The sequence below is a fragment of the Burkholderia sp. Bp9015 genome, assembly GCF_003853505.1.
Classification (GTDB): Bacteria; Pseudomonadota; Gammaproteobacteria; order Burkholderiales; family Burkholderiaceae; genus Burkholderia.
Genome location: NZ_QTPZ01000001.1, coordinates 1 through 55,663 on the forward strand (window position 1 = coordinate 1; position 55,663 = coordinate 55,663).

At 68.2% G+C, this 55,663-nt stretch carries 53 protein-coding genes and 1 riboswitch; of the genes, 26 read left to right on the forward strand and 27 right to left on the reverse strand.

The genetic code is table 11. The features are described 5' to 3' along the window. From DIE12_RS00005 to DIE12_RS00015, 3 genes are all read left to right on the forward strand, one after another. On the forward strand, nt 1-234 hold a 234-nt coding region (locus DIE12_RS00005; protein ID WP_221623864.1), incomplete at its 5' end, for an electron transfer flavoprotein subunit alpha/FixB family protein. A 3-nt stretch (nt 235-237) separates the two neighbouring features. Next, on the forward strand, nt 238-768 hold the full coding sequence (locus DIE12_RS00010) for a transferase hexapeptide repeat family protein (protein WP_124523984.1): 531 nt from the start codon (nt 238-240) through the stop codon (nt 766-768). Between the two features lie 254 nt (nt 769-1,022). After that, the gene (locus DIE12_RS00015) at nt 1,023-1,271 is read left to right on the forward strand and encodes a hypothetical protein (protein ID WP_124485054.1); all 249 of its coding nucleotides are present in this window, start codon (nt 1,023-1,025) and stop codon (nt 1,269-1,271) included. A 60-nt stretch (nt 1,272-1,331) separates the two neighbouring features. On the opposite strand, the gene DIE12_RS37890 is transcribed toward DIE12_RS00015, so the two are convergent. Beyond that, a complete protein-coding gene (locus tag DIE12_RS37890) occupies nt 1,332-1,502 on the reverse strand; it encodes a hypothetical protein (protein ID WP_185641053.1) in 171 nt (56 codons plus the stop codon). A gap of 261 nt (nt 1,503-1,763) precedes the next feature. Between DIE12_RS37890 and DIE12_RS00020 the strand changes: the two genes are divergently transcribed. Further along, the gene (locus DIE12_RS00020; RefSeq protein WP_124522948.1) at nt 1,764-2,816 is read left to right on the forward strand and encodes an alpha/beta fold hydrolase; all 1,053 of its coding nucleotides are present in this window, start codon (nt 1,764-1,766) and stop codon (nt 2,814-2,816) included. A 36-nt stretch (nt 2,817-2,852) separates the two neighbouring features. On the opposite strand, the gene DIE12_RS00025 is transcribed toward DIE12_RS00020, so the two are convergent. After that, the gene (locus tag DIE12_RS00025) at nt 2,853-4,016 is read right to left on the reverse strand and encodes an MFS transporter (RefSeq protein ID WP_124523985.1); all 1,164 of its coding nucleotides are present in this window, start codon (nt 4,014-4,016) and stop codon (nt 2,853-2,855) included. A 344-nt stretch (nt 4,017-4,360) separates the two neighbouring features. Between DIE12_RS00025 and DIE12_RS00030 the strand changes: the two genes are divergently transcribed. From DIE12_RS00030 to DIE12_RS00040, 3 genes are read left to right on the forward strand one after another with little or no spacing between them, the layout of a single operon-like run. Beyond that, complete coding sequence (locus DIE12_RS00030; protein ID WP_044844625.1) at nt 4,361-5,005, forward strand: DUF1326 domain-containing protein; 645 nt, start codon at nt 4,361-4,363, stop codon at nt 5,003-5,005. After that, complete coding sequence (locus tag DIE12_RS00035; protein ID WP_124522852.1) at nt 5,002-5,793, forward strand: DUF2182 domain-containing protein; 792 nt, start codon at nt 5,002-5,004, stop codon at nt 5,791-5,793. The genes DIE12_RS00030 and DIE12_RS00035 overlap by 4 nt, the downstream gene beginning before the upstream one ends. 44 nt (nt 5,794-5,837) lie before the next feature. Then, nucleotides 5,838-6,191 carry a copper-binding protein gene (locus tag DIE12_RS00040; protein WP_124523987.1) on the forward strand — a complete coding sequence of 118 codons (354 nt, stop codon included), beginning with the start codon at nt 5,838-5,840 and terminating at the stop codon, nt 6,189-6,191. Nucleotides 6,192-6,334: 143 nt separating this feature from the next. Here DIE12_RS00040 and DIE12_RS00045 read toward each other — a convergent pair whose 3' ends face one another. The 3 genes from DIE12_RS00045 to DIE12_RS00055 all read right to left on the reverse strand — a co-directional run bounded on the left by DIE12_RS00045 (nt 6,335) and on the right by DIE12_RS00055 (nt 8,764). Further along, on the reverse strand, nt 6,335-7,570 hold the full coding sequence (locus tag DIE12_RS00045; protein ID WP_409364396.1) for a DUF6396 domain-containing protein: 1,236 nt from the start codon (nt 7,568-7,570) through the stop codon (nt 6,335-6,337). A 258-nt stretch (nt 7,571-7,828) separates the two neighbouring features. Further along, nucleotides 7,829-8,239, reverse strand: coding sequence for a VOC family protein (locus DIE12_RS00050; RefSeq protein WP_124522950.1), 411 nt, complete (start codon nt 8,237-8,239; stop codon nt 7,829-7,831). 63 nt (nt 8,240-8,302) lie between these two features. Next, complete coding sequence (locus tag DIE12_RS00055; protein WP_124522854.1) at nt 8,303-8,764, reverse strand: Lrp/AsnC family transcriptional regulator; 462 nt, start codon at nt 8,762-8,764, stop codon at nt 8,303-8,305. Nucleotides 8,765-8,879: 115 nt separating this feature from the next. On the opposite strand from DIE12_RS00055, the gene DIE12_RS00060 reads away from it, so the two are divergent. After that, on the forward strand, nt 8,880-9,527 hold the full coding sequence (locus DIE12_RS00060) for a LysE/ArgO family amino acid transporter (protein WP_124522856.1): 648 nt from the start codon (nt 8,880-8,882) through the stop codon (nt 9,525-9,527). 126 nt (nt 9,528-9,653) lie between these two features. Here DIE12_RS00060 and DIE12_RS00065 read toward each other — a convergent pair whose 3' ends face one another. Both DIE12_RS00065 and DIE12_RS00070 read right to left on the reverse strand, forming a co-directional pair. Continuing rightward, nucleotides 9,654-11,582 carry a TonB-dependent receptor domain-containing protein gene (locus DIE12_RS00065; RefSeq protein WP_124523988.1) on the reverse strand — a complete coding sequence of 643 codons (1,929 nt, stop codon included), beginning with the start codon at nt 11,580-11,582 and terminating at the stop codon, nt 9,654-9,656. A 327-nt stretch (nt 11,583-11,909) separates the two neighbouring features. Continuing rightward, nucleotides 11,910-12,103: riboswitch (cobalamin riboswitch) on the reverse strand. Nucleotides 12,104-12,213: 110 nt separating this feature from the next. Next, nucleotides 12,214-13,260, reverse strand: a complete 1,047-nt coding sequence (locus DIE12_RS00070; protein WP_124523990.1) for an AraC family transcriptional regulator — start codon at nt 13,258-13,260, stop codon at nt 12,214-12,216. A gap of 169 nt (nt 13,261-13,429) precedes the next feature. Between DIE12_RS00070 and DIE12_RS00075 the strand changes: the two genes are divergently transcribed. From DIE12_RS00075 to DIE12_RS00095, 5 genes are read left to right on the forward strand one after another with little or no spacing between them, the layout of a single operon-like run. Further along, nucleotides 13,430-13,774 carry a hypothetical protein gene (locus tag DIE12_RS00075; RefSeq protein WP_044844617.1) on the forward strand — a complete coding sequence of 115 codons (345 nt, stop codon included), beginning with the start codon at nt 13,430-13,432 and terminating at the stop codon, nt 13,772-13,774. Then, nucleotides 13,764-14,396, forward strand: coding sequence for a Dabb family protein (locus tag DIE12_RS00080; RefSeq protein ID WP_124523991.1), 633 nt, complete (start codon nt 13,764-13,766; stop codon nt 14,394-14,396). The genes DIE12_RS00075 and DIE12_RS00080 overlap by 11 nt, the downstream gene beginning before the upstream one ends. Nucleotides 14,397-14,452: 56 nt before the next feature. Continuing rightward, on the forward strand, nt 14,453-15,445 hold the full coding sequence (locus DIE12_RS00085; protein ID WP_124523993.1) for an NADP-dependent oxidoreductase: 993 nt from the start codon (nt 14,453-14,455) through the stop codon (nt 15,443-15,445). 43 nt (nt 15,446-15,488) lie between these two features. Then, nucleotides 15,489-16,364 carry an SDR family NAD(P)-dependent oxidoreductase gene (locus DIE12_RS00090; RefSeq protein ID WP_124523995.1) on the forward strand — a complete coding sequence of 292 codons (876 nt, stop codon included), beginning with the start codon at nt 15,489-15,491 and terminating at the stop codon, nt 16,362-16,364. Between the two features lies 1 nt (nt 16,365). Then, on the forward strand, nt 16,366-17,190 hold the full coding sequence (locus tag DIE12_RS00095; RefSeq protein WP_124522869.1) for an SDR family NAD(P)-dependent oxidoreductase: 825 nt from the start codon (nt 16,366-16,368) through the stop codon (nt 17,188-17,190). Between the two features lie 51 nt (nt 17,191-17,241). Here DIE12_RS00095 and DIE12_RS00100 read toward each other — a convergent pair whose 3' ends face one another. The 4 genes from DIE12_RS00100 to DIE12_RS00115 form a co-directional block, all read right to left on the reverse strand. After that, complete coding sequence (locus tag DIE12_RS00100) at nt 17,242-17,499, reverse strand: hypothetical protein (RefSeq protein WP_124523997.1); 258 nt, start codon at nt 17,497-17,499, stop codon at nt 17,242-17,244. Between the two features lie 131 nt (nt 17,500-17,630). Next, entirely contained in the window at nt 17,631-18,605 is a 975-nt protein-coding gene (locus DIE12_RS00105; RefSeq protein WP_044844612.1) for a threo-3-hydroxy-L-aspartate ammonia-lyase, read from the reverse strand. 57 nt (nt 18,606-18,662) lie between these two features. Further along, a complete protein-coding gene (locus DIE12_RS00110; RefSeq protein WP_124523999.1) occupies nt 18,663-19,301 on the reverse strand; it encodes a transcriptional regulator in 639 nt (212 codons plus the stop codon). Beyond that, on the reverse strand, nt 19,298-19,819 hold the full coding sequence (locus DIE12_RS00115; RefSeq protein WP_124524001.1) for a YbaK/prolyl-tRNA synthetase associated domain-containing protein: 522 nt from the start codon (nt 19,817-19,819) through the stop codon (nt 19,298-19,300). Before DIE12_RS00115 ends, DIE12_RS00110 begins: the two co-directional genes overlap by 4 nt. Before the next feature lie 412 nt (nt 19,820-20,231). Here DIE12_RS00115 and DIE12_RS00120 point away from each other — a divergent pair, with 412 nt between their 5' ends. Then, complete coding sequence (locus DIE12_RS00120; protein WP_124524003.1) at nt 20,232-21,818, forward strand: isocitrate lyase; 1,587 nt, start codon at nt 20,232-20,234, stop codon at nt 21,816-21,818. Nucleotides 21,819-21,882: 64 nt separating this feature from the next. On the opposite strand, the gene DIE12_RS00125 is transcribed toward DIE12_RS00120, so the two are convergent. Then, nucleotides 21,883-22,599, reverse strand: a complete 717-nt coding sequence (locus tag DIE12_RS00125; RefSeq protein ID WP_124522877.1) for an EthD domain-containing protein — start codon at nt 22,597-22,599, stop codon at nt 21,883-21,885. Nucleotides 22,600-22,650: 51 nt separating this feature from the next. Next, nucleotides 22,651-23,172: a nuclear transport factor 2 family protein gene (locus DIE12_RS00130; protein WP_124524005.1), complete on the reverse strand. Its 522-nt coding sequence runs from the start codon at nt 23,170-23,172 to the stop codon at nt 22,651-22,653. A gap of 210 nt (nt 23,173-23,382) precedes the next feature. On the opposite strand from DIE12_RS00130, the gene DIE12_RS00135 reads away from it, so the two are divergent. The 5 genes from DIE12_RS00135 to DIE12_RS00160 all read left to right on the forward strand — a co-directional run bounded on the left by DIE12_RS00135 (nt 23,383) and on the right by DIE12_RS00160 (nt 28,875). Then, nucleotides 23,383-23,883 (forward strand): nuclear transport factor 2 family protein, encoded by a 501-nt coding sequence (locus DIE12_RS00135; RefSeq protein WP_124484721.1) that lies wholly within the window; start codon nt 23,383-23,385, stop codon nt 23,881-23,883. Nucleotides 23,884-23,940: 57 nt separating this feature from the next. Further along, on the forward strand, nt 23,941-24,807 hold the full coding sequence (locus DIE12_RS00140) for an SDR family NAD(P)-dependent oxidoreductase (protein WP_124519378.1): 867 nt from the start codon (nt 23,941-23,943) through the stop codon (nt 24,805-24,807). A gap of 9 nt (nt 24,808-24,816) precedes the next feature. Continuing rightward, a complete protein-coding gene (locus tag DIE12_RS00145; RefSeq protein ID WP_124519379.1) occupies nt 24,817-25,572 on the forward strand; it encodes an SDR family NAD(P)-dependent oxidoreductase in 756 nt (251 codons plus the stop codon). 137 nt (nt 25,573-25,709) lie between these two features. Then, nucleotides 25,710-26,486 carry a glucose 1-dehydrogenase gene (locus DIE12_RS00150; protein ID WP_124484724.1) on the forward strand — a complete coding sequence of 259 codons (777 nt, stop codon included), beginning with the start codon at nt 25,710-25,712 and terminating at the stop codon, nt 26,484-26,486. A gap of 523 nt (nt 26,487-27,009) precedes the next feature. Beyond that, entirely contained in the window at nt 27,010-28,875 is a 1,866-nt protein-coding gene (locus tag DIE12_RS00160) for a phosphoenolpyruvate carboxykinase (GTP) (protein WP_124519380.1), read from the forward strand. A 139-nt stretch (nt 28,876-29,014) separates the two neighbouring features. Here DIE12_RS00160 and DIE12_RS00165 read toward each other — a convergent pair whose 3' ends face one another. The 5 genes from DIE12_RS00165 to DIE12_RS00185 form a co-directional block, all read right to left on the reverse strand. Next, nucleotides 29,015-29,920, reverse strand: coding sequence for an NAD-dependent epimerase/dehydratase family protein (locus tag DIE12_RS00165; RefSeq protein ID WP_124519381.1), 906 nt, complete (start codon nt 29,918-29,920; stop codon nt 29,015-29,017). Nucleotides 29,921-29,998: 78 nt separating this feature from the next. Continuing rightward, entirely contained in the window at nt 29,999-30,835 is an 837-nt protein-coding gene (locus DIE12_RS00170) for an SDR family NAD(P)-dependent oxidoreductase (RefSeq protein WP_124519382.1), read from the reverse strand. A 40-nt stretch (nt 30,836-30,875) separates the two neighbouring features. Next, nucleotides 30,876-31,634, reverse strand: a complete 759-nt coding sequence (locus tag DIE12_RS00175; protein WP_014899307.1) for an SDR family oxidoreductase — start codon at nt 31,632-31,634, stop codon at nt 30,876-30,878. Nucleotides 31,635-31,674: 40 nt separating this feature from the next. Next, nucleotides 31,675-32,532: an SDR family NAD(P)-dependent oxidoreductase gene (locus DIE12_RS00180; protein WP_124519383.1), complete on the reverse strand. Its 858-nt coding sequence runs from the start codon at nt 32,530-32,532 to the stop codon at nt 31,675-31,677. Between the two features lie 3 nt (nt 32,533-32,535). After that, on the reverse strand, nt 32,536-32,952 hold the full coding sequence (locus DIE12_RS00185; RefSeq protein ID WP_124519384.1) for a nuclear transport factor 2 family protein: 417 nt from the start codon (nt 32,950-32,952) through the stop codon (nt 32,536-32,538). Between the two features lie 459 nt (nt 32,953-33,411). Here DIE12_RS00185 and DIE12_RS00190 point away from each other — a divergent pair, with 459 nt between their 5' ends. Together DIE12_RS00190 and DIE12_RS00195 are read left to right on the forward strand one after the other, a co-directional pair. Further along, complete coding sequence (locus DIE12_RS00190) at nt 33,412-33,621, forward strand: hypothetical protein (protein WP_124519385.1); 210 nt, start codon at nt 33,412-33,414, stop codon at nt 33,619-33,621. Between the two features lie 302 nt (nt 33,622-33,923). After that, nucleotides 33,924-35,420 (forward strand): FAD-dependent oxidoreductase, encoded by a 1,497-nt coding sequence (locus DIE12_RS00195; RefSeq protein ID WP_124519386.1) that lies wholly within the window; start codon nt 33,924-33,926, stop codon nt 35,418-35,420. Between the two features lie 109 nt (nt 35,421-35,529). Here DIE12_RS00195 and DIE12_RS00200 read toward each other — a convergent pair whose 3' ends face one another. Further along, complete coding sequence (locus DIE12_RS00200) at nt 35,530-37,194, reverse strand: acid phosphatase (RefSeq protein ID WP_124519387.1); 1,665 nt, start codon at nt 37,192-37,194, stop codon at nt 35,530-35,532. 417 nt (nt 37,195-37,611) lie between these two features. Between DIE12_RS00200 and ftsH the strand changes: the two genes are divergently transcribed. Beyond that, nucleotides 37,612-39,579: an ATP-dependent zinc metalloprotease FtsH gene (ftsH, locus tag DIE12_RS00210; protein WP_124484733.1), complete on the forward strand. Its 1,968-nt coding sequence runs from the start codon at nt 37,612-37,614 to the stop codon at nt 39,577-39,579. Between the two features lie 124 nt (nt 39,580-39,703). Continuing rightward, nucleotides 39,704-40,171 carry an OsmC family protein gene (locus DIE12_RS00215; RefSeq protein WP_044844593.1) on the forward strand — a complete coding sequence of 156 codons (468 nt, stop codon included), beginning with the start codon at nt 39,704-39,706 and terminating at the stop codon, nt 40,169-40,171. Nucleotides 40,172-40,192: 21 nt separating this feature from the next. Here the strand turns inward: DIE12_RS00215 and otsA are convergent, their stop codons facing one another. Beyond that, nucleotides 40,193-41,599: an alpha,alpha-trehalose-phosphate synthase (UDP-forming) gene (otsA, locus tag DIE12_RS00220; RefSeq protein ID WP_044844592.1), complete on the reverse strand. Its 1,407-nt coding sequence runs from the start codon at nt 41,597-41,599 to the stop codon at nt 40,193-40,195. Between the two features lie 470 nt (nt 41,600-42,069). Further along, the gene (locus tag DIE12_RS00225) at nt 42,070-44,148 is read right to left on the reverse strand and encodes a TonB-dependent receptor (protein WP_260428989.1); all 2,079 of its coding nucleotides are present in this window, start codon (nt 44,146-44,148) and stop codon (nt 42,070-42,072) included. Nucleotides 44,149-44,559: 411 nt separating this feature from the next. Between DIE12_RS00225 and adhP the strand changes: the two genes are divergently transcribed. After that, the gene (gene adhP / locus DIE12_RS00230; protein WP_124484734.1) at nt 44,560-45,588 is read left to right on the forward strand and encodes an alcohol dehydrogenase AdhP; all 1,029 of its coding nucleotides are present in this window, start codon (nt 44,560-44,562) and stop codon (nt 45,586-45,588) included. 64 nt (nt 45,589-45,652) lie between these two features. On the opposite strand, the gene DIE12_RS00235 is transcribed toward adhP, so the two are convergent. From DIE12_RS00235 to DIE12_RS00250, 3 genes are all read right to left on the reverse strand, one after another. Beyond that, entirely contained in the window at nt 45,653-47,113 is a 1,461-nt protein-coding gene (locus tag DIE12_RS00235) for a sialidase family protein (protein WP_124519388.1), read from the reverse strand. 472 nt (nt 47,114-47,585) lie between these two features. Beyond that, nucleotides 47,586-48,017 carry a MarR family winged helix-turn-helix transcriptional regulator gene (locus tag DIE12_RS00245; RefSeq protein ID WP_124519389.1) on the reverse strand — a complete coding sequence of 144 codons (432 nt, stop codon included), beginning with the start codon at nt 48,015-48,017 and terminating at the stop codon, nt 47,586-47,588. Beyond that, complete coding sequence (locus tag DIE12_RS00250; protein WP_124519390.1) at nt 48,014-48,931, reverse strand: serine aminopeptidase domain-containing protein; 918 nt, start codon at nt 48,929-48,931, stop codon at nt 48,014-48,016. Before DIE12_RS00250 ends, DIE12_RS00245 begins: the two co-directional genes overlap by 4 nt. A 301-nt stretch (nt 48,932-49,232) precedes the next feature. On the opposite strand from DIE12_RS00250, the gene DIE12_RS00255 reads away from it, so the two are divergent. After that, nucleotides 49,233-50,198, forward strand: coding sequence for an ABC transporter substrate-binding protein (locus DIE12_RS00255; RefSeq protein ID WP_044844585.1), 966 nt, complete (start codon nt 49,233-49,235; stop codon nt 50,196-50,198). Nucleotides 50,199-50,250: 52 nt separating this feature from the next. Then, a complete protein-coding gene (locus DIE12_RS00260) occupies nt 50,251-51,351 on the forward strand; it encodes an LLM class flavin-dependent oxidoreductase (protein ID WP_124519391.1) in 1,101 nt (366 codons plus the stop codon). A 135-nt stretch (nt 51,352-51,486) separates the two neighbouring features. Here DIE12_RS00260 and DIE12_RS00265 read toward each other — a convergent pair whose 3' ends face one another. Genes DIE12_RS00265 through DIE12_RS00275 form a run of 3 tightly spaced genes read right to left on the reverse strand, consistent with a single transcriptional unit; the run spans nt 51,487 to nt 55,659 of the window. Further along, on the reverse strand, nt 51,487-52,419 hold the full coding sequence (locus DIE12_RS00265; protein WP_124519392.1) for an ABC transporter substrate-binding protein: 933 nt from the start codon (nt 52,417-52,419) through the stop codon (nt 51,487-51,489). A gap of 34 nt (nt 52,420-52,453) precedes the next feature. Continuing rightward, nucleotides 52,454-54,241: an amino acid ABC transporter permease/ATP-binding protein gene (locus DIE12_RS38910; RefSeq protein ID WP_124484740.1), complete on the reverse strand. Its 1,788-nt coding sequence runs from the start codon at nt 54,239-54,241 to the stop codon at nt 52,454-52,456. A gap of 59 nt (nt 54,242-54,300) precedes the next feature. Continuing rightward, nucleotides 54,301-55,659 (reverse strand): LLM class flavin-dependent oxidoreductase, encoded by a 1,359-nt coding sequence (locus DIE12_RS00275; RefSeq protein WP_124519393.1) that lies wholly within the window; start codon nt 55,657-55,659, stop codon nt 54,301-54,303. Nucleotides 55,660-55,663 lie beyond the last annotated feature (4 nt).

Here is a 55,663-nt window from a genome sequence, read left to right on the forward strand (position 1 = left end):
GCCGGCTACGTGCCGAACGACTACCAGGTCGGCCAGACCGGCAAGATCGTCGCGCCGCAGTTGTACATCGCCGTCGGTATTTCAGGTGCGATCCAGCATCTGGCCGGCATGAAGGATTCGAAGGTGATCGTCGCGATCAACAAGGATCCGGACGCGCCGATCTTCGGCGTGGCCGACTACGGCCTCGTCGGCGACCTGTTCACGCTCGTGCCCGAAGCGGCCGCGGTGCTCTGAGCGATGCCGCTGTTCGAATTCGACGGCATGCGCCCGCGCGTCGCTTCGTCCGCGTACGTTCATCCGAGCGCGGTCGTGATCGGCGACGTGACGATCGGCGCGGGCTGCTACATCGGCCCGCATGCGAGCCTGCGCGGCGACTTCGGCGCGATCGTCGTCGGCGACGGCAGCAACGTGCAGGACGGCTGCGTACTGCACGTCGGCATCCGCGAGACGTGCCGGCTCGGCGTGAACAGCCACATCGGCCATGGCGCGATCGTGCACGGCGCGACGCTCGAGTCGGACACGATGATCGGGATGAACGCGGTCGTGATGGACGGCGCGACGATCGGCGCGACCACGATCGTCGCGGCCTGCGCGTTCGTGAAGGCCGGTTACGACGTGCCGCGCGGCGTGCTGCTCGCGGGGGTGCCAGGTCGTGTGGTGCGGCGGCTGAGCGACGCGGAGATCGACGCGAAGGCGAACGGCACGCGGATCTATCAGCAGCTGGCGGTGGATTGCTTGAGGGGGCTCCGGCAGATCGACGACGCGTAAGCGATGCGCGTTGTCGTTCGGGCGGCGGAGGCTTGGCCGGCGGCAAGACCATCGTGCATCAGCGTGAATACCGCAAATCCGTGCGCGCCGCGCGCCGCGCCGAAAGCGCGATGTCACACGGTTTATCGGGGTTTGTGCGGATGGCGATTCGACGTCGTGCATGCCGGTCGCGACGCACGCGCCGGATCGATTGCCTGATGCGGCGCCGTTGTCTTAAGATCGGCGTCACACCATCCCACCGCCTCCGGCGCCGAATGAAAACGACCCTACGCCTGCGCGTCGCCATTATCGCTTCGGCCTTCGCCGTCTATCACGTATTCATGCACATTCAGTGGGTCGCCAGCGGTTGCATCGAATTTCGCGGCAGCCGGCATTGCAGCTTCGAGAACAGTGAGAATTTCGAAGGCATGATGGACTTCGACCTGCTGCTGACCTGCGCGTGGGTCGCGGGGGCGATGATGGCGTGGTTCGCGGTCGCGCGGTCGTCGAAGAAACCGGGTTGACGTCGGGACGACACCGCCGAGGGCTTCGGATGCGCCGCGTGCGGCGGCGCGTTTTCGCCGTCAATGCCCGACGGCTGCCATCATTCGCGCCGAATGGCGTTCGCCTGTCGCCGCACCGACCGGTGCGGGCTCGTCCAGCGCTGCCAGTTCGCCGGGCGAGAGATCGATGTCCGATGCGACAACGTGTTCCTCAAGATATGCGATACGCCGGGTACCCGGAATGGACACCATGTTGCGGCTCTACGTCCACGCGATGACGATTTGCGCAGGCGTGACACCCTTCGACGCCGAGATTGCGGCGATTCGGTCGACCCGACCAGCCGACCAGCCGATGGCGGCACGCGCGACCGAGGCGCATACAGACCGATTCAGGCAATGCGTCCTATTGCCGTCTTTCAATCCGCCTTGCAAGCCGTTTCCTATCGACTAACATTTTCCGGTAGCGTCTGTTTTGCGGTTTGTCGGTCAGTCCCACTGAAACGGGAGATAAAAATGCCAGAAGAAATCGACCCGCGCCGGCGTGGCTTTGCGCGCTTGGCAGCCGGTGCGCTTATTGCAGCGCAGTTCGAGATGCTGCAATCCGCTCACGCACAAAATGCGCCGTCGGCAACACCGCCGCTGCCACCGATCAAGCCTGGAAGCCATCCGTCGTTCACGACGATCAAGCAGATCAAGGCCGGGTTGCTCAATGTCGGTTATGCGGAAGCGGGCCCGGCCGATGGCCCGCCGGTCATGCTGCTGCACGGCTGGCCATACGACATCCACAGCTTCGTCGACGTCGCCCCGGCGCTCGGCGCGCAGGGGTATCGGGTGATCGTCCCGTACCTGCGGGGCTACGGCTCGACCACCTTCCTGTCGGACCAGACGATGCGTAACGCGCAGCCGACGGCCGTTGCACTCGACATCATCGCGCTGATGGATGCGCTGGACATCCGGACGGCCCTGTTCGGTGCATTCGACTGGGGCGCGCGAACCGCCGATATCATTGCCGTGCTGTGGCCGGAGCGTTGCAAGGGGCTGGTATCGGTGAGCGGCTATCTGATCGGCAGTCAGAGCGCGGGAAAAATGCCGCTGCCGCCCGCCGGCGAGTTCCAGTGGTGGTATCAGTTCTATTTCGCGACCGACCGCGGCCGCGACGGCTACGAGAAGTACACCGAAGATTTCGTCAAGTTCATCTGGAAGCAGGCGTCGCCGAAATGGAACTTCGACGACGCAACCTTCGCGCGAAGCGCGCCGGCTTTCCGAAACCCGGATCACGTCGCCATTACGATCCACAATTACCGGTGGCGGCAGGGGCTTGCGGTGGGCGAGGCGAAGTACGACGAATACGAGCAGCGGCTTGCATCCGCGCCGCCGATCACGGTTCCGAGCATCACGATGGAAGGCGACGCGAACGGGGCGTTTCACGTGCCGCCGGCCGTCTATCGGGCGAAGTTCACCGGCAAGTACGAGCATCGCACGATCACCGGCGGTATCGGCCACAATCTGCCGCAGGAGGCGCCGCAGGCATTCGCCCAGGCGGTGGTCGACGTCGGGCGGTTCTGACCGGCAGGCTGCGCGGCGGTTCGCCCCGCGACTGCGTTATTGCGTGCGCACCGGCTCCGGCCGGTCGCGCAGGATCGCGAGCGACAGCGCCGCCAGGCCGCAGCTGGCGATGAGCATCAGCAACGCGCCCTTGCCGGCATGCACCATCACCCAGCCGCCGATCGACGGAAACCCGAACGCGCCGATGAAATACGACGCGACGAACCAGGTCAGCACGCCATGTCGTTGCGCGTCCGGGCAATCGTTGACCGCCTGTGCCTGGATCACCGGATACATGAGGCCGTAGCCGGCGCCCAGCAGGACGGCCGCGACGGACTGCAGCGATGCGTGCGCGGCAGCGCCGAACATCGCGAGCGCGCCGAGCAGCATCAACATGAGCAGGCCCTTGGTCGCCGTTTCGGGGCGCGCCATCCTGACCCATCTCCCGAGCAGCCAGCGCGCGCTTACCACCGTCATCGTATAAACGCTGAAGAATGTGCCGGGCCGCGCCTGCGTGCCCTGCATGAGCGACATCTGGAACGTCATCAGGCCGGAGAACACGCAGGTGCCGAGCGCGATCATCGCGATCGGCGCGGCCGCCCGCGTGCGCGAGATCGTGCGCAGCTCGCGCACCCACCGGCCGCCGGCAGCGGGGGCGGACGGACGCGGGCTCAGGCGGCCGAATGCTTCCAGCATCAGCGACGCGAGCGCGCACAGCGCGCCGACCGCGTAAAGCGTGTCGTCGATCGACCAGTGGAGCATGCGCATCGCATAGGCGGCAAACGCCGGGGATGCGCCGATTCCGGTCATCTGGAACGTCGCCGATCGAAAGAACCAGGTGCCGCGCTCCGCACCGCTGGTACGCTCGGCCAGCGACATCGGCGCGGCCAGGTGAAACGCGCCCCAGCCGAAGCCGACCAGGAAGCCGGACGGCAAGTCCGCATAGGCCGCGCGCCCGACGAGCGCGAAGCCGACGATGCCGGCGCCGATGCACAGTGACGACAGCGCGGCGATCCGCGCGGTGCCGATCTGCTGCGAGAACCAGCCGACGAACGACAAGCCGGCGAACGTGCCGACCGTCGCCGCGGCCAGTGCCGCGCCGGTATCGAGATCGCTGCCGCCGATCGCGCGAAAGCGCATCGACAGCAGGAAGGTCGCACCGTAGCCGCCCGCGGTGAGCAGGGTGCCGACGAGAAACAGCAACGCACTTTGAACGCGCATGACGGCTATCCGGGGCGACGGCGACGGTCGGGGTGAATCGGCGATTGCGAGACAGTATGAACCAGGACCGATGCGGGATGCCCGCATTCGTGATGCTGCATGCGTGCCGTCGGCTTTTGTCCGACATGGCTCGAACACGCTCGTCCGAGCGCGCCGTTGCGCATCGAAAGGCCTGCATCGGCGGGGCTGCACGACGAGGTTGAATGCGTCGGGCCGGCACCGTTGCGCGCCGCGCGGCGCCTGGTTTTTTTCGACGCACGAGGCACCCGCGCGCACTTTGATTTCCCCTGTCAGCTGCACTAGATTCGAAACATTACGTGCCAGCGACTGCGCGAGGTGAAGCCATGACGCCGTGGGAGATCCAGGGAACCGAACTGATGAACTGCAATTGCTCATACGGTTGCCCCTGCCAGTTCAATTCGTTGCCGACGCACGGCAACTGCGAGGCGATGGGTGCGATTTCGATCGACAGCGGCCACTACGGCGACGTGGTGCTCGACGGTGTCCGGATCGCGGTCGTGTTCCAGTGGCCCGGGCCGATTCACGAAGGCCACGGCCGGTGCCAGCCGATCGTCGACGAGCGTGCGAGCCCCGCGCAGTGCGAAGCCGTGCTGAAGATCATGACCGGTCAGGACACCGATCCGTTCGCGACGATGTTTTCCGTGTTCGCATCGACGCTCGAGCAGGCCTACGAGCCGATCTTCGCGAAGATCGATTTCGACGTCGATGTCGATGCGCGGCGCGGCCGGATCAGCATCGACGGCGTGCTCGACATCGTCGGCGAGCCGATCCGCAATCCGGTGACGGGCGCCGAACATCGCGTGCGGATCGACCTGCCGCACGGCTTCGAATACGAGCTGGCCGAGATCGGATCCGGCACCGGCCGGTCGCACGGCCACATCCAGCTGGATCTCGAGCGGAGCTACGCGCAGTTCGCACGGCTGCACCTGAACAACCACGGGCTGATCCGGCATCGCGTCGCGGCATGATCCCCGTCGGCGAGCTGCTCGGACGCGAGCGCGTCGTCACGCTGCTCGGCATGACCGCGCTCGTCGGCGCGTGCTGGGCCTACCTGTGGACGGGGGCCGGCACCGGCATGTCGGCGCTGGACATGACGGCGGTCGCGCTGTTCCCGCATCGGCTGGCCGACGGCATGGGCGCCATGGATCCGTCGCTGGCGACCGTGATCCTGATGTGGTGGGTGATGATGATCGCGATGATGACGCCCGGCGCGGCGCCGGTCGTGCTGCTGTACCGGCGCGTGCTGCGGCATCACGATCGGGGCGATGCCGGGTCGGCATTCACGTCGGCGTGCCTGTTGGCCGGCTATCTGGCCGTATGGCTTGCGTTCTCGGTCGGCGCGGCCGTGCTGCAGATGCTGCTGCAGCCTGCCGGCCTGATCTCCGGGATGATGCTGTGGTCGAAGAGCGCCGTGCTGTCCGCGATCGTCCTCGCGCTGGCCGGCGTCTATCAGTTCACGCCGCTGAAACAGGCCTGCCTGCGGCAATGCCGGTCGCCGGTGCGGTTTCTCGCGACATACTGGCGCCCGGGCATCACGGGCAGCTTCCTGCTCGGCGCGCGCCACGGCGCGTATTGCGTGGGCTGCTGCTGGCTGCTGATGGCGCTGCTGTTCGTCGGCGGCGTGATGAACGTCGTGTGGATCGTCGCGTTGTCGCTGTTCGTGCTGGTCGAAAAGGTGCTGCCGGGCGGCGAGCGGGTCGGCCGGGCGCTAGGTGTCGTGCTGATCGGGTGGGCGGTCGCGACGTTGCTGGTGTAGGGGGTGCGTTCCATGCGTTACCCGCTGCAGCCGGGAGTCGGTTGATGAAGATTCGAAATATTGCCGTCGCCGTCCTCTGCGCGATGAACGTCGTCGCGACACCGGCGTATTCAGCCGGCAGCATGTCCGACATGAACATGGACATGGGCGACTCGAAGACGTCGGCGCCGGATGCCGCGCTGACCAACGCCGAAGTGAAACGGATCGATGCCGAGCACGGCATGGTGACGCTGAAGCACGGCGCGCTCCAGAACGTCGGGATGTCGCCGATGACGATGGCATTCAAGGCCGGCGACCCGGCGATGATCGCGTCGCTGCACGTCGGCGACAAGGTCAAGGTTCGGGTCGAGCGCGTGAACGGTGCGCTGACGATCGTGAAGCTCGAGAAGCAGCGGTGAAGTTTGCCGCGCGTGATGGCAGGCGAGACGGGCCAAACCCGAACGCTTCGATCTGCATGCGGCACATCGTGCCCGGGAACGATCACAGGTACGGCGCGTGAGGGGGGCGCGTTCGGCGAGCATTCCGGGGAGCGGTAGTCCTGTCAATCATGGCGTTGCGGGGGCAGGGCATAGGCTTCGCCAAGGTAGTGCCACTGCACCTGCTCAGCGGCCAGCCAGTCGAATGACGGTGCGCCGAAGCGTTCCCCGATTTGATAGCGCTCCGCAATGTTACGGCGGGCGGGGATCAGCTCGGCTTTGGAGGCAGAGGGTGGGCCATACAGCGCGAGCCAATAGCCATCGCGTGGTACTGGATTGTCGCCCGTGACAACCATCGTGCTATGTTCTCGTGCCGCCACGGCATACCCGTCCGGGATGAATTCCCGGCCTTGCTGCGCCACACTCTTCTGCGGCTTGGGGGGCGGTGTCACGGCCTTTGCGCCGTCGATCAGCGTCTGTGCTTTACCATCCCATTTCGGCAACGGGGCGGGTGGCAGCGGGAGTACCTTGTCAAGATTCGGCAGTTTCAGGCGACCCTGATAGAACTCGAGCGCATCCCCGAGCTTGCTGTAACGTTCCGCACGCGCTTTGTCGATACGCCCGACCAGGTTGGTTCCATCGGTAAGGTCTAGGCCTCGGAACTCCGGTGCGAGGCTATGTGCGCATTTGGCACTTCCGAGCTTTACACCCTCGTGCAAAATTTTTAGGGCGTGTGCCTTACCTTCGGCGGTGTTATCTCTCGCGTAGACAAGCCCTAATTCATCTGCCGCATCTCCATATCCCTGTGCGAAGGCACATTCCAGCATCTGTGTCGCAACCGGCAAATTTGCCCAGAATTCGCCGCCTGGATCGTCATATGCAGCATCTGTCTTTGTTCCAATGAACGTTTGTGCGGACGGGCTGCCCATATCAGCCGCGCGCTGGAAGAAGGCATAGGCACTGGTGGCATCGCCACCTTTAATCAGCCCGTTCTGATGGTAGACCCCCATCATGTCGTAGGCGTCAGGCACACCCAGTTTCATCGCTTTTTCCACCCAGCGGATAGCGGCTTCAGGATCATGGGTTGGTACGCCCTGACGATCGCTCAATATCAGTGAGGCGATATTGAGCATGGCCTTCCAGTGATTGCGCTCGGCAGCCTGCGAGTAGAGTTGGTAAATCTTCGGGTAATCACGCTTACCGTAGTCAATGTTCGGGTCATCAAGCGCCAGCGCCTGCTGAAACCACAATTCAGCCTGGGGGTCGACAGGCGGTACGTGTTGGGCCTGATACACGCACGCGAAGGATTTGCGATGAGGGCTGAATAACGGCAGTTTCTCGTAACGGGGCAGGTCGGACATGGAGGCACTCAGCTGGCTGGTCTGGGCTGAAAAAGGGCTGGCTTGCGAATTGACGGCCAGCAAGCAGAGGCTGGCGAATAGAAATCGCAGAACGAGGGTGATCAGTTTCGCGTTGGATCGATTCATCTCAAGTAAGGGCCGATGTGTCTGACGTCGATGGAATAGTCGCGAAAGCGCCAGTTTCCGCCGCGAGGTACGCGGAAACCGCATGCGTGACGATGTTCAGTAAAGCCGCAGCGTCGATCGATGTGCTGAGCACTAATACCGTTTGTCACCGGAATCTCCGCCGGCTTCCGCAAAATTCAACTCGACGCCATTCCCGGCCGGATCGGTGAAAAAGATCTGCAGCTGGCTCGTGACCGGCACGTACCGGCGCGCGTACCGGACCTGAGCGTCGACAAGACGCCGCTCCATGTCCGCGGCATTCGCGCACGAAAACGCCACATGGTCGAACGTATTGACGACGTGCGCCGGCCGCGCCTCGCCGGGTCGAGCTTCCGACAGGTGGAGGATCGCCTGCGCCCCCGCGTAGAGCCAGTAGCCGCTGCTCTGGAACGGCGGTCGATATCCGGGTTCGAGGCCTACGACGTTCACGTAAAAGTCGCGCAGCGTATCGAGCGTGGCCCGATCCGCGCGGAGGTTGTAATGATCGAATCCGATGACTGGCATGGCAGGTTGTCCGGTTCGCGCAAGCGGCGCATGGCACAGCATCGCGCAGCGCGGGGCATCCTGTCACCCCCGAACGCCTTTGACTGCCGCGGCCGGACGCGCGAGCCCGCGCGCCGGCAGCGGCGTCGACATCACGATCGACGTGCGCGTTTCGCCGTACAGATTGATGCGCTCGATCAGCTGTTCGAGATGCGCCATGCTGACGGCGACGAACCGCATCACGTAGGAATCCGCGCCGGTCACGTGATGGCACTCGACCACTTCGGGAATGGTCTCCAGCAGCTTCAGGAATTTCGCCTTCGCCGGCTGCGGCACCGTGATGCCGATCAGCGCGCTCACCGGGTAGCCGGCCGCGGCCGGATTGACCCGCGCCGTATAGCCGTCGATTACGCCGCCCGATTCGAGGCGCTTCACGCGTTCCGTGACCGCCGGCACCGACAGGTGAACCTGGCGTGCCAGCTCCGTGTAGCTGATGCGGCCGTTGGCCTGCAGCAGCGCGAGTATTTTCCAGTCGAGTTCGTCCATCGCGGCGGAGTTTTTAAGGTGAAGCGGCTATTTTTCCTTAAAAACCGCCTTCAGCGGCGACCGGAGTTTCCCTACGATGACGGTTCAACGCATTGCATGTCGCGAGGAGCCGGCCATGCTGTTCATCAAGTCCGTCGTAATGGGATTGTCGATCGCGGTGCCGGTCGGCCCGATCGGCATGCTGTGCATCCAGCGCAGCCTGAGCCGCGGCTTTCACGCGGGGTTCGCGACGGGCGTCGGCGCCGCGTGCGCCGATGCGATCTACGGGCTGCTCGGCGCGCTGGGCGTCGCCGGCATCGTCACCGCGTTCCCGATGCTGACCGTCGCGCTGAAAATCGGCGGCGGCGCGTTCCTCGTATGGCTGGCGTGGTCGATCGCGCGGCAGGCGCCGGCTGCGTCGACCGCATCGGCGGCGGTGCGAGACGTGCCGCGCACGACCGTGCTGCGCGATTTCCTGACGACCTTCGGCCTCACGCTGTCGAACCCGATGACGATCCTGTCGTTCGTCGGGATCTTCGCGGCGCTCGGCCCGCTGGCGGGCACGCATGAAGGCGCGATGGGGGCGGCCGTCGCGCTGATGGTCGCCGGCGTGTTCCTGGGTTCCGCGACGTGGTGGCTGTGCCTCAGCAGCGCGACCGCCGCGTTGCGCACGAAGATGTCGCTGACGTTCATGCACCGGCTGTCGCGCATGTCGGCCGTCGTGATCGCCGCGTTCGGCGCGATCCAGTTGATCGCGGGCGTGCGGGGCGTCGCAGGGGCCTGACGCGTAGCGCGGTGCGAGCGAACGCGATCGCGCGATCGCTCGCTCGCGGCCGACGACATCCGGCACCCGTACACCCGTCGGCATCGCCACCCGCGCACCTGGGTGCCGATGCACCGACCACCCCGCTCAGAACGTATAGCTGACCTTGCCGAACGCCGTGCGGCCGAGCGTGTTGTAGCCGTACGCGGTCATGTACTGACGGTCGAACAGGTTCGACAGCGTGGCGGACACCGTCAGGTGCGCGTTGATCCTGTACGACGCGCGCAGGTTCACGCTCAGGTACGACGGCAGGTACGTCGTGTTGGCCGGATCGTCGAACGTCGTGCCGCCGTAGCTCAGCGACGCGCCCGTGCTCAGCGCGTGCAGATGGAATTCGTCCCACGTGTGGTCGACGTTCACGCTGACGGTCTGGCGCGGCCGGCGGTTGAGCCAGCTGTCGTTGGTCTCGTCCTGCGGATTCAGGATCCCGATCGCGACGCTGACCGGCGTATAGCGGCCGATCGTGCCCTTGTACGACAGGTCGATGCCGCGGATATGCGCACGGCCGATGTTGATCGGCGAGAACGTCGCGGGGTTGTACGCGATCAGGTTGCTGACGCGCGTGTCGTAGATCGCGGCGCTGAACGTGCCGTACGCGGTGTTCGCGTCGAACGCGGCCTCGACCGAATCGCTGCGTTCCGGGTTCAGGTCGGGATTGCCGTAGCCCGGGTAGTACAGGTCGTTGAACGACGGCAGGCGGAACGCATTGCCGTACGACACGCGCGCCGTATAGACCGGCGTAATGGCCCACGACAGCGCGGCGTTGCCGGTGTTCACGGCCTTCCCGGCAATGATCTCGTGGCGGCCCGCGACGAACATCGTCACGCTGCCGAGCGTCGCCGACTGATGCAGCGAGAACGCGGAATCGTTGCGCGTCGGCACGCCGTCCGGCACGTCGACCGGCAGGAACGCCTGTTCGCGCGTGAAGTCGTACGCCACCTTCGTCTCGCCCGACAGCGGCAGGCCGAACAGATGGAAGCCGTGCGCCTGATGGGTCAGCGACGTCGACGAGCTGATGCGCTGCGAGTTGATCTGGTCGGTCGGGATGGCCGGGTCGCTCGCGTACAGGAACTGGCGATCGTTCGCATAACCGAACGACTGGTCGAACTGCGTGTCGGGCGTGACGTCTAGATGGAACGCGAGGCCGGTCGTCAGCTGATGATCGAGCTCGCGGTTCGCAAAGCCGGCGTTGTCATAGGACAGGTCGGAGCGGTGGTACAGCGCGAACGTCGAGATCGACCAGTTGTCGCGCGCATAGCCGAGGCGCGCATCGAGGTCCTGCGCGTGATACGGATTGCGGCCGTCTTCGTGGTAGGGCAACACGGGCCGCGTTGCGTCGATGCCCGCCGTGTTGTAGTCGTGCAGGCCGAGTGTGTAGGTGAGGCCGCCCAGCGCGGCGAGCGGCCCCGTCGACGGCACGGTGCCCGACGTGCGCAACTGCGTGTCGAAGGTCTTGTTCGAGCCGCCGCCGAACGACACGGTGGTCTGGTTCGGCTGGCCGGCGGCGCGGCGCGTGAACAACTGCACGACGCCGCCCATCGCGTTCGCGCCGAACGACGCGGCGGCCGGCCCCGAGATCACCTCGACGCGCTCGAACGCTTCGGTCGGCAGGTCGGCCCACGGCGCGATGCCGGTGGTCGGCGAGCCGATCCGGATGCCGTCGATGAACACCGCGACCTGGCTGGCCGACGAGCCGCGGATGCTGACCGACGCCGACGAACCCGGGCCGCCGTTCTGCGAGACGGTCACGCCCGGCAGCGTCGCGAGCGCCTGCGTGATGCTCGGGTCGCTCGGCGACAGCCGGTCGAGATCGGCGCGCGTGAGCACCTGCGTCGTCGCATAGCGCTGGTCGAACGACTCGGGCAGATGCCGCGTGTCGGTCACGCTGATCGTCGGCAGGTCGGCGCCTTCGGCGGGTTGGGGCGGCTGCGCGGGAGGCATGTCGCCGGCGGCGTGGGCGATCGGGGAGAGCAGCGCCGTGGCGGCGGACGTGGCGAGAAGGTGGCGAAGATTCATGAGGCAGCGAGCGTGATCGTGTTGCGGGTACGGCGAGCGTAAGCGGGTGGCGGCGAGTACCGCCTGGTTATCGTTGGTCTATCGCGGGACCGGGCAGCGTGGGCGGCATTCACGCGCGTCGTCACGACACGTGCCGCACGACACGGCACGGCACACGCGTGCGGACACGCGGCGCAGACTGGCCGCGCAACGGCACGACGCTTCCGGCGTGGAAGCGGAGGCGGAAAGATCGGACATCCGAAGGGTCCTGAGGTCGGGCCGTCCATGCAACGGGGCGACCGCCAAAGGCGGTGCTGGCGCATCGGGACACCCCGCCCGGTGCGGCTGCTTGGACCTCGGGTCGATGGCAGGTCTCCTGGCTCGCGGGTCGCGATTCGCACCGGCCTTCCCGGTTTCCCAGTGGCATGGGGTGGTGCGGATTCGCCGCTCACAGTTGCGGGGGCAGCCGCAGATTCGAGGCACGGCCTCTCCTGCGTTCCCTTTTGATCCCGTTCCCGGGAACCATCAGCGCGCAAGCGTAATGGCGAGCGCGCCGGCGCGTCAATTATCGAAGTGCGCAGGGATGCGAAAAAACGTCAGTGTTCGCCGGATTCTTTCGAAATCATTTCAATTCGAGCCTTCGCACCGCGTTTCATGTCTGACGAAACGCATCGCCGGCGGCGCTGCAATCGCGCCGGAACCGGCTCGGCGCGATGCCCGTCCATCGCACGAACGCCCGCCGAAACGCTTCTTCGCCACCGAACCCGAGATGCGCGGCGATCCGCGCGACCGGCCAGTCCGACTCGCGCAGGCAGCGCCGCGCGACGTCGGCGAGGCACTGTTCGCGCAATGCGTGATAGCCGCTGCCTTCGGCCGCCAGCCGCCGCCGCAACGTCGCTTCGCTGACGCCGAGCCATGTCGCCAGCGCCGCGAGCGCGGGCAGCGCCTGTTCGCGCGCGAGCGCCGCATCGAGAAAGCCGCGCACCTGCTGAGCCCATGACACGACGGCCGGCGCGGCATCGATCAGCCGAAACGGAAAATCGACGAGAAACGCGGCCAGCTCGCCCGGCTGGCGGATCACGCGCGCATCGAGCCGCACCGCGTCGAACGCGAAGCCGTAGGTCTTGCGGCCGACGTCGACCGGCGCGTTGAACAGCCCGAGCAGCGGCATCGCGTCTTCGCGGCGCGGATGGCCGAGCCAGACTTCGTCCGGCCGCAGCGGCTGCCCGATCAGCCAGCCGAACAGTTGCAGATAGCAGAACAGCCCCGTTAGGTCGACGAGGCACGCGGCGGGGCTGCGCGTGCGGCGCAGCGAATCCATCCGGAACGTCGCGCGTCCGTCGCGCACCGCGAGCGACAGCGCGCCGGCGCGCGGCGTCAGCATCTCGCAGAACTCGGCGGCGCAGCGGATCGCGTCGGCGAGCGTCGCGCAACTGAGCAGGCACCGGCACATCAGGTCGACTTCCTGCTTGCGCATCGGCGGATGGCCGTCGCCGCGCGCGACCTGCGCCTCGAGCCGCTCGATCGCGTCGCGGTACAGCGCGACGAAGCCGCCGGGTGTCGTCGTTGCAGCAGCAGCAACGGCCGTCGGCGCAGGCCGTTGCGCCGACGGCACGCCGCTGCGCGCCAGTTCATCGAGCAGACGGGCACCGAAGCCCGGCAGCACGCGGCCGCGTGCCGGCAATGCACGCTGTTTCATATGTCTCCCGGTTTGAGCGTCCTGACAGGGGCCGGTGAGCGCGCCGGTAGGGGTTCGCCGGCCGCCGCCACGCAAGAATGCTACTCACGCCGGCCGCTTCCGGCCTCGCCGGAACGGCGTAGGCGGCCGGCATCGCATCCCGCCACGAACCACCCGAGACGACCCGCGAATGATCCAGATCGTAGACGAAATCACCCTCGCGCCCGAGCGCATTCCCGACGTGCTGGCGCTGCTGCGCGACCGCTATTTGCCGGGCCACGCGGCACGCGGACTGACGGCGGCCGGCCGCTGGGTGTCGCCGCCCGTCGCGGTGCCGGGGCAGCCGAGCACGCTGTGGCTGACGTGGCAGGTCGCCGATGCGCCGTCGTACTACCGGATGCGCGCGTTGACCGACGGCGACGTGGTTGCGTTCTGGATGGCCGTCGACGCACTGTGCGACGCCCGCCGCCGCCATGTGATGACGGATGCCGATGCGCCGCTGCCGGCCCTGACGGAGGTCGACCATGCGGCATGACACGGCTCAGATATTCGTTTCGGCGACCGGCGATGCCGGCGCATTCGAGCACGCGTTGCGCGATGCCGCGCAGGCGTTGCCCGGCGCGACCCGCGTCGCGCTCACGCGCAATCTCGACGGCTGCTGGGGCGCGGGCGACTACACGCTCGACGTGCTGCGCGACGAACGGGCGACCGGCCACGCGACGGATTTCGCCGCGCTGGCCGGCCTGCCGGGCGTCGTGCGGATCGACGGCGCGGCGTGTCATGCGATCGGCGGCGGCCTGCGCGAACCGGCGCTGCGCGACGGCGTATGGCGCACGCTGATGCTGCGCGTGCGGCCCACGGCCGGCGAAGCGCAGGTGCGCGATCTCGAGCGCGAACTGCTGCGCATGCCGGCATTCATGCCCGGCATCCGCAACTGGCGGCTGAGCCGGATCGCGACGCCGGGCATGTGGACCCACGTCTGGCAACAGGAATTCGCGCACGTCGGCGATCTGCTCGGCGAATACCTGCTGCATCCGTATCACTGGGGCTGGGTCGACCGTCGCTTCGACGCCGAAAGCCCCGACTGGACGGTCGAGGCGATCTCGCACGCGTTCTGTCCGCTCGCGTCGAGCCTGCTGGCCGACACGGCGGCGTGACGCGCGACGCGCACGCGACCCGCCGCAATGCAAACGACAACACCGGAGACACCACCATGCGAGCCTTGCTGATCGACCGCGTCGGCCATTCCGACGCGCTGCGACTGGCCGACGTTCCCGCCCCGAAACCGGGCCCCGGCGACGTGCTGATCCGCGTCGCGTACGCGGGCGTCAATCCCGCCGACTGGAAATGCCGCGAAGGCTATCTCGGCGCGTTCATGCAAATGACGTTTCCATTCGTGATCGGGTTCGACGCGGCCGGTGTGGTGGAGGCGGTCGGCGACGGCGTCGAAGGTGTCGCGCCCGGGATGCGCGTGTTCGCGCAGACCGACGTCGGCGCGGGGCGCTGGGGCGCGTATGCGGAATACGTCGCGGTGCGGCACGACTCGGTCGTGCGCCTGCCCGACGCGGTCGGCTTCGCGGAAGCGGCCGCCACGCCGACGCCCGCGCTGGCCGCATGGGCCGGCCTGTTCGACGACGGCGGGCTCCGAGCCGGGCAGACCGTGCTCGTGCACGGCGGCGCGGGCGCGGTCGGCACCTTCGCGATCCAGCTTGCCGCCCAGGCCGGCGCACGCGTCGTGGCGACGTGCTCGGCGCGCAACCGCCCGAGCGTCGAAGCGCTCGGCGCGGCGGCGAGCATCGACTATCGCGCGCAGGACATCGCGACGGCCGTGCGGGCGTGGGCGCCCGGCGGCGTCGATCTCGTGCTCGATGCGGTCGGCGGCGACACGCTGCCCGCCGCACTCGACCTGCTGGCGCCGGGCGGCACGCTCGTGACCATCATGACGCTCGCGCCCGGCGATGCGCAGCGGCTGGCCGCGACGGGCGCGGAGGCCGCGCGGCGCGGGCTGCGCACCGCGATGACCTACAGCCGGATGCCGAGCGGCGCCACGCTTTCATCGATCGCCGAGCGGCTCGGCATGCGCACGCTGCGCGTGCCGCGCTTCGACAGTTTTCCGCTCGAACAGGCGGCGCGCGCGCTCGGCCTCGTTCAAACGGGCGACGCGAAAACCAAGTGCGTGCTGCACGTTGCGGATATCGCGGGCTGACGCATAACGACCCCGACACACCATCATCTACACCGGAGACATCATGACCGACCACCGAACCGCGACGCTCGCGGGCAAATGCGCGCTCGTGACCGGCGCGAGCCGCGGCATCGGCCGCGCGATCGCGCAGCGCCTCGCAGCCGAAGGCGCGACCGTCGTCGTGACGGCGCGCAGCCTCACGCACTCGGCGACGACCGCCGGCACGCTCGCCGAAACGGTCGCGCTGATCGGGCAGGCCGGCGGCCGCGCGATCGCACTCGCGGCCGACCTGTCGAAGCCGGCCGAGCGCGATGCGCTCGTCGCGCGCGCGGCCGAGGCGGCCGGCGGCCTCGACATCCTCGTGAACAACGCGGGCGTGGCCGACTACGCGTGCATCGACGCGATGCCGATGACGATGTTCGACGCGACGATCGAACACTACCTGCGCATTCCGTTCGCACTGAGCCAGGCCGCGATTCCGCTGATGCGCGCGCGCGGCGCCGGCTGGATCGTGAACGTCGGCTCGGTCACCGCGCTCGCACCGCTGCGGCCGTTCGACGACTTCGCGCGCGCGGGCGGCGCGACCGTCTATGCGGCGGTCAAGGCCGCGCTGTCGCGTTTCACGCAGGGGCTCGCAGCCGAACTCGAAGCCGACGGCATCGCGGTGAACCTGGTCGCGCCGAGCACCGCGATCCGCACGCCGGGCGCGGCCCGCTATATCCCCGAAGGCTATCCGACCGAGGACGTCGCGTATCTGGCGGAAACCGCGCTCGCGCTGTGCAGCCTGCCGGCGCGCGAGCGCACGGGCCTCGTCACGCACAGCCTGCATTTTCCGATGTCGCAGGGGCTCGCGGTGCGCTCGCTCGACGGCCGCACGCCGTTGCCGCCGCCCGAGATTCCGGCGTACGCGCATCCCCATATCGACCCGGCAGGACTGTGACATGACGAACCCGATTCGCTTCGACGGCGGCACCGCCGTGATCACCGGCGCGGCCAGCGGCATCGGCAGCGGGCTCGCGCGCCACGCGGCCGCGCTCGGGATGCGCGTGGTGCTGGCCGACCTCGACCCGGCGAAGCTCGACGCGTTCGCCGCGACGCTCGACACCGACGTGCTGTGCGTGCCGACCGACGTGAGCCGCCCGGAAGCCGTCGACGCGCTGGCCGACGCCGCCTGGCGGCGCTTCGGCGGCGTCGACCTGCTGTTCAACAACGCGGGCGTGATGGCGACCGGCTTCAGCTGGGAAATCACACCGGAGCGCTTCGAGCGCAGCGTCGCGATCAACGTGCACGGCGTGATGAACGGGATCCGCAGCTTCGTGCCGCGCATGCTCGAGCGCAACGTGCCGGCGCGCGTCGTCAATACCGCGTCGGTCGGCGGGTTCCTGCCGAGCCCGCTGATGTCGCCTTACTCGGCGACGAAATTCGCGGTGGTCGCGCTGACCGAATCGCTGTACGGCGAACTGAAGATGCTCGGCGCGCCGGTCGGCGTGTCGCTGCTCGCGCCGGGCCCGGTGCAGACGGGCATCTTCAACGACCCGTTCGGCGCCGCGCACGACCGGCCCGAAGTACAGGGCTTCGTCGATACGATGCGCGCGATGCTGAACGCGCACGGGCTCACGCCCGACGTGTTCGCGGCGCGCGCGTTCGACGGCATTCGCGACGGGCGCTACTGGCTGATTCCGCAGCCGGAGACGCTCGACGGCGCGCTGCAGCGGCGCACCGCGGACATCCTCGCCGCGCGCGATCCGTCGCTGCCGTCGTTGTGATGGCGTGACGCCGGCCGACCGACGCGGCCGGCTCACGCAGCGTGACCCGCGTTACATATGCATGCCGCCGTGCGTGCGGCCGCTCGGGTCGCCGCCGCGATCGGGCGGCGTATTGTTCTGATCGATCTTCGCGAGCACGAAGCCGGCATGCGGCAGCGCGGCGGGCGAACGGTGGGCTGCCTGCGCGACCGAGGCGTGCGGTGCGTGCAGCAGCGTGGCGGGAAAACCGGATGACGTCACGCCCGGTTGAGCGAACGCCGAAAGGGATGCTGCCGCGAGGGCGGCGGCGACGATCGCGTGCGTGTTCATGGTGACTCCTTCTTCACGACTGACTGCGGGACAACGCATTCAGTCTAGGGCGCGAAACTTAACGCGGCGTGAAGGAGCGGCGGCGCGCGGATGACAGGATGTTCATGCGGTCATCCGCGTGCCGCGACGCATTACGCGGAGGCGGACACCAGCGCGCAGAAGTTCTCGAGATCGACGTTGCCGCCGCTGATCACGATGCCGACGCGCTTGCCTTGCAGTTCGTCCTTCATTCGGCGCGCGGCCGCGAACGACAGGCAGCCGGTCGGCTCGACGACAATCTTCATACGGGTCGCGAAGAAGCGCATGCAGTCGACCAGCTCCGCGTCGGTCGCGGTCAGGATGTCGTCGACGTCGCGCCGCAGGATCGGGAACGTCAGGTTGCCGAGGTGCTGCGTCTGCGCGCCGTCGGCGATCGTGCGCGGCGTGTCGATATGGACGATCGACCCGGACCGGAACGATTGCTGGCCGTCGTTGCCGGCTTCCGGCTCGACGCCGTACAGCTTCGCGTGCGGCGACAGCGCGCGCGTCGCGAGCGCCGTGCCCGACAGCAGGCCGCCGCCGCCGAGCGGCGTGAAGACCGCGTCGAGCGGCCCGACTTCGTCGAACAGTTCCTTCGCCGCCGTGCCCTGGCCCGCGATCACGTCCGCGTGGTCGTAGGGTGGCACCAGCGTGAGCCCGTGTTTTTCCGCGAGTTCGCGGCCGATCTGCTCGCGGTCCTCGGTATAGCGGTCGTAGGTCACGACGTTGCCGCCGTAGCCGCGCGTCGCGGCCATCTTCGCGGCCGGCGCGTCCTGCGGCATCACGATCGTCGCGGGGATGCCGAGGATGCGCGCCGACAGCGCGATCGCCTGCGCATGGTTGCCGGACGAGAACGCGACGACGCCGTGGCGCCGCTGCGTCGCGTCGAAGCGCGACAACGCGTTGAACGCGCCGCGGAACTTGAACGCACCCATGCGCTGCAGGTTCTCGCACTTGAAGAACACCTGCGCGCCGAGCGCTTCGTCGATCGTGCGCGAGGTCATCACGGGCGTGCGGTGCGCGTGGCCATCGAGCCGTGCCGCGGCGGCCGCGACATCGTCGTAGGTGGGGAGGGTCGGAGTGTTCATGAGTCGCTCGTCGGAAGAGTCAGTCAACAGGTAAGCGGGGCGCGCCGCGGGCACGCGTCATTTCGCATCGTTGTATACAGTGGCGCGCGACACGCCGAGGTGCTGCGCGACGATTTCCATCGCGCGGCGCACCTCGAGGAAGCCGTCCGCTTTCAGCGTTTGCATCAGCTCGCGGCGCTGGTCGGTCTTCAGCTCGCGCGGCGTGGTCGCGAGGCGCGTCGCGAACGCATCGATGCGCTGCCGGATCGCGTCCGCGCCGGCCGGGTCGAGCGTTTCGGCGACCGGCGCGCCTTCGGTGCTGCAGAACTGGTTCAGCATCCCCTGGAAGCCGCGGAACAGCGTGACGTCCGCGTTCAGGCACAGCGCGGCCACATAGCGGCCGCCCGAGTCCTTGATGCCGATCGACGTGCTTTTCGCGGTGCGGCCGTCGGCGAAGCGGTTCGCGTAGTTCGCGAGCACCTGCGGGAAGTCGTCGTCCGCGATGCGGGCGAGCCCGAGTTCGGTCGCCGGATCGCCGATCGCGCGGCCCGACAGGTTGTTGTGGATCGCGAGGATCGCGTGCTCCGGCGTGCGCAGGTCGTGCACGACGACTTCGGTGAACGGCGCGAACATCGCGCCGAGCCCTTCGGCGATGCGCAGCACCTGCTCGATCAGCGATGCCTGTTCCGACTGCGGCCTGGGGCGGGGCGTGGTCATGCGCTGGCCTCGAGCGCGGGCGCGCCGGTCGTTTCCGGCCGCGTGATGTCGGCCAGCAGCGGGCGGGCGATCCGCACGTAGTCGGACGCGTCGAGCACGACCGAGCGGTCGAGGCGGCCCGCGTTGAACGCGATTTCGTCGTTGAGCTCGATCAGGGCAGGGTCGACGACAAGCGCCACGTTCGCGTCGAACACGAACGGCGGCACGGCGCCCATCACGCAGCGCGTGACCGCGGCGGCGAGTTCGGGCGGCGCGAGCGTCGCCTTGCGGCGGCCGACCGCGTCGGCGACCTTGCGGAAGTCGATCTTCAGGTGGCCGGGGATCACCGCGAGCGCGGTGGCGTCGCCGCCGTCCTTGAACGTGCAGAGCATCGCCTTCGCGCCCTGTTCGGGACGCGTGCCGCGAAGCGCGGCGATCGCGTCGGATTTGCCTTCGGCCGGGTGATCGAGCACGCGGAACCGCGCGCCCGAGGTGTTCAGCAGTTCGCACAGCGCGTCGAAGACGGGGTAGTCGCTCATGGGGTTCCAGGCAGGAGGGCGCGCATCGCGGTACGCGGGAACGGCGCCTGTCGGTTCGCCGTCGATGGATTGTCCAAGTATAGACGTTTTGTCATGTCGGTGGCAAAAGCGCGAAACATGAATCGCCGAGCCTGTCCTCCCACCAACTGCCGAAAGGCCGTTTCATATCGCGGAATGTGCGCCGAATTCCGGCCGCGTCAGCTTCCCGCCGCTTGAAAACCTGTTTTGCATCGCAAAACGCGTTGCTTATCTCATTGAAAAACAAGCAGAATTTATATCTTATGTCTTATATAAGAGTTGCTCGACAGTGCGTCGCGCGGCGTTACCATTGAGTCCATGCAGTTCGCTTCGTCACACGGAGCGGGCACGCTGAACCCTTTACTCAAATGCGCTTCGTTCCCAGGAGATTGACATGTCCCAATATCAAGACGACATCAAGGCAGTGGCTGGCTTGAAGGAAAACCGCGGCAGCGCGTGGAACGCCATCAGCCCCGAGTATGCGGCCCGCATGCGTGCCCAGAACAAGTTCAAGACGGGGCTCGACATCGCGAAGTACACCGCGAAGATCATGCGCGCCGACATGGCCGCGTACGACGCCGACCCGGCCAAGTACACGCAGTCGCTGGGTTGCTGGCACGGCTTCATCGGCCAGCAGAAGATGATCTCCATCAAGAAGCACTTCAACAGCACCGAACGCCGTTACCTGTACCTGTCGGGCTGGATGGTCGCCGCGCTGCGCTCGGAGTTCGGCCCGCTGCCGGACCAGTCGATGCACGAAAAGACCTCGGTCAGCGCGCTGATCCGCGAGCTGTACACGTTCCTGCGCCAGGCCGATGCACGTGAACTCGGCGGCCTGTTCCGCGAGCTCGATGCTGCGAAGGACGCCGCAGCCAAGGCCGCGATCCAGGAAAAGATCGACAACCACGTGACGCACGTCGTGCCGATCATCGCCGACATCGACGCCGGTTTCGGCAACGCGGAAGCGACCTACCTGCTGGCCAAGCAGTTCATCGAAGCGGGCGCGTGCTGCATCCAGATCGAGAACCAGGTGTCCGACGAGAAGCAGTGCGGCCACCAGGACGGCAAGGTCACGGTGCCGCACGAGGACTTCCTCGCGAAGATCCGCGCGATCCGCTACGCGTTCCTGGAACTGGGCGTGGACGACGGCATCATCGTCGCCCGTACCGACTCGCTCGGCGCCGGCCTGACCAAGCAGATCGCCGTGACCAACACGCCGGGCGACCTGGGCGACCAGTACAACGCGTTCCTCGACTGCGAGGAATTGTCGGCCGACCAGCTGGGCAACGGTGACGTCGTCATCAAGCGCGACGGCAAGCTGCTGCGTCCGAAGCGCCTGCCGAGCAACCTGTTCCAGTTCCGCGCCGGCACGGGCGAAGCACGCTGCGTGCTCGACTGCATCACGTCGCTGCAGAACGGCGCCGACCTGCTGTGGATCGAAACCGAAAAGCCGCACATCGCGCAGATCGGCGGCATGGTCAGCGAAATCCGCAAGGTCATCCCGAACGCGAAGCTGGTGTACAACAACAGCCCGTCGTTCAACTGGACGCTGAACTTCCGTCAGCAGGCATATGACGCGCTGAAGGCCGCGGGCAAGGACGTGTCGGCCTACGACCGCGCGCAGCTGATGAGCGTCGAGTACGACGAGACCGAACTGGCCAAGCTCGCCGACGAGAAGATCCGCACGTTCCAGGCCGATGCATCGCGTGAAGCCGGCATCTTCCATCACCTGATCACGCTGCCGACGTACCACACGGCCGCGCTGTCGACCGACAACCTCGCGAAGGAATACTTCGGCGACCAGGGCATGCTCGGCTACGTGGCCGGCGTGCAGCGCAAGGAAATCCGCCAGGGCATCGCGTGCGTCAAGCACCAGAACATGTCCGGCTCGGATATCGGCGACGACCACAAGGAATACTTCAGCGGCGAAGCAGCGCTGAAGGCGGCGGGCAAGGACAACACGATGAACCAGTTCTCGTAATCGTCATACCCGCGGCACGACGCCAACCCGTTCATGACGGGTTGGCGTTTTTTTTATCCGCGTTTTATCCGCGCACCGCCTTCACGACGTACTGGCTCGTCGGCACCACGTCGATCTTGTCGAAGTCGATGAAGCGTCCGCAGCTGTCCATCATCTCCGCGACGTTGCGCTGGAATTTCTCCTCGTCGCCGACCGCATCGAAGAACGCGTACGGATCGGTCATCGCCGCGGCCGGGAAGCACTCCTCGACGATCGCGTCGTAGCCGGGCGCCGCATGCGTGAGCGCGCGCACGACCACGTTCTGCACGTACAGGAAGTTATCCTGAGTATCGATCGCGACGCGCGTGTGATGGCCGTTCCACACATCGAGCCACGCTTCGTGCGTGAGGCGCGGCGGGCGCTTCAGGAACGCGAGCTGCGAGAAGCCGCTGGTGCGCTCGCCGGGCCGCGCCGGAAAGCGCGTGTTCGGAATCGGCTGCGATTCGGTGACCAGATACGCGGCCATGTGCGGGACGGCCGCGCGCACCGCGTCGTCGAACGGTTGGCGGAACATCGGGTTCGCACTGTCGATCCATACCGCTACGATGCCGTCGATGCCCGGGTGCGTGTTGGTCTGCTTGAGGCCGGCGGCCGGCGCGACGTCGGCGTCGGCGACGTTCACCTGCACGCCGTGCGCGCCGAGCGACAGCAGCTTGTCGGCGAGCTGCGCGCGCACGCTGCGGCTCCACGGCTCGGGCGCGGCCTGCGCGTCGCGCCACAACACGTAAATGACTTTCTCCATTACTCCGGCTCCAGGGGGGAATGACGGGATCGGCGGCGCTGCCGCCGGGTTTCAGGAAGCGTTGACGGCCGAATCGGCCGGGCGCGTTGCGTCGTGCGCGTGCGGCGCAAAGCGGTTCGCGGTCAGCGTGAACGACGGCGGAATCGGCGACGTGACGGTTTCGAACAGGCGCTCGTGACGCGTCGCGTGAATGCGCCACACACCGTCGTGCTTCACGTACTGGTCGTCGTAGAACGCGGTGCCGTGCACCAGGTAGTCATCCTCGAGATTGATCGCGTGATCCTCGAGAAACCACACGCCGCACGCGTGACCGGCGGACACCAGCGTGAGCTCGGGATGATGGCCGTGATGCATCGTCAGGAAGGTCGGCTTGCCGATCAGCGCACGCAGGCTCGACACGAATGCGTCGCGGCCGTCGTACGCATAGCGGCCGCCTTGCAGGCGCACCTCGCAATCCTCGGTCACGCATTGTTCGAGCAACGCCCAGTCGTGCGTGTCGATCGCGCGGAAATACCGGTACTTCAGCTGGCGGATCTGCTCGTACTCGTAGAGCGTGCGGGTCGTCTCGTCCATCGCCGTGTCTCGTGGTGGTGTCGTCCGATCTTAGGAACGAAGCCACTCATGTCACATCGTCTGTTCGGACGAACGCCGCGACGGCCGCGTGCATCTCCGCCGCCACGGACCATCGAGGTTCATCCAAACAGGTGATGGCCGGCCATTCGTGCGGCTGTAACGTGGCGTCGACGCGGCTTCGATCCGCGCACACGAGACCAAGGAGACGGCATGACCCCGATCGAACGAATGGAAGTGCGCGTGCGCAGGCTCGAGGACGCCGACGCGATTCGCCAGCTGAAGGCCCGCTACTTCACGTGCTGCGACCGGAAGGATCCGCAAGGGATGCGCGATTGTTTCGCGCCCGGCACCGTGCACATCGACTATGGCCGGATCGGCACGTTCGAGCATCGCGACGCGCTCGTCGACGTGTTCGAGCGGCTCGGCTGCCACCCGCACATCGTCGAGATGCACCACGGCGTGAATCCGCACATCACCGTGCTCGACGACACGCATGCGCGCGGCACGTGGGGCCTGCATTACCAGATGCTCGACACCGATGCGCGCACGCTCACGCAGCTCGGCGCGACCTACGACGATGAATACCGGAAGGTCGACGGCGAATGGAAGATCGCGGCCACGCGCTGCGTCGTCACGTCGACGCTGTCGGCCCGCTACGACGGCGATGCGCCTGGCGTGCTGTTCGCCGGCGCGCAGCCGCCTGCCGCATAACGAAACGACGCGCGCTCCCCGCGCCGGTCGAGAACATTCCCCCAGGAGACATCGAACATGACACAGAACCACGAGGCGCCGGTCGCCGTCGTGACGGGCGCGTCGCGCGGCGCAGGCAAGGGCATCGCGCGCGCGCTCGGCGCGGCCGGCATGACCGTCTACGTGACGGGCCGTTCGCAGCACGAAGGCGATGCGCCGCTGCCCGGCACGATCCACGAGACCGCGCGCGAGATCGACGCGCTCGGCGGCCGCGGGATCGCGGTCGCGTGCGACCACGCTGACGACGCGCAGGTGAAGGCGCTGTTCGAGCGTGTCGAACGGGAAAGCGGGCGGCTCGACATCCTCGTCAACAACGCGACGTACCTGCACGACCAGCTGATCCTGCCGGGCCCGTTCTGGGAGAAGTCGCTGGAGCTCGTGAACATCCTCGACGTCGGGCTGCGTTCGGCCTATGTCGCGAGCTGGCATGCCGCGCCGCTGATGGCGAAGCGCCGCAGCGGGCTGATCGCGTTCACGTCGTCGTTCGGCGCGAGCTGCTACATGCACGGCGCCGCGTACGGCGCGCAGAAATCCGGTGTCGACAAGTTCGCGAAGGACATGGCGGTCGACCTGAAGCCGTTCGACGTCGCGGCCGTGTCGATCTGGATGGGGCCGCTGCGCACCGAGCGCACGACGCGCGTGTGGGACGAGCATCCGGACCTCTACAAGGAATTCTCGCTCGTCGCCGAAAGCCCCGAATTCACCGGCCGCGTGATTCACGCGATCCATGCCGATCCGCAGCGCATGGCGCTGTCCGGGCAGGTGCTGGTCGGCGCGGAAGCCGCGCTGCAGTACGGCATTTCTGATCTCGACGGCAAACAGCCGCCGTCGTATCGCGAACTGCTCGGCGGCCCCGTGCAGGCGCATCCGGCAATCGTCGCTTAAGGAGCGCGCATGGGCATGCTCAAGGGCAAGGTCGCGCTCGTGACGGGCGCGGGGCAGGGCGTCGGGCAAGGTGTCGCGCACGCGCTCGCAGCCGAAGGCGCGCAGGTGGCCGTGGTCGGCCGCACACGCGACAAGCTGGCCGCGACGTGCGATGCGATTCGCGCACGCGGCGGGGTCGCGGAGCCGTTCGTGTGCGACGTGATGGACGCCGCGCAGATCGTGCAGTGCGTCGATGCCGTGGTCGAGCGTTTTCGCGGCGTGCAGATCCTGATCAACAACGCGCAGGTCGTACCGCTCGGCCGCCTGCTCGACGTGACCGACGCGGATTTTCTCGCGGGCCTCGAATCGGGGCCGATCGCCACGCTGCGGATGATGCGCGCGTGTCATCCGCATCTGAAGGGCGATGGCGTGATCGTCAATTTCGCATCGTCGGCCGCGGTGCGCTGGGACACGTCGGGTTACGGCGCCTATGCGGCAACCAAGGAAGCGATTCGTGCGCTCACGCGTGCGGCGGCATGCGAATGGGGCGCCGACGGCATCCGCGTGAACGCGGTCGCGCCGCATGCGCTGTCGCCGGGGCTGAAGGGCTGGGTCGACGCGAACCCGGACGAGGCCGCCGCGTTCTTCCGCACGATCCCGCTCGGCCGCGTCGGCGACTGCGAGCAGGACATCGGGCGCGCGATCGTGTTTCTCGCGAGCCGTGACGCGGCCTACCTGACGGGCGCGACGCTGCCGCTCGACGGCGGGCAGGCGTACTGGGGCTGACGGCTGGCGCGGGATCGCCGCGTCGTCGTCAGCTCGTGATCGGCCGCGCACCGGCGTGCAGCCGGGCGTGGCGGCCAGCAAACGGAACCGGAACCGGAACCGGAACTGAAATCGAAACGAATCGAAGAGAGAACGACATGAGTCGACTGGAAGGAAAGGTAGCGATCGTCACGGGCGGCGCGCGCGGAATGGGCGCGGCGACGTGCAGGCTGTTCGTCGAAGAGGGCGCGCGCGTCGTGATCGCCGACGTGCTCGACGCGGAAGGCGAAGCGCTCGCGCGCGAGCTCGGCGACGCCGCGCGGTTCATGCGGCTCGACGTGGCCGACGAAGCGAACTGGCAACGCGTGGCCGACGCGACCGTCGAGCAGTTCGGCCGCATCGACGTGCTCGTCAACAACGCGGCGGTGCTGATGTTCGGCGCGATCACCGAGTTGTCGAAACGCGATTTCGAGCGTGCGGTGTCGATCAATCTGGTCGGCACGTTCGTCGGCATCCATACGATCGCGCCGCGCATGATCGCGCAAAAGCGCGGGTCGATCGTCAACATTTCGTCGGTGGACGGGCTGCGCGGCGTGAATGCGCTGGCCGCCTACGTCTCGAGCAAATGGGGCGTGCGCGGGCTGACGAAGGTGGCGGCGCTCGAACTCGGCCACCAGGGCGTGCGCGTGAATTCGATCCATCCCGGTGGCGTGAACACCGCGATGTCGAACCCGACCGGCGCGCCGCTCGACGAAGTCAACAAGCACTACACGCACGTGCCGCTGCAGCGGGTCGGCTTGCCTGAGGAAATCGCGCGCGCGACGCTGTTTCTCGCGAGCGACGAAGCGTCGTACTGCAACGGCGCCGAGCTGTCGGTCGACGGCGGGATGGCGGCGGGCGCGTATTACCCCGGATTGCCCGGCGCGCCGTTTTGAGCGGTAGCGTACACAACGCGTGCGCGACGGATGTTTGTGTACGCAACCTAATTCAGGGTTTGCCTGAGTAGCGAAAACGCGAATTCGGACGGCGACGGTTCGGGTGCATCGCATGCGAACCTGTCGCGCCGATTTTGCGCTTTTGCGAAACCCTTGCCGGACGGACGTTCCAGCCGTTTCGTCCCCAAAGCGCACGCGGCGGCGCAAAAAAAGGACCTGCCGGCAAGCGGCGTGCCGGCGCGTCGACACAGTTGTTTCTTGTTGCAACGCAACGCCAGCCCAATAACGGCGATGGTATGCTGGCCGATATGGAGTTGTATGGCAGGTTGCTTGCATGGCGAAACTCGCGTTCGCACACTCATACGAGACATCACATTCTCTCGCCCGCATCGCGGCATCGACACGCGCTCCGCTCGCGCGTCCCGCCTTGCGCGTCGCTTCAACCTGCGCTCCGACCGCATTCCCCATCTCGCGGGCTCGCCCCGCATCCCCCATCCCCGCCCAATAATCTGGAGACGTTCCCATGTCGCAAAACTCTTTGGCCGAAGCGACGCACGGCCCGCTGATCGCTCCCCCGGCATACGTCAAACATCGCAAGCTGATCGACTGGGTATCGCGCATCGCGGCGCTGACGGAGCCCGAGCGTGTCGTCTGGTGCGACGGCTCGCAGGAAGAGAACGACGCGCTGTGCCAGGCGATGGTCGACCAGGGCACGCTCACGCGCCTGAACCCGGCGAAGCGCCCGAACTCGTATCTCGCGCAGTCCGATCCGTCCGACGTCGCGCGCGTCGAGGACCGCACCTTCATCTGCACCGAATCGCCCGACGACGTCGGCCCGACCAACAACTGGATCGCGCCGGAAGAAATGCGCGAGACGCTGAACGGCCTGTTCCGCGGCTCGATGCGCGGCCGCACGCTGTACGTCGTGCCGTTCTCGATGGGCCCGCTCGGCTCGCCGATCGCGCACGTCGGGGTCGAGCTGTCCGACAGCCCGTACGTGGCCGTGAACATGCGGATCATGACGCGCATGGGCCGCGAGGTGTATGACGTGCTCGGCGAGGACGGCGAATTCGTGCCGTGCGTGCACAGCGTCGGCCATCCGCTCGAAGCGGGCCAGAATGACGTGCCGTGGCCGTGCAACCCGGTCAAGTACATCGTGCATTTCCCCGATACGCGTGAAATCTGGAGCTTCGGCTCCGGCTATGGCGGCAACGCGCTGCTCGGCAAGAAGTGCTTCGCGCTGCGCATCGCGTCGACGATGGGCCGCGACCAGGGCTGGCTCGCCGAACACATGCTGATCCTCGGCGTGACGTCGCCGGCCGGCAAGAAGTATCACGTCGCGGCCGCGTTCCCGTCCGCGTGCGGCAAGACCAACTTCGCGATGCTGATCCCGCCGCAGGGCTTCGACGGCTGGAAGGTCACGACGATCGGCGACGACATCGCGTGGCTGAAGCCCGGCCGCGACGGGCACCTGTATGCGATCAACCCGGAAGCCGGCTTCTTCGGCGTCGCGCCGGGCACCGGCGTGAAGACCAACCCGAATGCGATCTCGACGCTGAAGGAGAACGTGATCTTCACGAACGTCGCGCTGACGGAGGACGGCGACGTGTGGTGGGAAGGCCTGACCGACACACCGCCCGCGAAGCTGACGGACTGGCAGGGCAACCCGTGGACGCCGGAGATCGGCAAGGAAACGGGCCGCAAGGCCGCGCATCCGAACTCGCGTTTCACGGCGCCGGCATCGCAATGCCCGTCGATCGACGCGGACTGGGAGAACCCGGCCGGCGTGCCGATCGACGCGTTCATCTTCGGCGGCCGCCGCTCGACGACCGTGCCGCTCGTGACCGAGGCGCGCGACTGGGTCGAAGGCGTGTACATGGCCGCGACGATGGGCTCCGAGACGACCGCCGCCGCGGCCGGCCAGCAGGGTGTGGTGCGCCGCGACCCGTTCGCGATGCTGCCGTTCTGCGGCTACAACATGAGCGATTATTTCGCGCACTGGCTGAAGCTCGGCAAGCAGCTCGAAGGCGCGGGCGCGAAACTGCCGAAGATCTACTGCGTGAACTGGTTCCGCAAGGACGCGAACGGCAAGTTCGTGTGGCCGGGCTTCGGCGAGAACATGCGCGTGCTGAAGTGGATGCTCGATCGCCTCGAAGGCAACGGCGGCGGCGGCGAACATGCGTTCGGCGTGTCGCCGGCGTATGACGACCTGCACTGGGACGGGCTCGACTTCACGCGCGAGCAGTTCGAGGCGGTCACGTCGATGAATGCAGGCGAATGGCGCGAGGAACTGAAGCTGCATGCGGCGCTGTTCGACACGCTGAAGCTGCGTCTGCCGTCGGAGTTGACCGAGACGATGAAGAACATCGAACAGCGTATCGGCGGCTGACGATGCGAGTCGAAGTCACGCAGTAACGACGTAACGCCGTTGTGGCATGAACGTCCCGCCGCCGGCATGCATCGCCGGTGGCGGGACGTTTTCGTTTCTGCTTCGTTTCAGCGTCGCGCGTGCAACGCCGGCCGTGCGCTTACGCGCCGCACTGCGCGACCACTTCGTTCACCGCGCGCTGCACGTCGCCGCGCCGGTAGCGCAGCAGCGCGATATCGGCCGGGTCCGGCTCGTACGCCACGACGTTGCCGCGCCCCGTATAGATCGCGATGTCCGGCAGCAGCGGATGCTCCTGGTCGAGCGACGGCACCGGCTGCGGATTGCCGGCCGCGCGAAAGAACGCCGCGAAGTAGTCGGCGAAGCTCAGGTTCTCGTCGCCGACGAGATAGGCCTTGCCGGATTCGCCGCGTTGCAGCGCGCCCCAGATCGCTTCCGACAGCGATTGCGTCGAGATGAAGTTGCTGCCGCCGGCCGGCCCGTACACCGGCAGCCCCGCGAGTTTCCCCTGCGCGTAGCCCGTGTACGCGGCGAACATCTCGTTGCGCAGCCCCGGCACCGAGCCGACCACGAACGGCGCGTTCACGCTGCATACCGCGAACGACGGCGACGCGAGCGCGCGCACGCGTTCGTCGGCGAGATGGCGCGAGCGCACGTACGGCACCGTGTCGACGAGCGCCGGCGCGACCTGCGGATAAAAGCTGCCGACCAGCACCGCGCGCTTCACGCCCGCGTCGCGCGCGAGCGCGAAGAAGCGCGGCACCGCGTCGACGTTCGCGCGTTCCCAGTGCGCGGCTTCGTCGGTGCCGGGCGGCAGGTGGCGAATGTCGTTGCCGGCCGCGAACACGACCGCGTCGAATGGCGCGAGATCGTCGCGCGTGAAGTTGCCGGCCACGTAGTCGCGCAGCAGCACGTCGAATTGCGCGAGCGCGCTGCCCGGCGCGGGCGGCTTGCGCGCGGTGAGCGTCACGTCGTTGCCTTGCGCGCGCAGATGCAATGCGGCGTGGCCGCCGATGAGGCCGGTACCGCCGATGATCAGGATTTTCATGGTGTCTCCGGTGGCGGCGCCGCTGCGCCGCTTGAATTGAACCGATGATTGAACGGACGAATCCGTGCGGAACGTCGCTCAGAAATTGAAGCCGTTGCCGGTGACGACCGGCATGTTGGTCCAGAATCCGTTCGGATCGCGATACCAGCCGGCCGCCGCGAGTGCGCCGCCGTCGACGTGCAGCGTCGTGCCGGTGACCCATGCGGCGAGCGGGCTCGCGAGGAACAGCGCGGCGCCCGCGATGTCGCCGGCCGCACCGAAGCGCCCGAGCGGAATCCAGCGCGGGACGTGCGCGCGATGCTCGGGCGCGACCATCGCGCTGACCGGCACCTGCGGCGTCTCGGTGGTCTCCGGCGCGATCTGGTTCACGCGGATGCCGGCCGGCCCGAGTTCGAGCGCGAGGCTTTTCGTGAAGCCGGTCAGCGCGGCCTTGAACGACGCGTACACGGTGCAGTTCGGAATCGCGCGAAAGCCCTCGATCGACGACACGCCGACGATGCTGCTGCCCGCGCCGCGCTTGCGCAGCAACGGCAGCATCGCGCGCGTGACGACGAACACCTGGCGCAGGTTCACGTCGAACAGCCGCGCGATGTCGTCGTCGGTATGGTCGTCGAACGGCTTCGCGATCTGCAGGAAATCGCCGACGTTGTTGACGAGCACGTCGAGCCCGCCGAAGCGGGCGTCGATCGTCCGCGCGAACGCGTTGACCTCGTCGCGGCGCGTGACGTCGACGGTGCCGACCAGCGCGTCGACGCCCGCGGCTTCGAGTGCCTGACGCACGTCCTGCGCGCGGGCGGGATCGACCTCGGCCACCACGACCCGCGCGCCCGCCGCGCCGAACGCTTGCGCGCACGCGCGGCCGATGCCCGCGCCGCCGCCGGTGACCAGCACGGTCTTGCCGGAAAAGGAAATCATCGGAACGCTACTCCTTCGAACGGAAAAGCCACGCGCCGCATCACAGCGACGCAACTAGTTGCGCGTTGTCGATCCGCAGCTCCGCGCCGTTCACGAAGCGCGATTCGTCGGATGCGAGGAACAGCACGAGATTCGCGACGTCCTGCGGATCGCACATGCGTGCCATCGGATCGTTGCCGATGCCGAGCTCGGCCGGATCGAGGCCGGGCATCAGCGCCTGCGTCATCGGTGTCCAGATGCCGTCCGGGTGGATCGAGTTGCAGCGGATCCGGTAGCCGCTGCGCTTGCAGTGCACGGCGACGCTGCGCGCGAGCGCCGTTACCGCGCCTTTCGAGCCGGTGTACGCGCACATCATCGGCAGGCCGCCGAGCGCGGCGACCGACGACATCATCACGATCGAGCCCGGCGTGTCGTTGTGCTTCATCGCGCCGATCGCGTACTTGCAGCCGAGGAAATAGCCGTCCGCGTTGACGCGCAGCACGCGTCGCCAGGTGTCGAGGCTCGTGTCCTCGATCGAGCCGACCGGGCAGATCGCCGCATTGTTGACGAGCACGTCGAGGCGGCCGAAGCGCTCGAGCGTCGACGCGATCGCGTGCCGCCAGCCGTCTTCGTCGGCGATGTCCTGATGGACGAACAGCGCGGTGTCGCCGATCTCGCGCGCGAGTGCGCGGCCCGCATCCTCGTCGATGTCGGTGAGCACCACGCGCGCGCCTTCGGCGGCGAGCAGCAGCGCATCCGCGCGGCCGACCCCGCTCGCCGCGCCGGTGATCAGCGCGACCTTGTTTGCGACTCGATTCATGTCCGGTCGATTTCCTGTGACGTTGAAAGAAGGCGGGCGCTCATGCGGCGCCCGGCGCACGGCCGGCCCTGACCGCGTCGAGCGCGGCCGCGCCGTAGATCTGCGCGATGGTGGCGTCGACGCGCGGGTTGGCGCGCAGCTCGTGGCCGCCGTCGACCGCGAAGCTCTGGCCGGTGACCCAGCCCGACTCGGGGCCGGCGAGATAGCGCACCGCGTGCGCGATCGCTTCCGGCTCGCCGAGTGAGCCGAGCGGAATCTGGTCGAGGAAGCTGTCGACGAGCGCCCGGTTGTCGAACATCGGCGCGGTGGCCTCCGAGCGCGTGAGGCCCGGTCGCACCGCGTTCACGCGGATCCTCGCGCCGGCCAGTTCCTCGGCGGCCCCGCGCACCAGCGCTTCGAGCGCGGCCTTCGCGGTGCAGTACGCGGTCAGCCAGCGGAAATTGATCTGCGCGGCCGTCGACGAGATGCAGACGATCGTGCCGCCGCCGCTGTCGGCGAGCCGTGGCGCCGCGTGACGGATCGCGGCGAACGCGCTGTTCAGGTTCAGCTCGATTTCCGCGCGGAAGCTGTCGGCGTCGTGCATCAGCAGCGGCCGGAACCCGGCGCCGCCGACGGTCGGCACCACGATGTCGAGCCGGCCGTCGAGCGCCCACGCGGTATCCAGCGCCGCCTGCAGGTCGCCGTCGTCGCACGCGTCGCCGGCATGGATCGCGACGCGGCTGCCGGGCAGCGTGTCGGTCAGGTGCCGCTGCGTGCGTTCGAGTGCATCGCGGCGGCGGCCCATCAGCACGACGCCCGCGCCATCGGCGGCAAGCGCGTGCGCGCAGGCCGCGCCGATGCCGCCGGCGCCGCCCGTGACGAGCGCGGTGCGGCCGGCGAGGGGAAGGGATGCGCGCATCGTTCAGCCCTCCAGCGGCAGGTCTTGCGACCAGTCGACGTGCAGCGTGCGCGCGGCGAAGCGCCACGTGCCGCCGTCGAGCACGCAGCGGTCGCGATAGCGCAGCCCCCAGTCGAGCTTGCGCTTCACGCCGTCGCGCACGTACACGTGGCACGCGAGGCAGTAGGTCTCGACGTCGGCCTCACCGCCGTCGAGCGTGGCGAGCTGGTTGTGCACGTGATGCTGGGTGGTTTCGTAGCGCTCGATCACGCGCATGCCGGCGACGATCGCATCGCGGTCGTCGAAACAGAAACCGGGGCCGTCGAGCTGGGCGTCGGCGGTGAAGAGGGCGGCGAGGCGCGGCCAGTCGCGCCGGTCGACGGCCTGCGCGTAACGGCACGCGAGTTCGTACAGCGCGTGGCGGGGATTCGATTCGGTCATGCGGTACTCCCGTGAATGAACGGAAAGACTCGGTCGCGCCGCGAGCGCTGACGCGACGGCATTGCGACGTCGACCCGCAGGTTCGCATCCGGCCGCGCGATCCTCATCATCCATACGGAGCAGGGGCACGATCAGGGAAAACACCGGCGCGGCGGCCGCGCATCGTCCGATGGTGCGATGCAGCGGCGAACGCATGGCATGCGCCCGAAGATCGCGCGCCCCGTCACGACGGGCTGCGGTACGCGGTTTTCCGATCGCGACGCCGCTGCCACCGCTCGGCGATGCTGCGGCGCCGCACGTCGCGCCAGGGCCGCTTCGCGTTTGCCCCTAGTCGAAACGGACGATGGCCGGCGGGCCGGCGCTGGCTACCGTGCAGTCATCCGGTGCGGTTGCCTGTTTGCCCGAGGCCAGTGCGCCGGACACGAACCGCGATAGCGGCCAACCGGAGGGGACACGATCATGAGACTGACGACTCGCAAGCTGTGCGTATTGGCGATGGGCGCGTTCGCGGCGATGGCGATGGCGCGATATGGCGCCGATCAGGTCCCGGCGCCGCCGTATGCGGCCGGCATCCTGCAATGTCGCTCGCTCGATGCGAACGGGCTGCCGACCGGTTGCGTGCCGATCGATCCTTCGCGCTTCGGTTTCGCCGCGTTGCGCGGCATGTGACGATGGCGCGGCCGCGTGCCGCGCCGACTCGATGTCACGTTGACGCCGTCACGATGCGACGGCGACCGGGTGGACGGCGTTCGCTCAGCGCAGTGTCGCGGCGCGGCACGCTCGCGGCAGTTCGTCCGGCGTGTGCATGCCCCCGGCTTGGCTCGCCGCTGCCGCTCGATTTCCCCGTCGACGACGCGGCGTTCGCGTGCCTGCGATCGCTCGCATCGACGACGTGCCGGCCTGCCGGGCCGGCCGCGCTGCGCCCCGACCGCCGCTTTTCACCGAATCCCTTCACGCAGACCCTTGCCTCCATGTCATCCGAATATTCCCTCGCTCGCCCCCTGAATATCCGCGACGTCCATCGCTGGGACGCCGAACACGACGTCGTGATCGTCGGCTTCGGCGCGGCCGGCGCGTGCGCGGCGATCGAAGCCGCGAGCGCCGGCGCCGACACGCTGATCGTCGAGCGCGCGTCGAGCTACGGCGGCACGAGCGCGCTGTCCGGCGGCGAGATCTACCTCGGCGGCAGCGGCGGCACGCCCGCGCAGCGGCAGGCCGGCTTCAGCGACGACACCGAGGACCTGTACCGCTACCTGATGCTCGCGGGCGGCCGCGACGCCGACGAGGCGAAGGTGCGCCTCTATGCGAACGAGAGCCTCGCGCATCACGACTGGCTGGTCGCGCAGGGCGTCACGTACAAGAACACGTTCATCGCCGAACGGATCGTCGAGCCGGAAACCGACGACTGCCTGATCTGGTCGGGCAGCGAGGAGGCCTGGCCATTCAGCGATACCGCGAAGCCTTGCCCGCGTGGCCACACGCCGCAATGGCCGGGCTGGGGCGGCGGGCAGATGCTGATGCGCGTGCTGGCCGAGCGCGTGCAGGCGCTCGGCGTGTCGACGCGCTACGACACGCGCGCACAGGCGCTGATCGTCGACGATGCCGGCGCGGTGCGCGGCGTCGTGCTGCGGGCGTACGGCGAGACGGCGTTCGTGCGGGCGCGCCGCGCGGTGATCCTGTGCGCGGGCGGCTTCGCGATGAACCGCGACATGGTGCGCCGGCATGCGCCGCAGTTCCTGCGCTCGGCCGAACCGATCGGCAGCCCCGGAGACGACGGCTCGGGCATCCTGCTCGGCCAGAGCGCGGGCGGCGCCGCGATCCACATGGACCAGGGTTTCGTCAGCCTGCCGTTCTACGCGCCCGAATCGCTGATCCGCGGGATCTTCGTGAACGCGCGCGGGCAGCGTTTCATCAACGAGGACGGCTATCACGGCCGCACGGGCCACCACGCGTTCCACCAGGCCGACGACCGGATCTACCTGCTGGTCGACCAGGCGACCTACCAGGAGCCGCCGGACATCGCGCGGATCGGCATCGCGGCGGCCGGCGAGACCTGGGACGAAGTCGAGCGCGACCTGCAGATGCCGGCCGGCACGCTGACGGCGACCGTCGACGTCTACAACCGTCACGCGGCCGAAGGCGTCGATCCGCTGTTCCACAAGGCGAAGAAGTGGCTGAAGCCGCTGATCGAGCCGCCGTTCGTCGCGCTCGATTGCCGGATCGATTACGCGTTCTACCCGCATTTCACGCTGGGCGGGCTCGATACGCTGCCGACCGGGCAGGTGCTCGACGCGGCGCGCACGCCGGTGGCGGGCCTCTATGCGGCCGGCCGAACGACCTGCGGGCTGCCGCGCTGGGGCGCCGGGTACAGCTCGGGATTGTCGCTGGCCGATGCGACGTTCTTCGGCCGGCAGGCAGGTCGTCATGCCGCAAGTGCGGCGAGCGACGCGTTGCACGGCGTCGCGTAGCGTCGCCTGCGTGGAGCACGGATCGCAGAACGCACACGGCAAAACACGACGCCCCGGGCAACCGCGTTGCACCGGGGCGTCGTCGTTTCGGCGAGGCGTCAGTCGTTCGTCAGCCGAGATCCAGCGCGTTCGTCAGATCGCCCGGCGGCGTCGCGCCGCGCGCCGCGAACGCCTTGTCGCGCGCGGCGACGCCGTCGAGCGGCGCGAGCCCGTGCACGCGGCTGATGAAGCGCAGGATCGAGTTCGTGTCGTACATCGTGTGGTCGACGTAACCCTTCTTCGCGAACGGCGAGATCACGAGCGCCGGAATCCGCGAGCCGGGGCCCCAGCGATCGCCGACCGGCGGCGCGACGTGATCCCACCAGCCGCCGTTCTCGTCGTGCGTCATCACGATCACCGTGTTCGCCCACTGCGGGCCGCGCCGGATGCGTTCGATCACGTGCGCGATGTGGCGGTCGCCGGATTCGACGTCCGCATAACCCGCGTGCATGTTCAGGTTGCCCTGCGGCTTGTAGAACGCGACGGCCGGCAGGCGGCCCGCGTCGATGTCGGCGATGAAATGATTGGTCGACGGCTCGTCGCCGAGGCCCGCATCGCGCAGGTGCTTGCGGCGCGCGTCGGTGCCCGGCGCGTAGTTCACGAAGTAGTTGAACGGCTGGTGGTGGTACTGGAAATCCGGCACCATGCCGGTGTCGCGGTGCTCGAGCGCGTATTGCCACGCGCCGCTGTACCACGCCCAGTCGACGTTCTTCTCCGACAGGCGGTCGCCGATCGTCGCATGGCCTTGCGGCGGGATCACGCGATGATCGGACGGATCCGCATACGCGGCGTTGCCCGGATCGGCCGGCGGCACGTAGCTCGGCTGATACGGCGGCGCCATCGTGTTGACGCCGTAGCCATCGGGCGTCAGCGGGCCGTCGACCGCGAACTTCGGCGGGCCGTCGAGCGCGGACGCGGGCGAATCGGCGGCGAGCGTCAGGCGCGTGCCGGCCGGATCGTCGCCGTCGACCTTCGACAGCAGCTTCGCCGCATGCGGATGCTTGTGCGCATCCGGATACATCGGCGGCTGCGCGGAAATCAGGAACATGTGGTTCAGCCACGACCCGCCGAAGGCCGCCATGAAGAAGTTGTCGCACAGCGTGTATTGCCGTGCGAGGTTCCACAGCCGCAGCGTGTCGGCGGAATTGCGGTAATGGCCCATCACGAGGCCGCCGGAATCGGCCCACGCGGCGAACTGGTCGTTGCGGCCCGCGGCGATCTGCATCTGGTTCTGGTAGAAGCGGTGCCACAGGTCGCGCGTGATCACGCCGTTCGGCAGCGGCTTGCCCTGCGCGTCTGCGATCCGGAACGGCGCGTTCGGCAGCTTGTCGATGTCGCGCTCGGCGATCGCGTAGCGCTGGCCGCCGACTTCCTGCGCCTGCGGCACGAGCCCGCCCCAGATCTTCGGCAGCACCGGCAGCGGCGTCTTGCCGTCGCGATCGAGCTGCCGCGCGTGCTCGGGTTTCACCTCGCGCAGCGGATATTGCACGCCCGGGAAATCGCCGTACAGGTTCGCGAAGCTGCGGTTCTCCGCATAGATCACGACGATGTGGCGCACCTGCCGGCGCAGTGCGTCGTCGATCCGCAGGTCGGCGGCCGAGCGCGGCGCGCTGCCCGGCGTGGTCTCGCAGCCGCCGAGCGCGACGCCCGCGCCGAGCGCGGCGAGGCCGCCGAGCATGCGGCGGCGGTCGGGATCGGCGGGAAGGTCGTCGGGGCGATCGGGGGTGTCGTTCACGTCGTGTGCTCCTCGGATGGGCGGTTGTCGTTCGATGCGCGGCAGCGTCGCACAGCCTGCCGCGACGCGCGGCGGGACGCAACGGCCGGCGTCGCGCCCGGGCGCGGGCGACGCCGGCTGTCACTAAAATGTCACGAACGCGACTATAACGCGGCCGGCGGCGTCGATGAAAGGCGTTTGTCGGACAATGCGCGACGTCCGCGCGCGAACTAGACTTGAATCACGGGCGGCGCGTTGCGGCGCGCTGCCCGCGCGAACGGCGCCCGGCGGCGCCGTCGCGGTGTCATTCATGCGACGAAACGAGGCGACGATGGCGCGGATCCATTCCGTTTGCGCGTGGCCGGCGATGCCGCGCGCCGACCGGGCGCGCGTGCACGCGTAAGCGCGCGCGTCGACGCGCGCGGCCGGCCCGATGCCATGGACAGGAAATTCGATTACGCAGGATTGCTGATCGCGGCGGGCTTCTTCGTGCTGTTCGCCGCGCAGTTGCTGATGCTGCGTCCGGCGTCGACGATGATCGCGTACAGCGACTTCCACCGGCTCGTCGCCGCGCGGCTCGTCGACGATCTCGAGATCGGACCGGCGACGATCACGGGCACGCTGACGATGCCGCAGGCCGGCACGCTGCTGCCGGCGTCCGAAGTCGCGGCCGTGAAGTCGGACGGCACGCCGCCGCGCTTCAGCACCAACCGCGTGACCGACCCGCAGCTGATCGACACGCTGACCGCCGCCGGCATCCGGTTTCACGGCGCGTCCGACACCGGCTGGATCGCGTCGCTTGCGTCGTGGCTGGTGCCGCTCGTCGCGTTCGTGTTCATCTGGAACCTGATGCTGCGCAAGCGCGGCGGGCTGCAGGATTTCACCGGGATGGGCAAGAGCCGCGCACGCGTGTACGTGCAGCAGGAAACCGGCATCACGTTCGACGACATCGCGGGCATCGACGAGGCGAAGGCCGAGCTGCAGCAGCTCGTCGCGTTCCTGCGCAACCCCGATCGCTACCAGCGGCTCGGCGGCAAGATCCCGAAGGGCGTGCTCGTCGTCGGCGCGCCCGGCACCGGCAAGACGCTGCTCGCGCGCGCGGTGGCCGGTGAGGCGGCCGTGCCGTTCTTCTCGATCAGCGGCTCGGCGTTCGTCGAGATGTTCGTCGGTGTTGGCGCGGCGCGCGTGCGCGACCTGTTCGAGCAGGCGCAGCAGAAGGCGCCGTGCATCGTGTTCGTCGACGAGCTCGACGCGCTCGGCAAGGTGCGCGGCGTCGGCCCGATGTCGGGCAACGACGAGCGCGAGCAGACGCTCAACCAGCTGCTCGTCGAGATGGACGGCTTCCAGGCCGGCTCCGGCGTGATCATCATGGCCGCGACCAACCGGCCGGAGATTCTCGATCCCGCGCTGCTGCGCCCGGGCCGCTTCGACCGTCACATCGCGATCGACCGGCCCGACGTGAACGGCCGCCGCCAGATTCTCGGCGTGCACGTGAAGCGCGTGAAGCTCGCAGCCGAGGTCGATCTCGGCGAACTCGCGTCGCGCACGCCGGGCTTCGTCGGCGCCGATCTCGCGAACGTCGTCAACGAAGCCGCGCTGCATGCGGCGGAACTCGGCAAGCCGGCGATCGGGATGGACGACTTCGACGAGGCGATCGACCGCGCGCTGACGGGCCTCGAGCGCAAGAGCCGCGTGATGAACGCGCAGGAGAAGCTGACGATCGCCTATCACGAAGCCGGCCATGCGCTCGTCGCGGAAAGCCGCGCGCATTGCGATCCGGTGAAGAAGGTGTCGATCATTCCGCGCGGCGTGGCCGCGCTCGGCTACACGCAACAGGTGCCGACGGAGGATCGCTACGTCCTGCGCCGCAGCGAGCTGCTCGATCGGATCGATGCACTGCTCGGCGGGCGCGTCGCGGAAGAACTCGTGTTCGGCGACGTGTCGACGGGCGCGCAGAACGACCTCGAACGCGCGACCGCGATGGCGCGCCACATGGTCATGCAATACGGGATGAGCGAGAAGATCGGGCTCGTCAGCGTCGACGACGGCGAAACGCGCACCGGCATCCCGGGCGCATGGCATGCGGGCGAGGGCCGCTGCAGCGAGCACACCGCACGGATGATCGACGACGAGGTGCATACGCTGTTGACCGACGCGCATGCGCGCGTCGCGGCAACGCTCGGCGAACGTCGCGATGCGCTGGAGCGCATCGCGCGACGGCTGCTCGAGCGCGAAGTGCTCGAACGCGACGCGTTGCAGGCGCTGATCGACGGGCGCGAGGCGCCGGTCGCGGAATCTTCCCTGACCGATCGCGGGCCATGCACGAGTGCGAATGCGCCGGAGCAAGCGTCGGCGATCGAGCGCGATTTCGTCGCATACGGGCCGCCGCGCGAACCCGAACGCTGAAGCGCGGACCGCTCGCACAGCCGGCGGGCGGCCACGATCGCGCCGCGCCTTCGCTGCAATTCGCACTTGCCGGCACGACGTTGCGCCGGCGTTCTCTTTCCCTTTTTCGAGTCACGGAGTCGCCATGAGCGAGGCACACGTATCGGTGGATGTCGCGCAGCATGCGCGTTTCAGTTTCGAAGTCACGTTTGCCGGCACCGAGCTTTCGCCGGTGCTCACCGACGAGCCGCCGCCGCTCGGTGCCGGCCGCGGCCCGAACCCGGTCCGGCTGCTGGCCGCGGCGGTCGCGAGCTGCCTCGCGGCGAGCCTGTTGTTCGCGCTCGAGAAACAGCGCGTCGATCCGCAGCCCGTCACCGCGCATATCGACGTCGACATGGTGCAGAACGACGCGGGCAGGGTGCGCGTCGGCGCGATGGCCGTGACGCTGTCGGTCGGCAAGGCATGGGCCGATCTCGCGGCGGCGACGCGCATGCTCGACCGGTTCGATGCGTATTGCGTGGTGACCGAGAGCATGCGCGAAGGCATTCCGATCGCGGTGGCGGTGCAGGACGTGAACGGTGCGGTGCTCGACCGCGAGACGACCGGCGTGTAAGCGAGGGCAGGACCCGGCGCGTCAGGACACGGTCGCGGCGGCGACTTCCGCGGCCTCGGCGAGCGCCTCGAGAAAGCGCGTACGCCACCAGTGCACGTCGGTCTTGCGCACGATCGCCATCAGCGCGTCGTGACGCTGGCGGCGTTCGTCGAGCGGCATCGTGAGCGCGCGCTGGATCGCCTGCGCGGTGCCCTGCGTGTCGTACGGATTGACGAGCAGCGCAGGCTTCAGCTGCTCGGCCGCGCCCGCGAAACGCGACAGCACGAGCACGCCCGGGTCGGCCTCGTCCTGCGCGGCGAGAAACTCCTTCGCGACCAGGTTCATCCCGTCGCGCAGCGGCGTGACGAGCGCGACGCGGCTCGCGCGGTAGAGGCCCGGCAAGCGCTTGCGCGCGACCGTGCGGTGGATGTAGCGCATCGGCATCCACTCGAGTTCGCCGTAATCGCCGTTGATCGCGCCGCACAGGCTGTCCATCTCGCGCCGCAGGTCGTCGTACGCGCCGAGATCCTCGCGGCTCGGCGCGGCGATCTGGATCAGCGTCGCGCGGTCGCGGTTCTCCGGATACTGTTCGAGCAGCTGACGGAACGCGTGCACGCGCTGCGGCAGCCCCTTCGTATAGTCGAGCCGGTCGACGCCGACGAGCAGCTGGCGGCGCGAATACTCGTCGCGCATCCGCTCGAACATGTCGATGCCGTCGCGATTCTCCGCGAGCGCCGTGAACTCGTCGACGTTGATGCCGATCGGAAACGCACCGGCCGACAACGTGCGGCCGAACGCGCGCAGGCGGCCGTCCGGCAGCCGCGCGGCGCCGGCTTCCGCCTCGACGTAGTGCTCGAAGTGAAGCAGGTCCGATTCGGTCTGGAAGCCGACGAGATCGTAGGCGAACAGCGAGCGCATCAGCCACTCGTGCTCCGGGATCGCGGCCATGATCGGCGGCGGCGGCATCGGAATGTGCAGGAAGAAACCGATCGGGTTCGTGCAGCCCGTCGCGCGCAGCTCGGCGGCGAGCGGAATCAGCTGATAGTCGTGGACCCAGACGATATCGTCGGGGCGCAGCAGCGTGCTCAGCTTGCGCGCGAACAGCTGGTTCACGCGCCGGTATCCGTCCGCGAAGCGGCGGTCGAACTGTGCGAGATCGAGGCGGTAGTGGAACACCGGCCACAGCACGTTGTTCGAGTAGCCGAGGTAGTACGCGTCGTAATCCTGCGGATCGAGATCGATCGTCGCGAGCTGGATGCCGCCGACGTTCTGGATCTGCACGTCTTCGCCGTGCGCGGGATGGTCGCCGTCGCCGCGCAGCCTGCCGCTCCACCCGAACCAGACGCCGCCCGATTCCTGCAGGCTGTCTTTCACGGCCACGGCAAGCCCGCCTGCCGCGGCCTTACGGGGATCTGCAATACGATTGGATACGACGACGAGTCGGCTCACCAGCTCTCCTGCGAATGGTTGGGGAAGGTTCGTGCGGCCAGGGCGTGAGGCGGACGCCGCCATCGACGCGTGGCGCGATGGGGCCGCGATACGAGCGGACGGGAATCAGGGCGCGCGATTCGCCGTCCGAACGTGGAGTGCTTTTTTTAGGATACTCGTCATTCGGCTGATTTAAAAGTGCATGACCGGGATCAATGATCCTGGCTATCGGTGCGATGCAGTGCGATGCGCGGCGTTCCGCGCGTTCGACCGGCAGGACCGGAAATTGCACGGCACTGCAGCGGCCGTGTGCGCAACGGAAGGTGGAGGGCCGGAGAAGGGAGAGCGAAGGCGAGGGCGATCGATCGTGTTCGGTCACGCCGGCGCGGTCGATCGCGACGGTTTCGATCGACGCAGGCTGGCTGCGCCGATCGATCATGGCGGGCGTTGGCGACGCGCGGGACGCGTGGCGCGAACGCACCGGCGCGCGATCAGAACGTCGTGCGCAGGCCGGCCATCACGCTGCGGCCGCCTTCCGGCGCGAAGCCGCGCACGACCGAGGTCGCATAGCGGATCTCCTGGTTCGTCAGGTTGTCGCCGCGCAGGTACGCGAGCCAGTGCGTCGCGCCGACACGGAACTTGTACGTCAGCATCACGCCAAGCGACGTGTAGCCGTCCGTCGGAAAGTCGTTGTCGGGCACACGATGCTGCGACCACGCGTGCGTGACCTGCGCGCGTGCGCCGAACGGGCCGTAGCCGTAGTCGGCCGCGAGCGTCACGCGCAGCGGCGCGATCCGCGGCAGCGGCTGGCCGGTGTCGACGTTGCGCGCATGCGTGTAGTCGGCGGTCAGTTCCAGGTCGACCGTATGGCCGCGCTGCGCGAACGCGCGCCATTTGCCGTCGAGTTCGACGCCATAGAACTCGGCGCGCACGCCGCGATAGATTGCTTCGTTGAGCGTATCACCGGCGCCGGGCGCGACCGGTTCGCCGTCGCCGTTCACGACGCGGCCCGTGTTGTACTCGGTCAGGTAGTTCGAGAAGCGGTTGTAGAACACGCCGACGCTGCCGCGGTTCGGGCCGCTCGCGTAGCGCAGCGACAGGTCGGTCGACACGGCCTTTTCCTTCGACGCGTTCGGGTTGCCGATCAGGAACTGGCCGGTCGCATCGTGCGGGCCGTTCGAGTACAGCTCGTAGAAGGTCGGCGCGCGCTCCGTGTAGGCGACGTTCGCCGCGACCGACCATACGGGCGTCAGCGAGAACAGCGCGCCGGCCGAGACGCTGCCGGCATTGAAGTCGCGCGGCTGCGCGAGCGCGAATTTCTCGACGCCGGCCGGATCGGGATCGACCTTCACGTGCTCGAAGCGCCCGCCGACGCTCAGCTTCAGCGCCGGGACGACCTGCCATTCCTCGAGACCGAACAGCGCGACGCTGTTCGTGCGCGTCGACGGCACGAGCGTTTCGTCGCCGAGCGCCGAGAACGTGTTCTGGCCGAACTGCACGCCGATCGCGCCTTCGAACGGGCCGATCCTGCGATGCCGCGCCTCGATGCGCGCTTCGTAGCCGCGGTTGCGGAAGGTGGTGGCGGTCTCGCCGTTGTCGACTTCCTTGTGGCGATAGTCGGTGTACGCGAAGTCGAACTTCAGCTTCGTGAACGGGCCGCTCAGGTTGCGTATCTCGGACGCGAACGCGAGCCGTTCCTGGCGCATCCGCAGGCGCACGTCGTCCTCGGCGACGGAGCCGTAGTTCGACTCGTAGCCGCTGTACGACAGGCCCGCGAAACCGTCGGCCCACGTGTACGACGCGCCGAGCGCGCCGCCATGCACGCGGCCGTCGCTGTTCGGCACGTTGCCGTACGGTTGCGGCGTATCGGGATCGTCGATCGCGCGTTGCTGGCTGCTGCGTGCGTAGCCGGGAATCCGCAGCTTGCTCGTTTCACGGTCGAACGCGTCGACATGGAACGCGAAGCGGCCGTTGCCGCCTTCGACCTGCGCCGCGCCCGCGCGCACCGAGTTCGCGCCGCCGTAGCGCGCGTCGAGCGCGCCCGTCACGCCTTCGATCGCTTCGCGCGGAATCCGGTTGTCGATCGTGTTGACGACGCCGCCGACCGCGTTGCCGCCGTACAGCAGCGCGGCCGGACCGCGCACGATCTCGACGCGCTCGATCGACAGCGGATCCTGCGGCACCGCGTGGTCGTACGACAGCGACGACGCGTCGTAGGCGGCGACGCCGTTCTGCAGCAGCCGGATCCGGTCGCCGTCCATCCCGCGAATGATCGGGCGGCCGACCATCGGCCCGTAGGTGGTGGTCGACACGCCGGGCAGGCCGTTGAGCGTCTCGCCGAGCGAATCGGCCTGGCGGCGCGTCAGCGCATCGCCGGACAGTTGCGCGGTCGGCGCGATCAGCTCGGTGTCGCCGAGCGGGTTCGCGGTCACGAAGATCGGCGCGAGTGGTGTGGTCTGTGGCGGCGAAGACGGGGCGGGCGTCTCGGCCTGCGCGTGCGCGACGGCGGCGAACAGCATCAGCGAAACGGGCGAGAGCAGGCGAAGCGGTAGACGAGGGAGGTCGCGCATGGTCGGTGAATCGGTTGGTATCGGATCGAAAAGCGAGCCGCGCGGGTTAAGGCCGGATACGATATATTGTTGCATTCGCGGCGCGTAATGACCCGGTTGGATTGGACTCGGCGTAGCCCGGCCACCCGGATGAGCGAGTTTCAGGTGGACGAGGTCGCGAAATGATATGTTATATCATTTCAAATTCAAAGCGAAACGGCGGCATGCCGCAGGGTTTCCGACAAGCTGCGGAAACGGCGGCGAAAGCAGAGCCGGGCCGTCAAACCCGCGCCGGCACTGGTGGCCCACGCAATAGGTCTCGCGATGAATCTGTCACTGTCGCGCGCGTTTCCCGCTCCGTTGATACGCATCAAGTCGTTCCGGTTTCGAGCCCGGATACTGGCCCGGTCATCGACCAGACAGGAGCGACGCATGACTCAAACCATGAAGGCGGCGGTGGTCCACGCGTTCGGCGAACCGTTGCGCATCGAGGAGGTGCCGGTCCCGACGCCGGGCCCGGGCCAGATCCTCGTCAACATCAAGGCTTCGGGCGTCTGCCACACCGACCTGCACGCAGCCGACGGCGACTGGCCCGTGAAGCCGACGCTGCCGTTCATTCCCGGCCACGAAGGCGTGGGCGTCGTCGCGGCGGTCGGGGCGGGCGTCACGCACGTGCGCGAGGGCGACCGCGTCGGCGTACCCTGGCTCTATACGGCATGCGGTCACTGCGAGTACTGCCACACCGGCTGGGAAACCCTTTGCCACGGGCAGCAGAACACCGGCTATTCGGTCAACGGCAGCTATGCGGAATACGTGCTGGCCGATCCCGACTACGTCGGCCATCTGCCCGCGCAGGTCGCGTTCGACGAGATCGCGCCGATCCTGTGCGCGGGCGTGACCGTCTACAAGGGCATCCGCGTCACCGACACGCGTCCGGGCCAGTGGCTCGCGATTTCGGGCATCGGCGGGCTCGGCCACGTGGCCGTGCAGTACGCGCGCGCGATGGGCCTGCACGTCGCGGCGATCGACGTGTCTCCCGCCAAACTCGCACTCGCGCGCGAGCTGGGCGCCGAACTGACGATCGATGCGTCGGCCGACGATCCGGCGAAGGTGATCCAGAAGGAGATCGGCGGCGCGCATGGCGTGCTGGTGACGGCCGTGTCGCGCAGCGCGTTCGCGCAGGCGCTCGGGATGGTGCGGCGCGGCGGCACGGTGGCGCTCAACGGCTTGCCGCCCGGCGATTTCCCGCTGCCGATCTTCTCGACGGTGCTGAACGGCATCACGGTGCGCGGCTCGATCGTCGGCACGCGGCGCGACCTGCAGGAATCGCTCGACTTCGCGGCGGACGGGCTGGTGCGCGCACATATCCATCGCGACCGGCTCGGCAACATCAACGACATATTCGCGCGGCTGCGCGAAGGGAAAGTCGACGGTCGCATCGTGCTGACCGACATGCATTGACGCGCATTCGGGAGCGCTGCCGCGACGCAATGGACGTCGCGGCGGCGCTACGCTCACCCGCGCATCACGGCGCGAAGAACACGTCGGTGCGGTTCGTCAGGTTGCCTGCGTTGGTCTGGACGAAGAACGGATGGAACGACGACGACGGCAGCACGTCGAGCCCCTGGTAATCGCCGATGAAGAAGCCTTCCGCATTCGGCGCGAGCTTCATGTCGAACGGGCCGCCGACGCGCCGCTCGTCCGCGAACGTGGTGCCGTTGTCGTGCGAGATCTTGCGCCAGAACCCGGTCGGCAGCGTCGTCGTATTGCCGGCCAGCAGGTCGCGGAAATCATAGTGCGTGACCATCACCGAGCCGGCATTGTCGACGCGCACCGACGGATTGAACGCGGGACGCCCGGTCGGCGTGTTCACTTGCAGCGGCGCGCTCCAGCTCGCGCCGCCGTCCTTCGACGTCGATAGCGCGATCTCGTCGTAGTTGCCGCCGTTGAAGCGGCTGTCCTGCCATACGACGTAGAGCTGCCCCGACGCCGGATCGATCGCCGGTTCCGGAATGATGTCGCCGGTGCGTACCGGTTCGCCGGTGTTCGGATCGGTCACGCCGACCGTCTGCAGCCCGGCGATCACCTGCGGTTTCGTCCAGGTCGCGCCGTCGTCGGTCGACTTGACGAACGCGACCTTGCCGGCCGCCTTGTTGAACGGCGGCTGGATCAGGTCGAAGAAGTCGTAGAGCGTGCCGGTCTTCGGATCGACGACGATCTGGTTGCCGATCGTCTGCTGGCGCGACGGCACGTTGACGATCACCTTCGCACGGCTCCACGTCTTGCCGCCGTCGACCGTCTTCGAGAAGAACGTCGGCCCGCGGTATGCCTGCGTGTGCAGGTTCGCATACGGGTTGCCGTTCGGCAGTTCGAGGCGGTCCCACACCGCGTAGGCCGTGCCGGCCTTCACCGGGTTCGCCGTCACCGATTCCTTGTCGTTGAAGAACTGCGTCGTCGGTTCGTCGTTCGCGATCAGCACGGCCGGGCTGCTCCATGTCTGTCCGCCGTCGGTCGACACCGAGGCCGCGACCGCGTTGCTGTTGTTCGACTGGTTGAACGAGATCGATACCGAATACGCGGTGCCGTCCGGACCGAACGACACCCACGGATCGGACGCGCGCTCGTACTTGAGCCCGCCGGGCGCGCAAGCGCTGAACGGCTGCGGCGTGCGCGCCCAGGTCGCGCCGCCGTCGAACGTGTAGCCCGCGACGAGCCCGTGGGCGCCGCCGTTCGACCAGCGGTCCTGCTGCCACACGCCGATCATGTTGGTCGGGTTCGCCGGGTTGACCGACAGCCACGGTTCGACCTCGGCGTTCACGTAGTTCGTGCCGGGGCCGCCGATGGTGCAGGCGGCGAACGGGCTCGGGCCGGACACGACCACGGGATCGGCATGCGCGGCCGCGGCGGCGGCCATCGCCACGGCCATCGCGGCGGACAGGCGGGTGAGGCTGGGGACAAGCGAGTGGGACACGATCGTGCGTCGCATGGACTGCTCCTCGTTGACGTGCGGCGGCGATGGCGCGGCACGGCGGCACGACGCGCACCGGTACGCGCGGCAATAAATGCCGTGCCATGCGTCGGATCGTGTCGTTCAGGAAGCCGCCGCGGTCATCGCAATCCGCGTGTGCTGGATGCCGCCAGCACGTCGGTCAAGACACCTCTTCGTTTTCATTGCTTGTCGGGTGCGTCCAGGGTTGCGGACGCAACGGGAAGGCCAGGCCGTGCAGACGACGAATGCGTCGAAGTGGATTGCAATGTAGGCGATCGATATGCGGCGCGGCAGGCAATTTTTTGTAACAGTACGTAGCCGGAAAGCGTTGCCGAAGCAATGCCGCCGAAATGCAAAATTTGCCGCCTGAAAGTTCGGAAACCGAATTGAAAGCGCGAATCGAAAGCACGAATCGAAATCGCTATCGATTACGCGGATTCGTGCCCATGCGGCGCGCCGCCGGCACGGTTCAGCGCTCGGCCGGAAAGCGGTCCTGCAATGCGTGCAGCCAGCGCGCGACGACGTCGAGTTCGGCGTCGGAAAAGCCGTCGCACAGCTTGCCGTTCAGCTCGCGCAGCGCCACGCGCGCGCGCTTGAGCGCCGCGTGTCCTTCGTCGGTCAGGAACAGTCGCGTTGCGCGCCCGTCGTCCGAATCGGCGTGACGCGCAAGCAGGCCGGCCTTCGCCATCCGGTCGGCGAGCCCCGTCATCGCGGACGGCGCCAGTTGCAGCGCCGCGCCGACTTCGCCGATCAGCGCGCCGTCCTGCCTCGCGAGGCAGAACAGCACGCCGGCCTGCGCGGCGCTCGCGCGCGCATCGGTCTCGGCCTTGCGGTCGACCCAGCGCTGCACGCGCCGCTGGCCGATGTTCAACAGGAAAAACAGTCGTCGGTCTTCGCTCAAGCTCGGTTCCCGGCTGCAATGGAAAGGGACGGGCGACCCGCATCGCGCGGCGCGTCGAGCGCCTGCGCGAGCCAGTCGGCGACCGCGGGCCACAGCACCGTGCCTGGCCGGCTGCGGAAGAAGCCCATGTGTCCGACCGGCCCGCTGCCCGCGGCGTGCGGATCGATCTGGCGGCGTTCGACGGCCGCCCGGGTCAGGTAGCTTACCAGCAGGTCGATCGCGGGCGGGTTCGCCCACGGATCGTCGTCGAAGCCGAGCACGAGGATCGGCAGCCGCTGCTTCGAGAAGCGCTCGGCTGCGCCGAGCGTCGGATCGTCGAAGAAGTAGCGCGGCAGCGTGGTCCAGCGGCTCCATTCGCGGAACACGCCGGCCGGGAGGTCCTCGCCGAGGCCGAGCCGCTTGCCGGGCACGTAGCCGAGCAGCGCGGACGCGAGCGGGCCGAGCACGCGCAGGATCAGCCGCACCTTCAGCCGCTCGGCCGCGCGGGCGATCAGCCGCGTGCTGCCCGCGTGCGCGGCGACGAGCACGGCCGCGCGCAGGTGCGCGGTGCCGGCCGACAGCCCGATCGCATGGCCGCCGACGCTATGCCCGACCGCCAGCAGCGGCAGCCCGTCGTGCGTAGCGCGCGCCCACGCGATTGCGGCGCCGACGTCGAGTTCGACCCAGTCGCGCATGCGGGCCTGCAGCGCGCTCAGCCGCGCGGGCCGCGACGCGCCGATGCCGCGATAGTTGTAGGTGAGCGCCGCGAAGCCGCGTTCGGTCAGGAAGCGCGCGAAGCCCGCGTAGAGCCGCTCCGGCACGGCGGTGGCCGGATGGATCAAGACCAGCGCGCGCGGCGGCGCGTCCGGTGACCACAGCGTGCCGCGCAGCGTGTAGCCGTCGGCGGCGGAAAACTCGATGGGTTCTGACGTCATGGCCGTCCTCGTTCCGGGTGGGTATTTCGTATGCGAAATATAGTTCGCCATGTATTTCGCGTGCGAAATATCTGTCGAGGGATCATTCGAACGGCGTCCCGCGAAGCCCGGTGAGCGGGGCCGCTGCGCGGCGATCATTCCATAAAACATTTGCATATTTGCATAGCAGAATATTGCGTTTGTCTCATGAAGCGGATCGCCGTATCTTCACCAGTTCCATCCCGTCCGCCAGCCGTCGCGCCAGGCGGACCCAGGGGCGACGCCGTCGCGCGGCCGCCCGCCAACCTCCGGGGAGATCACGTTGTTGAGCCGAATCGTCACGGCGCTGCTGCTCGCGCTCGCCGCGCAGCCGGGCATCGCGAAAGACACCGTCACGCTGCGCGTCGGTGAACAGAACTACTTCAACATCCAGGCATCGATGGAGGCGTCCGGCGTGTTGAAGGACCTGCCTTATACGATCGAGTGGAAGCACTTCCAGGCCGCCGCGCCCGTCGCCGAAAGCCTGAACGGCAACGCGATCGACGTCGGCTTCCTCGGCGATTCCGCGCTGCTCACGCTGGCCGCGCGCGGCGCGCCGGTGAAAGTCGTCGCGGTGTCGCGGCAGAGCCTCGACGGCGTCGCGATCCTCGTGCCGAAGAACTCGCCGGTGCGCACCGTCGCCGACCTGCAGGGCAAGACGATTGCGGTCTGGCGCGGTGCGTGGAGCCAGCAGCTCGTGCTGCGCGCGCTCGAACACGATGGCCTGCGCGCGGATTCCGTCAAGTACGCGTACCTGATGCCGATCGATGCGACCAACGCGCTCGCGAACGGCTCGGTCGACGCCGTGTCGCTGTGGGAGCCGTTCGTCAGCACGCTCGCGCTGCGGCAGGGCGCCCGTCCCGTGACGACCGCGCAGGGCCTGATGCCCGCGCTCAGCTTCGTCGCCGCGAACGAGCAGGCGGCCACGGCCAGGCGCGCGGAGATCACCGATTTCCTGAAGCGCGTGGTGGCGGCCCGCCAGTGGGTCGACAGTCATCCGCGCGAGTACGCGGACCTGTGGGCGAAGCGCGCGAAGCTGGAGCCGGACGTCGCGTACCGCTGGCTCAACAACGCGCACCAGCGCGTGGGCCCGGTCGACGACACGGCCGCGAAGGATGCGCAGAACACCGCCGACTTCCTGCACAAGGCCGGCGTGATTCCGGTCGCGTACGACACGGCGAAGCTGCTCGACCGCTCGTATGCGGGCGCGTTCGCGGCGCCCGCGCAGAAGACGGCCGCCGCGCAGTGAGCGTGCCGCAGCACGCAGCCATTTCCGATCGACGACAAGAAGGACCATCGACATGCCCGTCGACATCATCGGCATGATCACCGCGACGCCCGGCGCGGAGGTCGACGTACCGGGCGGGGCCGCCGTCCAGCCCGACTACGTGCGGCGCTTCGCGCAGGCGCACGAAGCCGCCGGCTTCGACCAGATCCTGGTCGGCCATTTCAGCAACGCGGCGGACGGCTTCATCGTCGCGTCGTTCGCGGCCGCCGCGACCGAACATATTCGCATCCTGCTCGCGCACCGGCCGGGCGTGATCGTGCCATCGGCCGCCGCGCGGCAGATCGCGACGCTCGACGTGTTCAGCGGCGGCCGGCTCGCATTGAACGTCGTGTCGGGCGGCGACGATGCCGATCTTCAGCGCGACGGCGATTTCGTGCCGCACGACGCGCGCTACCGCCGCACCGGCGAATATCTCGACGTGCTGAAACGCATCTGGCTGGCCGACACGCCGGTCGATCACGACGGCGAGTTCTATCGGCTGCATGGTGCGTCGCCGGTCGTGAAAGGCGCGCAGCAGCCGCACGTGCCGATCTATTTCGGCGGTTCGTCGCCGGCCGCGCTGGCCGTGGCCGGGCAGCACGCGGATGTCTATATGACGTGGGGCGAGCCGCTCGCGGCCGTGCGCGAGCAGATCGCGCGCGTGCGGGCCGCGGCAGGGCCGTTCGGACGCGCGCCGCGCATCAGCGTGTCGTTCCGGCCGATCGTCGCGGACACCGAAGCCGCCGCGTGGGAGAAGGCCGAGGCGATCCGCGCGCGCGTGCGCGCGGCGCGGCTCGCGAACGGCCAGCCGATCGACGGCCATGCGCCGCAGAACGCAGGGTCGCAACGCCTGATGGCCGCGGCCGCGCAGGGCGACGTGCTCGACGAGCGGTTGTGGATGGGCGTCGCGAACCTGACCGGCGCGCGCTGGAATTCGACCGCGCTCGTCGGCACGCCGGAACAGGTCGCGCGTGCGCTCGGTGCGTATTACGAACTCGGCGTATCGACGTTCCTGATTCGCGGTTTCGATCCGCTCGACGATGCGCTGGATTACGGACGCAAGCTGATTCCTGCGATCCACGCGCACATCGCGGAACTCGACCACCATCGCGATCGCGCGGCGCTGACGGCGTAGGAAACGACGGCCCGCCCACGTCGGTTCGCCCCGGCCTCTTCTTTAAGGGATGCCGGGGCGATTTCATTTGCTGCGCGACCGATGCGCAGCTCGCCGTGCCGACGCAACGACGCGTCGGCACATCGACACATCGAATCAAAACGACGGCAATCCCGGCGGATTCGTCTCCGCGCGCGCGACCGCCTCGCTCTGCAACCCCCAGCGCGCCAGCGCCTGCCCGTAGCGGCCGTTGTCGATCAGCGCGTTCGTCGCGAGCGTCAGCGCCGGCGCGAGCCCGCTGCCGCGGCGCGTCGCGATCGCGACGTCGGCGTTCGCGGGCCAGCCCGCGTTGACGACGCCGACCCGCCGGATCTTGCCGTCGCGCGCGGCTTCGTACGCGAGCGACGCGTTCGGATTCAGCTCGGCATCGGCGCGGCCCGACAGCAGCGCGACGCGTGCCGCCGCATCGTCGTCGAAATAGAGCAGTTCGGTCGGCTTCAGCCCTTGCGCGACGTTGCGCCGGCTCCACTCGAGCAGGATGCGCTCCTGGCTCGTCCCCGCGCCCGTGATGACGCGCAGGCCGGCGACGTCCTTCGGTTCGGCGATCTTCGCGATCGGGCTCGCGGTGCGCACGTAGAAGCCGTGCAGCCCGAGCCGGTAGGTCGTGAAGTCGTATTTCTCCTTGCGCTTCTCGGTCACGCCGACGTTCGAGATCACCGCGTCGTACTTGCCCGACGAGAGCCCGAGCGGCCAGTCGGCCCATGCGATCGGCACCAGCACCAGCGTGCGGCCGAGCGCGTCGGCGACGAGCTGCGCATAGTCGGGATCGGCGCCGACCACGGTGCGTGCATCGGTCGCATAGGTCGATACCGGTGGCGCGTGCGGCGAGATCGCGACCGTGAAGGCCCCGTCGCGTACCCAGCGGTAGTTGCTTGCCGCGCGAATCGCCGCATCGTCGCGCGATGCGCGGATCCGGCCGGCCTGGCGCGGATCGAGGTCCGCCGTCGCGGCGGCGGCCTCGGCCGCGTGCCACCGGAGGCCGGCGGCGGCCGCCAGCGTGGCGGTGATGAACTGGCGTCGGTCGATCATCGTCGGTTGCCTCGCAGGTCGTGAGCGGCGTGCATCAGAGCACCCGTGACAGGAACGCGCGTGTGCGCGGATGGGCCGGCGCGTCGAGCACGACGGCGGGCGGCCCCGACTCGACGATGCGGCCGCGCTCCATGAACAGCACGTTGTCCGCGACTTCGCGCGCGAAGCCGATCTCGTGCGTGACGATCACGAGCGTGGTGCCCGAGCGTGCGAGCTCCTTGATCACGTCGAGCACTTCGTTGACCAGTTCGGGATCGAGCGCCGACGTCGGCTCGTCGAACAGCAGCACCTTCGGGCGCAACGCGAGCGCGCGCGCGATCGCGACGCGCTGCTGCTGGCCGCCGGACAGCTGGCGCGGGTACGCATCGGCTTTATCGGCGAGGCCGACGCGCGCGAGCAGCGTGCGCGCGGTGCGTTCGGCGGCCTCGCGCGTGACGCCGCCGACGGCGACCGGCGCCTCGATCAGGTTCTCGAGCACCGTCAGGTGCGGAAACAGGTTGAAGTTCTGGAACACCATGCCGACCGCCGTGCGGCGCTTCAGCACGTCGCGCTCCTTCAACTCGTGCAGCACGTCGCCGTCACGCCGATAGCCGATCAGCTCGCCGTCGATGTCGATGAAGCCGTCGTCGACGCGCTCGAGATGGTTGATGGTGCGCAGCAGTGTCGACTTGCCCGAACCGGACGGCCCGACGATCACCGTCACGCTGCCGCGCGGTGCGACGAACGACACGTTGTCGAGCACGCGCTGCATGCCGAACTGCTTCGATACGTTGTGCACGGCGACTTCGCCGCCGGTGCGCGGCACCGGAGCGGCCGCGGCGTCATCGTGAGCCGCTGCGCCGGTTGCCGTTGCGTTGCGCGCCGCTGCATGCCGCCACAGCGCACTGACGCGCGCCAGCACGAACGTCAGCGCCGACGGCGGCGGGTTGCGCAGCGCGCCGCGCGCATAGTGGCGCTCGACCTGTACCTGGATCGCGGACAGCACGGTCAGGATGATCAGGTACCAGACGGTCGCGACCATCAGCAGCGGAATCACTTCGAGATTGCGGCGATAGATCACCTGCACCGTGTAGAACAGCTCGGGCATCGCGAGCACGTAGACCATCGACGTGCCTTTCGCGAGCGAGATCAGGTCGTTGAACGCGGTCGGCAGGATCGCGCGCATCGCCTGCGGCAACACGATCCGCGTGGTCTGGCGGCCGCGCGGCAGGCCGAGCGCGGCGGCCGCTTCGAGCTGGCCCTGGTCGACCGCGAGAATGCCGCCGCGAATCACTTCCGCGGAAAACGCCGCGTGGTTCAGCGAGAGGCCGAGCACGGCCGCGAGGAACGGGCTGATCAGGTCGGTGGTCGGCGTGTCGAACCACACGATGTCGGTGAACGGCACGCCGAGCCGCACGTGTTCGTACAGGTAGCCGAGGTTGTTGAGGATCAGCAGCAGCACGATCAGCGGAATCGACCGGAACAGCCACACGAAGGTCCATGCGCTCGCCGCGAGCAGACGCGAGCGCGACAGCCGCGCCAGCGCGACGAACCCGCCGAGCGCGAAGCCGAACACCGCGCCGAGCAGCGTCAGCACCAGCGTGCGCGCGAGCCCGGACAGCACCGGCGGCGACAGGAACCACTCCGCGAACACCGGCCAGCCCCATTGCGGGTTGCCGAGGATCGAATACAGCACGAGTGCGATCAGCACGAGCGCGAGCACGGTGCCGACGGTGCGCGACCGGTGCCGGGCCGGCACGATCCGCAGGTGCGTGCCGGCGTCGCGGGCGCGGGAGGGGGAGAGCGGCGGCACTGCGCCGCCGAGATGGGTCGTGTCGCTCATGTCGGTGAGGGTCCTCGATCGAGTTGGCCGGAAGCGCCGCGCGAGGCGGCGCGTCGGCGTCATGCGTGCGCTTCGGCCGCGTCGTCCTGTTGCTGCACCGCGCCGGGCGCCGCATGGCGGCTCGCCTTGCGCGGCAGGCCGAGGTGGTCGCGCAGCGTGCTGCCCGGCAGGTCGCGGCTATAACGGCCGCGCGCCTCGAGTACCGGAATCACGAGGTCGATGAAGTCGTCGACGCCCTGCGCCTGTACCGGGAAGCCGAGGATGAAGCCGTCGCCGGCACCGGCGTCGTGCCAGCGGATCAGCTCGTCGGCGACGTGCTCGGCCGTGCCGATGAAGTTCGGGCGCGGCGTCGCGACGGCGAGCGCAGTCTCGCGCAGCGTGAGGTGCTTGCGCTTCGCGTCGGCCTTGATCCGGTCGGTGGTCGAGCGGAAGCTGTTGCGGCCGATGTCGCCGAGCTCGGGGAACGGCGCATCGAGCGCGTACTGCGTGAAATCGTGGTGATCGAAATAGCGGCCGAGATACGCGAGCGCTTCGTCGATCGTCAGCAGGTCGCGGATCGCCTGGTATTTGTCTTCCGCCTCGGCGGCCGTGCGGCCGACGATCGGCCCGATGCCCGGGAAGATCTTCACGTCGCCGGGCTGCCGCCCGTGCTCGACCGCGCTTTGCTTCACGCGCCGTGTGAACGCGGCCGTTTCGTCGAGCGACGGCGAGTGCGTGAACACGGCGTCCGCGTACTTGCCCGCGAGCCCGATGCCGGTGTCGGACGAGCCGGCCTGGAAGATCACCGGCTGCCCCTGCGGCGAGCGCTGGATGTTCAGCGGGCCGGCAACCTGGAAGAAGCGGCCGTGGTGATCGAGCGTGTGGAGCTTGTCGCGATCGAAGAAGCGACCGGTCGCGCGATCGCGCACGAACGCGTCGTCGTCCCAGCTATCCCACAGCCCCTGCACGACCTCGAGGTATTCGTCGGCGATCTCGTAGCGCAGTTCGTGATCGGGATGCGCCTTGCCGAAATTCTTCGCGGTGCCTTCGAGCGGCGTCGTCACGACGTTCCAGCCCGCGCGCCCGCCACTGATCGTGTCGAGCGACGCGAGCTGGCGCGCGACCGTGAACGGCTCGCTGTACGACGTCGAGATCGTGCCCGCGAGGCCGATCTTCTTCGTCGCGACCGCGAGCGCCGACAGCACGGTGAGCGGCTCGAAGCGGTTCAGGAAGTGCGGGATCGACTTCTCGTTGATGTAGAGGCCGTCCGCGACGAACGCGAACGCGATGCCGGCGGCTTCCGCCTTGCGCGCGATGCCGATCGCGAAGTCGAGGTTGATGCTCGCGTCCGGCGGGTTGCTCGGGTGCCGCCATGCGTTCATGTGGCTGCCTGCGCCTTGCAGCATCAGGCCGAAGGGAATAGATCGTCGGGTCGTCATGGGC

Excerpts from the sequence above, each read along its gene's own strand:
- DIE12_RS00010 (WP_124523984.1), top strand. The coding sequence starts at position 238 with ATGCCGCTGTTCGAATTCGACGGCATGCGCCCGCGCGTCGCTTCGTCC.
- DIE12_RS00015 (WP_124485054.1), top strand. The coding sequence starts at position 1,023 with ATGAAAACGACCCTACGCCTGCGCGTCGCCATTATCGCTTCGGCCTTC.
- DIE12_RS37890 (WP_185641053.1), bottom strand. The coding sequence starts at position 1,502 with ATGGTGTCCATTCCGGGTACCCGGCGTATCGCATATCTTGAGGAACAC.
- DIE12_RS00020 (WP_124522948.1), top strand. The coding sequence starts at position 1,764 with ATGCCAGAAGAAATCGACCCGCGCCGGCGTGGCTTTGCGCGCTTGGCA.
- DIE12_RS00025 (WP_124523985.1), bottom strand. The coding sequence starts at position 4,016 with ATGCGCGTTCAAAGTGCGTTGCTGTTTCTCGTCGGCACCCTGCTCACC.
- DIE12_RS00030 (WP_044844625.1), top strand. The coding sequence starts at position 4,361 with ATGACGCCGTGGGAGATCCAGGGAACCGAACTGATGAACTGCAATTGC.
- DIE12_RS00035 (WP_124522852.1), top strand. The coding sequence starts at position 5,002 with ATGATCCCCGTCGGCGAGCTGCTCGGACGCGAGCGCGTCGTCACGCTG.
- DIE12_RS00040 (WP_124523987.1), top strand. The coding sequence starts at position 5,838 with ATGAAGATTCGAAATATTGCCGTCGCCGTCCTCTGCGCGATGAACGTC.
- DIE12_RS00045 (WP_409364396.1), bottom strand. The coding sequence starts at position 7,570 with ATGTCCGACCTGCCCCGTTACGAGAAACTGCCGTTATTCAGCCCTCAT.
- DIE12_RS00050 (WP_124522950.1), bottom strand. The coding sequence starts at position 8,239 with ATGCCAGTCATCGGATTCGATCATTACAACCTCCGCGCGGATCGGGCC.
- DIE12_RS00055 (WP_124522854.1), bottom strand. The coding sequence starts at position 8,764 with ATGGACGAACTCGACTGGAAAATACTCGCGCTGCTGCAGGCCAACGGC.
- DIE12_RS00060 (WP_124522856.1), top strand. The coding sequence starts at position 8,880 with ATGCTGTTCATCAAGTCCGTCGTAATGGGATTGTCGATCGCGGTGCCG.
- DIE12_RS00065 (WP_124523988.1), bottom strand. The coding sequence starts at position 11,582 with ATGAATCTTCGCCACCTTCTCGCCACGTCCGCCGCCACGGCGCTGCTC.
- DIE12_RS00070 (WP_124523990.1), bottom strand. The coding sequence starts at position 13,260 with ATGAAACAGCGTGCATTGCCGGCACGCGGCCGCGTGCTGCCGGGCTTC.
- DIE12_RS00075 (WP_044844617.1), top strand. The coding sequence starts at position 13,430 with ATGATCCAGATCGTAGACGAAATCACCCTCGCGCCCGAGCGCATTCCC.
- DIE12_RS00080 (WP_124523991.1), top strand. The coding sequence starts at position 13,764 with ATGCGGCATGACACGGCTCAGATATTCGTTTCGGCGACCGGCGATGCC.
- DIE12_RS00085 (WP_124523993.1), top strand. The coding sequence starts at position 14,453 with ATGCGAGCCTTGCTGATCGACCGCGTCGGCCATTCCGACGCGCTGCGA.
- DIE12_RS00090 (WP_124523995.1), top strand. The coding sequence starts at position 15,489 with ATGACCGACCACCGAACCGCGACGCTCGCGGGCAAATGCGCGCTCGTG.
- DIE12_RS00095 (WP_124522869.1), top strand. The coding sequence starts at position 16,366 with ATGACGAACCCGATTCGCTTCGACGGCGGCACCGCCGTGATCACCGGC.
- DIE12_RS00100 (WP_124523997.1), bottom strand. The coding sequence starts at position 17,499 with ATGAACACGCACGCGATCGTCGCCGCCGCCCTCGCGGCAGCATCCCTT.
- DIE12_RS00105 (WP_044844612.1), bottom strand. The coding sequence starts at position 18,605 with ATGAACACTCCGACCCTCCCCACCTACGACGATGTCGCGGCCGCCGCG.
- DIE12_RS00110 (WP_124523999.1), bottom strand. The coding sequence starts at position 19,301 with ATGACCACGCCCCGCCCCAGGCCGCAGTCGGAACAGGCATCGCTGATC.
- DIE12_RS00115 (WP_124524001.1), bottom strand. The coding sequence starts at position 19,819 with ATGAGCGACTACCCCGTCTTCGACGCGCTGTGCGAACTGCTGAACACC.
- DIE12_RS00120 (WP_124524003.1), top strand. The coding sequence starts at position 20,232 with ATGTCCCAATATCAAGACGACATCAAGGCAGTGGCTGGCTTGAAGGAA.
- DIE12_RS00125 (WP_124522877.1), bottom strand. The coding sequence starts at position 22,599 with ATGGAGAAAGTCATTTACGTGTTGTGGCGCGACGCGCAGGCCGCGCCC.
- DIE12_RS00130 (WP_124524005.1), bottom strand. The coding sequence starts at position 23,172 with ATGGACGAGACGACCCGCACGCTCTACGAGTACGAGCAGATCCGCCAG.
- DIE12_RS00135 (WP_124484721.1), top strand. The coding sequence starts at position 23,383 with ATGACCCCGATCGAACGAATGGAAGTGCGCGTGCGCAGGCTCGAGGAC.
- DIE12_RS00140 (WP_124519378.1), top strand. The coding sequence starts at position 23,941 with ATGACACAGAACCACGAGGCGCCGGTCGCCGTCGTGACGGGCGCGTCG.
- DIE12_RS00145 (WP_124519379.1), top strand. The coding sequence starts at position 24,817 with ATGGGCATGCTCAAGGGCAAGGTCGCGCTCGTGACGGGCGCGGGGCAG.
- DIE12_RS00150 (WP_124484724.1), top strand. The coding sequence starts at position 25,710 with ATGAGTCGACTGGAAGGAAAGGTAGCGATCGTCACGGGCGGCGCGCGC.
- DIE12_RS00160 (WP_124519380.1), top strand. The coding sequence starts at position 27,010 with ATGTCGCAAAACTCTTTGGCCGAAGCGACGCACGGCCCGCTGATCGCT.
- DIE12_RS00165 (WP_124519381.1), bottom strand. The coding sequence starts at position 29,920 with ATGAAAATCCTGATCATCGGCGGTACCGGCCTCATCGGCGGCCACGCC.
- DIE12_RS00170 (WP_124519382.1), bottom strand. The coding sequence starts at position 30,835 with ATGATTTCCTTTTCCGGCAAGACCGTGCTGGTCACCGGCGGCGGCGCG.
- DIE12_RS00175 (WP_014899307.1), bottom strand. The coding sequence starts at position 31,634 with ATGAATCGAGTCGCAAACAAGGTCGCGCTGATCACCGGCGCGGCGAGC.
- DIE12_RS00180 (WP_124519383.1), bottom strand. The coding sequence starts at position 32,532 with ATGCGCGCATCCCTTCCCCTCGCCGGCCGCACCGCGCTCGTCACGGGC.
- DIE12_RS00185 (WP_124519384.1), bottom strand. The coding sequence starts at position 32,952 with ATGACCGAATCGAATCCCCGCCACGCGCTGTACGAACTCGCGTGCCGT.
- DIE12_RS00190 (WP_124519385.1), top strand. The coding sequence starts at position 33,412 with ATGAGACTGACGACTCGCAAGCTGTGCGTATTGGCGATGGGCGCGTTC.
- DIE12_RS00195 (WP_124519386.1), top strand. The coding sequence starts at position 33,924 with ATGTCATCCGAATATTCCCTCGCTCGCCCCCTGAATATCCGCGACGTC.
- ftsH (WP_124484733.1), top strand. The coding sequence starts at position 37,612 with ATGGACAGGAAATTCGATTACGCAGGATTGCTGATCGCGGCGGGCTTC.
- DIE12_RS00215 (WP_044844593.1), top strand. The coding sequence starts at position 39,704 with ATGAGCGAGGCACACGTATCGGTGGATGTCGCGCAGCATGCGCGTTTC.
- DIE12_RS00225 (WP_260428989.1), bottom strand. The coding sequence starts at position 44,148 with ATGCGCGACCTCCCTCGTCTACCGCTTCGCCTGCTCTCGCCCGTTTCG.
- adhP (WP_124484734.1), top strand. The coding sequence starts at position 44,560 with ATGACTCAAACCATGAAGGCGGCGGTGGTCCACGCGTTCGGCGAACCG.
- DIE12_RS00235 (WP_124519388.1), bottom strand. The coding sequence starts at position 47,113 with ATGCGACGCACGATCGTGTCCCACTCGCTTGTCCCCAGCCTCACCCGC.
- DIE12_RS00250 (WP_124519390.1), bottom strand. The coding sequence starts at position 48,931 with ATGACGTCAGAACCCATCGAGTTTTCCGCCGCCGACGGCTACACGCTG.
- DIE12_RS00260 (WP_124519391.1), top strand. The coding sequence starts at position 50,251 with ATGCCCGTCGACATCATCGGCATGATCACCGCGACGCCCGGCGCGGAG.
- DIE12_RS00265 (WP_124519392.1), bottom strand. The coding sequence starts at position 52,419 with ATGATCGACCGACGCCAGTTCATCACCGCCACGCTGGCGGCCGCCGCC.
- DIE12_RS38910 (WP_124484740.1), bottom strand. The coding sequence starts at position 54,241 with ATGAGCGACACGACCCATCTCGGCGGCGCAGTGCCGCCGCTCTCCCCC.
- DIE12_RS00275 (WP_124519393.1), bottom strand. The coding sequence starts at position 55,659 with ATGACGACCCGACGATCTATTCCCTTCGGCCTGATGCTGCAAGGCGCA.